The organism is Winogradskyella schleiferi (assembly GCF_013394655.1).
In the GTDB taxonomy this organism is placed as follows: Bacteria; Bacteroidota; Bacteroidia; order Flavobacteriales; family Flavobacteriaceae; genus Winogradskyella; species Winogradskyella schleiferi.
The window spans coordinates 3,623,015-3,680,685 of the sequence record NZ_CP053351.1 but is presented as its reverse complement, the minus strand read 5'-3'; the positions used below and the strand labels follow the sequence as shown (position 1 = coordinate 3,680,685).

48 protein-coding genes (1 of these 48 cut by a window edge) are annotated in these 57,671 nt (G+C 34.1%); 37 read left to right on the top strand and 11 right to left on the bottom strand.

Annotated features, from left to right (window positions below):
* Together HM990_RS16015 and HM990_RS16010 are read left to right on the top strand one after the other, a co-directional pair.
* Positions 1–466, top strand: the 3' portion of a protein-coding gene (locus HM990_RS16015) for a GNAT family N-acetyltransferase (RefSeq protein WP_178990318.1). 38 nt of this gene lie to the left of the window's left edge; 466 of the gene's 504 nt are visible here — the last part of the coding sequence; its start codon lies off the left edge, out of view; the stop codon is at positions 464–466.
* A gap of 462 nt (positions 467–928) precedes the next feature.
* Positions 929–1,777, top strand: a complete 849-nt coding sequence (locus HM990_RS16010) for a zinc-dependent peptidase (RefSeq protein WP_178990315.1) — start codon at positions 929–931, stop codon at positions 1,775–1,777.
* A gap of 150 nt (positions 1,778–1,927) precedes the next feature.
* Here the strand turns inward: HM990_RS16010 and HM990_RS16005 are convergent, their stop codons facing one another.
* The 7 genes from HM990_RS16005 to HM990_RS15975 all read right to left on the bottom strand — a co-directional run bounded on the left by HM990_RS16005 (position 1,928) and on the right by HM990_RS15975 (position 17,794).
* A complete protein-coding gene (locus HM990_RS16005; protein ID WP_178990312.1) occupies positions 1,928–2,506 on the bottom strand; it encodes an outer membrane beta-barrel protein in 579 nt (192 codons plus the stop codon).
* Between the two features lie 290 nt (positions 2,507–2,796).
* A complete protein-coding gene (locus HM990_RS16000) occupies positions 2,797–3,822 on the bottom strand; it encodes a nucleotidyltransferase family protein (RefSeq protein WP_178990310.1) in 1,026 nt (341 codons plus the stop codon).
* Positions 3,823–3,853: 31 nt separating this feature from the next.
* On the bottom strand, positions 3,854–4,993 hold the full coding sequence (locus HM990_RS15995; RefSeq protein ID WP_178990308.1) for a hypothetical protein: 1,140 nt from the start codon (positions 4,991–4,993) through the stop codon (positions 3,854–3,856).
* Positions 4,994–5,008: 15 nt separating this feature from the next.
* Positions 5,009–5,170, bottom strand: coding sequence for a hypothetical protein (locus tag HM990_RS15990; protein WP_178990307.1), 162 nt, complete (start codon positions 5,168–5,170; stop codon positions 5,009–5,011).
* Positions 5,171–5,440: 270 nt separating this feature from the next.
* Positions 5,441–7,708: a T9SS type A sorting domain-containing protein gene (locus tag HM990_RS15985; protein ID WP_178990305.1), complete on the bottom strand. Its 2,268-nt coding sequence runs from the start codon at positions 7,706–7,708 to the stop codon at positions 5,441–5,443.
* Between the two features lie 162 nt (positions 7,709–7,870).
* Positions 7,871–13,897 carry a T9SS type A sorting domain-containing protein gene (locus HM990_RS15980; protein WP_178990303.1) on the bottom strand — a complete coding sequence of 2,009 codons (6,027 nt, stop codon included), beginning with the start codon at positions 13,895–13,897 and terminating at the stop codon, positions 7,871–7,873.
* Positions 13,898–14,251: 354 nt separating this feature from the next.
* On the bottom strand, positions 14,252–17,794 hold the full coding sequence (locus HM990_RS15975; protein WP_178990301.1) for a T9SS type A sorting domain-containing protein: 3,543 nt from the start codon (positions 17,792–17,794) through the stop codon (positions 14,252–14,254).
* Positions 17,795–18,383: 589 nt separating this feature from the next.
* Between HM990_RS15975 and HM990_RS15970 the strand changes: the two genes are divergently transcribed.
* The 35 genes from HM990_RS15970 (at position 18,384) to HM990_RS15800 (ending at position 53,751) form a co-directional block, all read left to right on the top strand.
* Positions 18,384–18,824 (top strand): DUF2061 domain-containing protein, encoded by a 441-nt coding sequence (locus HM990_RS15970; RefSeq protein ID WP_178990299.1) that lies wholly within the window; start codon positions 18,384–18,386, stop codon positions 18,822–18,824.
* Positions 18,821–19,411 carry an adenylyl-sulfate kinase gene (gene cysC, locus HM990_RS15965; RefSeq protein ID WP_178990297.1) on the top strand — a complete coding sequence of 197 codons (591 nt, stop codon included), beginning with the start codon at positions 18,821–18,823 and terminating at the stop codon, positions 19,409–19,411. Before HM990_RS15970 ends, cysC begins: the two co-directional genes overlap by 4 nt.
* A 5-nt stretch (positions 19,412–19,416) precedes the next feature.
* On the top strand, positions 19,417–20,322 hold the full coding sequence (cysD, locus tag HM990_RS15960) for a sulfate adenylyltransferase subunit CysD (protein ID WP_178990295.1): 906 nt from the start codon (positions 19,417–19,419) through the stop codon (positions 20,320–20,322).
* Between the two features lie 15 nt (positions 20,323–20,337).
* Positions 20,338–21,594, top strand: a complete 1,257-nt coding sequence (locus HM990_RS15955; RefSeq protein ID WP_178990293.1) for a sulfate adenylyltransferase subunit 1 — start codon at positions 20,338–20,340, stop codon at positions 21,592–21,594.
* A gap of 172 nt (positions 21,595–21,766) precedes the next feature.
* The gene (cysQ, locus tag HM990_RS15950; protein WP_178990283.1) at positions 21,767–22,555 is read left to right on the top strand and encodes a 3'(2'),5'-bisphosphate nucleotidase CysQ; all 789 of its coding nucleotides are present in this window, start codon (positions 21,767–21,769) and stop codon (positions 22,553–22,555) included.
* 97 nt (positions 22,556–22,652) lie between these two features.
* Positions 22,653–23,768: a GDP-mannose 4,6-dehydratase gene (gene gmd, locus HM990_RS15945; RefSeq protein ID WP_178990281.1), complete on the top strand. Its 1,116-nt coding sequence runs from the start codon at positions 22,653–22,655 to the stop codon at positions 23,766–23,768.
* A 43-nt stretch (positions 23,769–23,811) separates the two neighbouring features.
* Positions 23,812–24,717 (top strand): GDP-L-fucose synthase family protein, encoded by a 906-nt coding sequence (locus tag HM990_RS15940; RefSeq protein ID WP_229719442.1) that lies wholly within the window; start codon positions 23,812–23,814, stop codon positions 24,715–24,717.
* A gap of 44 nt (positions 24,718–24,761) precedes the next feature.
* Positions 24,762–25,865, top strand: a complete 1,104-nt coding sequence (wecB, locus tag HM990_RS15935) for a non-hydrolyzing UDP-N-acetylglucosamine 2-epimerase (protein WP_178990277.1) — start codon at positions 24,762–24,764, stop codon at positions 25,863–25,865.
* A 165-nt stretch (positions 25,866–26,030) separates the two neighbouring features.
* On the top strand, positions 26,031–27,083 hold the full coding sequence (gene rfbB, locus HM990_RS15930) for a dTDP-glucose 4,6-dehydratase (RefSeq protein WP_178990276.1): 1,053 nt from the start codon (positions 26,031–26,033) through the stop codon (positions 27,081–27,083).
* Positions 27,084–27,196: 113 nt separating this feature from the next.
* Positions 27,197–28,075, top strand: a complete 879-nt coding sequence (gene rfbA / locus HM990_RS15925; protein ID WP_178990274.1) for a glucose-1-phosphate thymidylyltransferase RfbA — start codon at positions 27,197–27,199, stop codon at positions 28,073–28,075.
* Positions 28,076–28,078: 3 nt separating this feature from the next.
* Positions 28,079–28,642: a dTDP-4-dehydrorhamnose 3,5-epimerase gene (gene rfbC, locus HM990_RS15920; RefSeq protein WP_178990272.1), complete on the top strand. Its 564-nt coding sequence runs from the start codon at positions 28,079–28,081 to the stop codon at positions 28,640–28,642.
* Between the two features lie 460 nt (positions 28,643–29,102).
* On the top strand, positions 29,103–29,963 hold the full coding sequence (locus HM990_RS15915; protein WP_178990270.1) for an ABC transporter permease: 861 nt from the start codon (positions 29,103–29,105) through the stop codon (positions 29,961–29,963).
* 93 nt (positions 29,964–30,056) lie between these two features.
* Complete coding sequence (locus tag HM990_RS15910) at positions 30,057–30,827, top strand: sulfotransferase family protein (RefSeq protein ID WP_178990268.1); 771 nt, start codon at positions 30,057–30,059, stop codon at positions 30,825–30,827.
* 119 nt (positions 30,828–30,946) lie between these two features.
* Positions 30,947–32,224, top strand: coding sequence for an ABC transporter ATP-binding protein (locus HM990_RS15905; RefSeq protein WP_178990266.1), 1,278 nt, complete (start codon positions 30,947–30,949; stop codon positions 32,222–32,224).
* Complete coding sequence (locus tag HM990_RS15900) at positions 32,221–33,033, top strand: hypothetical protein (protein ID WP_178990264.1); 813 nt, start codon at positions 32,221–32,223, stop codon at positions 33,031–33,033. The genes HM990_RS15905 and HM990_RS15900 overlap by 4 nt, the downstream gene beginning before the upstream one ends.
* Positions 33,034–33,077: 44 nt before the next feature.
* Positions 33,078–34,085, top strand: a complete 1,008-nt coding sequence (locus HM990_RS15895) for a glycosyltransferase family 2 protein (RefSeq protein WP_178990261.1) — start codon at positions 33,078–33,080, stop codon at positions 34,083–34,085.
* A complete protein-coding gene (locus tag HM990_RS15890) occupies positions 34,082–35,188 on the top strand; it encodes a glycosyltransferase (protein ID WP_178990259.1) in 1,107 nt (368 codons plus the stop codon). The genes HM990_RS15895 and HM990_RS15890 overlap by 4 nt, the downstream gene beginning before the upstream one ends.
* A gap of 1 nt (position 35,189) precedes the next feature.
* Positions 35,190–36,134, top strand: a complete 945-nt coding sequence (locus HM990_RS15885) for a glycosyltransferase family 2 protein (RefSeq protein WP_178990257.1) — start codon at positions 35,190–35,192, stop codon at positions 36,132–36,134.
* 7 nt (positions 36,135–36,141) lie between these two features.
* The gene (locus HM990_RS15880) at positions 36,142–36,804 is read left to right on the top strand and encodes an acyltransferase (RefSeq protein ID WP_178990255.1); all 663 of its coding nucleotides are present in this window, start codon (positions 36,142–36,144) and stop codon (positions 36,802–36,804) included.
* Positions 36,795–37,685 carry a glycosyltransferase family 2 protein gene (locus HM990_RS15875; RefSeq protein WP_178990253.1) on the top strand — a complete coding sequence of 297 codons (891 nt, stop codon included), beginning with the start codon at positions 36,795–36,797 and terminating at the stop codon, positions 37,683–37,685. The genes HM990_RS15880 and HM990_RS15875 overlap by 10 nt, the downstream gene beginning before the upstream one ends.
* Complete coding sequence (locus tag HM990_RS15870) at positions 37,682–38,428, top strand: acyltransferase (protein ID WP_178990252.1); 747 nt, start codon at positions 37,682–37,684, stop codon at positions 38,426–38,428. The genes HM990_RS15875 and HM990_RS15870 overlap by 4 nt, the downstream gene beginning before the upstream one ends.
* Positions 38,425–39,405 (top strand): glycosyltransferase, encoded by a 981-nt coding sequence (locus HM990_RS15865; RefSeq protein WP_178990249.1) that lies wholly within the window; start codon positions 38,425–38,427, stop codon positions 39,403–39,405. Before HM990_RS15870 ends, HM990_RS15865 begins: the two co-directional genes overlap by 4 nt.
* Positions 39,406–39,475: 70 nt before the next feature.
* Positions 39,476–40,669 (top strand): glycosyltransferase family protein, encoded by a 1,194-nt coding sequence (locus HM990_RS15860; protein ID WP_178990247.1) that lies wholly within the window; start codon positions 39,476–39,478, stop codon positions 40,667–40,669.
* Positions 40,666–41,910 carry a glycosyltransferase family protein gene (locus HM990_RS15855; RefSeq protein ID WP_178990245.1) on the top strand — a complete coding sequence of 415 codons (1,245 nt, stop codon included), beginning with the start codon at positions 40,666–40,668 and terminating at the stop codon, positions 41,908–41,910. The genes HM990_RS15860 and HM990_RS15855 overlap by 4 nt, the downstream gene beginning before the upstream one ends.
* Before the next feature lie 16 nt (positions 41,911–41,926).
* Positions 41,927–43,087, top strand: coding sequence for a glycosyltransferase family 4 protein (locus HM990_RS15850; RefSeq protein ID WP_178990243.1), 1,161 nt, complete (start codon positions 41,927–41,929; stop codon positions 43,085–43,087).
* Positions 43,088–43,123: 36 nt separating this feature from the next.
* Positions 43,124–44,389: a hypothetical protein gene (locus HM990_RS15845; RefSeq protein WP_178990241.1), complete on the top strand. Its 1,266-nt coding sequence runs from the start codon at positions 43,124–43,126 to the stop codon at positions 44,387–44,389.
* Positions 44,386–45,381, top strand: a complete 996-nt coding sequence (locus HM990_RS15840) for a glycosyltransferase family 4 protein (protein WP_178990239.1) — start codon at positions 44,386–44,388, stop codon at positions 45,379–45,381. The genes HM990_RS15845 and HM990_RS15840 overlap by 4 nt, the downstream gene beginning before the upstream one ends.
* Before the next feature lie 54 nt (positions 45,382–45,435).
* Positions 45,436–46,578, top strand: a complete 1,143-nt coding sequence (locus HM990_RS15835; protein ID WP_178990237.1) for a glycosyltransferase family 4 protein — start codon at positions 45,436–45,438, stop codon at positions 46,576–46,578.
* Between the two features lie 10 nt (positions 46,579–46,588).
* Positions 46,589–47,539 (top strand): UDP-glucuronic acid decarboxylase family protein, encoded by a 951-nt coding sequence (locus HM990_RS15830; RefSeq protein WP_178990235.1) that lies wholly within the window; start codon positions 46,589–46,591, stop codon positions 47,537–47,539.
* Positions 47,540–47,625: 86 nt separating this feature from the next.
* Positions 47,626–48,114, top strand: a complete 489-nt coding sequence (locus HM990_RS15825) for a WcaF family extracellular polysaccharide biosynthesis acetyltransferase (protein ID WP_229719286.1) — start codon at positions 47,626–47,628, stop codon at positions 48,112–48,114.
* Between the two features lies 1 nt (position 48,115).
* The gene (locus HM990_RS15820) at positions 48,116–48,865 is read left to right on the top strand and encodes a glycosyltransferase family 2 protein (RefSeq protein ID WP_178990231.1); all 750 of its coding nucleotides are present in this window, start codon (positions 48,116–48,118) and stop codon (positions 48,863–48,865) included.
* A 94-nt stretch (positions 48,866–48,959) separates the two neighbouring features.
* Positions 48,960–50,051: a glycosyltransferase family 4 protein gene (locus HM990_RS15815; protein WP_178990229.1), complete on the top strand. Its 1,092-nt coding sequence runs from the start codon at positions 48,960–48,962 to the stop codon at positions 50,049–50,051.
* A 99-nt stretch (positions 50,052–50,150) separates the two neighbouring features.
* Positions 50,151–50,909: a polysaccharide biosynthesis/export family protein gene (locus tag HM990_RS15810; protein WP_178990227.1), complete on the top strand. Its 759-nt coding sequence runs from the start codon at positions 50,151–50,153 to the stop codon at positions 50,907–50,909.
* A gap of 1 nt (position 50,910) precedes the next feature.
* Positions 50,911–53,247: a GumC family protein gene (locus HM990_RS15805; protein ID WP_178990225.1), complete on the top strand. Its 2,337-nt coding sequence runs from the start codon at positions 50,911–50,913 to the stop codon at positions 53,245–53,247.
* Between the two features lie 84 nt (positions 53,248–53,331).
* Positions 53,332–53,751, top strand: a complete 420-nt coding sequence (locus HM990_RS15800; protein WP_178990222.1) for a CBS domain-containing protein — start codon at positions 53,332–53,334, stop codon at positions 53,749–53,751.
* Positions 53,752–53,771: 20 nt separating this feature from the next.
* On the opposite strand, the gene rpe is transcribed toward HM990_RS15800, so the two are convergent.
* From rpe to HM990_RS15780, 4 genes are all read right to left on the bottom strand, one after another.
* Positions 53,772–54,434 (bottom strand): ribulose-phosphate 3-epimerase, encoded by a 663-nt coding sequence (gene rpe / locus HM990_RS15795; RefSeq protein ID WP_178990211.1) that lies wholly within the window; start codon positions 54,432–54,434, stop codon positions 53,772–53,774.
* Between the two features lie 512 nt (positions 54,435–54,946).
* Complete coding sequence (locus tag HM990_RS15790; protein ID WP_178990209.1) at positions 54,947–55,810, bottom strand: sigma-70 family RNA polymerase sigma factor; 864 nt, start codon at positions 55,808–55,810, stop codon at positions 54,947–54,949.
* A 91-nt stretch (positions 55,811–55,901) separates the two neighbouring features.
* Positions 55,902–56,276, bottom strand: coding sequence for a hypothetical protein (locus tag HM990_RS15785; RefSeq protein WP_178990207.1), 375 nt, complete (start codon positions 56,274–56,276; stop codon positions 55,902–55,904).
* Positions 56,277–56,448: 172 nt separating this feature from the next.
* Positions 56,449–57,648 (bottom strand): glutamate-5-semialdehyde dehydrogenase, encoded by a 1,200-nt coding sequence (locus HM990_RS15780; RefSeq protein WP_178990205.1) that lies wholly within the window; start codon positions 57,646–57,648, stop codon positions 56,449–56,451.
* Positions 57,649–57,671 lie beyond the last annotated feature (23 nt).

Below are 57,671 nucleotides of genomic sequence, written 5' to 3'. Positions count from 1 at the left end.
AGCGATCCATACAATAGAACGTTTAAGCTTTGACGGTGGCGGTTATCCACTATTTGTCTTACGACAGTTATTTGATGTTTCTCAAGACTATTTTTTAGTAGCTGAGGATAAAAATGAAATTTTAGGATATTCTTTAGGCAATCTCTCTGCAAAATTAAATCAAGGTTGGTTGTTGTCTTTGGTCGTACTTCCAGAGGCAAGAGGTAGGAACATAGGAAAACAATTGACCGAAAAATTAATTACGCTTTTAGAGTATAATCTTTGTCGTGAAATTTGCCTAACGGTTCATCCCTATAACATAGCTGCAATCAATATCTATAAACGTCTTAATTTTGAAATCATTTCTGCATATGATAATTATTATTTTGACAAGGAAGAACGATTGCTCATGATAAAAAAACCGGCTTCAATTTTCTTGAATGGGCATAAGAGGGAAAAATCAATGCCAAAATCCAAACTTTTCTAAACGTATCAAAGAGTATTAGTTCTATTTGTAATTTGAGTATTGAGTAGATATTGTAATTTTAATCAGAGATTATCCTTTCAATATTAAACAACGTAAACCAGATTTACAGCAAGATTTTACGGATTTTTAATTTCTGACGCGTATTATAAAATTGGATAGTCATATTTATATTTAAAAATCTATTATAAATACGTCTGAAGTGTTGGAGAATATAACTCCCACGACATCTGATAATTTTCGAGCAATCGCTTGCGGAGTTTTTTAAACCAATAATTACAGTCTATATATGTCGCTCGGATTTACGGGAGATTTTAATTCAACTATTTTGATAGCGTATAAGGATTAGAAATTTGAATTTTTCAATACATTTGTGCAACGACTAAACGATTCAGCAAGCCGTATAGGTTTGTATTAAAAGCTCAAAGTATATAAGGCTTTTATAAAAAAGTATACGACTTATATATGATGTTGCAAACGGAGCAGGAAAAATTTGAATGGGAATTAATTTATAGTTACGTTATACCAATAGGCGTTAGTGTAATAGTGATTTTTATCTTGTATAGACTGATTAAGACTTTTCAATTTTTATATGTATCATTCTTCAAAAAACCAGTATTCGTTCATCACTATATCAAACTCAAAAAGCTCAATACTGAACAATATTCTATCTTAAAAAATGAATATGAGTTTTTTAGAAACTTAAGCTATAAGCAGCAGCGTCATTTTGAGCATCGTGTAGCTACTTTTATTAAAAAGACTGAATTTGTGGGTATGCAAGAGCTTGTCGTAACAGAGCAGATGAAAGTCCTAATGGCAGCCACATCGATAATGTTAACTTTCGGATTTAGAAAGTACTTATTGGATATCCTTAAAACTGTAATTATCTATCCCAAAGCCTATTATTCCACAATTAATGAAACACATCATAAAGGCGAAACCAATCCGCAATTAAAAGCGATTGTGTTTTCTTGGGAAGATTTTAAACAAGGTTATCACATAGGTGATGACAACCTTAACCTTGGTATCCATGAGTTTGGCCATGCCATTCATCTCAATGCTTCCTTAAATAATGACGTTAGCAGCGTGATATTTAACCAAGGGTTTCATAACTTAATTACTTATTTACAGAATCATCAAACCGTTAGGGAAAACTTAATTGCTTCTAAATATTTCAGAGCTTATGCTTTCACTAACCATTTCGAGTTTTTCGCTGTATTATTGGAAAATTTTATTGAGACACCATCGGAATTCAAATCTCAATTTCCAGAACTTTACAAGTACATTCGACAGATGCTAAATTTTAAGTTTTAAACGGTACGTTTAAAGATACTTATTTGAGAAGCCTATGGAATTGGATGGGAAATTAAACTGTTTTTTTCCGGAAGAGCTCAGTTTATTTAAATATAAGACCAAAAAAAAGACTCATATTTGAGTCTTTTTTTATATAAAATAGTATTTTATTTACAATTTAAAGATAACCTGTAAATGGTATTGATAATGATTATTATCGATATAACTTTCAGAATGATCAAAAGCAAACTTACTTATTATTTGACCCCTTAAACCAAAAGATCTACTTTGGTTAAGCCATACTAAAACGCCACCACCAAGATTACCAGTGAGATTGGTTTCATCTATATGAAAGAAACCGATACCTGCATTGGCATAAAAATCAATCCAATCTGCATTTCGGAAAATATGATTTCCAAAATAATATTTTACGTGCGTGTCAAAGGATAAATAGTTATAGTCTTTTTCTAATTCTTCAAAATCATGAACAACATCAACTTGACTTTCATCTGTAAAGCCATTAAACGTAATAGACTGTTCTATAGCAAAATTCTTAGCCCAATTAAATTCAATCGCAGCAGAAATAGGGGTTTGGTAACTCCAGTCTCCAGGGTTATAAAAAGGATTTTGAGATCCTAAAGTGTTAATGGCGTTAACTCCAACACTTAAATACCAATCCTTAGTATCTCGTTGTGCAAAAGAAGATAAACTAAATGACACTAACAATCCTAATAAAATTAATTTTTTCATTTCTAAAATAATTTTGCCCAAAGTTAAACTTTATGGACTATAAAACAAATATTGAAGTAAAGTTATTACAATAATTGCGCAAAATAAATTAAAAATTGCTGATAATAGGTTGTAAATTTATAATTATTTAATTTTTATGCTTATATATTTTGTGTTTCCTAGGTAAAACAAGAGCTTTCTTTGTAAGAAAATTAGAAATTTAGCGAAATTAAACTGCATTTAAACTGCAAAAATTACCTGAAATAAAGGATTTCTTTTTAACAATGCTATTCTGAAAACAGGAAGGACTTTTAATTGAAAACTTTTTTAAAAATATGTCTTGTATAACTCCTATTTGTGAGCAGAAGATGCAGACGCTTTAATATAAAATGGTTTATCGATTTTGCTTTTTTTACAAATATCCTAAGCGGTTTACAATTCATAAGTGATTTATATGATAAACCAATATAAATCATATAAATGTCTGAATGAATATGTGAAAATTCTTTAAAGTAAAATTTACCAATTTCAAAAAACGATTTCCCGTATTTCAAATTAATTAAATTGGAAATTAGTGCCTCATCTTTATTTGAATTTACTTTAATAACATCATAAAGTATTTTGAAGTTGGGAAACGTGTAATAGTGACCTTTATCATTCAGTTGCCAACTACATATTTGATGCATACTTAAATAATATGTCTTGGGTATAGCTATATCGTTTATAACATTTTTAGTGTTAAGAAGCGATTGTAAATGGATTAAAGATCGATACTTTTTATTTAAAAGGTGCGAGTGAATTTCAATTGCTGCGATCTCGTTTTCCGAAATTAATTTATCTAAATGCCTAAAGTCTATAGTCTCATATGCATAACCAAATGATTTGTTATAACCATTAGACTTAAGTAAATTAAAAGCGTCATACACTTGCCGTTCATTGACTAAAATATCGATATCACCTACCATGCGTTCGGCGTTATCATTATAACAGCCTGAAGCCAAAAGCGCAGCTCCTTTTAAAAACACATGCTCTATATTGTTGTTGTTTAGTAGCTTAGATACTGCGTTGACTTGTTTTAAAATAGCCTTATTTCTGTTTCTATTAATCGAGGTTATTTCTTCTAAATAGTGATTTAAGTCATCGGGTAATAAGTATAATAAGTTTCTAGCTTTTAATCTACAGTATAAAGCAGGTAGCACTAAATGTTTGCTGCCTTCAACGACTAATGGATCCCAATTATAGTATGGAGGTTCAAATCTTTCTTCAAGTTGAGAATTTGGAATTTCAAAACTTAGGATATCTGCAATATGTTGAAATGTACTGTTTAAATTGCCCATAGGTCTCTCAATGTACTACTAATATAAGCAATTACCGTTTTTTATTTAATTGTTGAAACAAATTTGAAACTTCAGCAGTTACACTTTTGGTATCACTATACGTTAATTGGTAAAGCTCTAATTGACCAAGCCAATCTAAAAATTGCATGGCATGCATGGGATTAGGTGACAACCAAGAATCTGGGATTATAGTTTCTAAAATGGTTTTAATAGAAACTTTTTCTAATTTAGTCTTAGACTTGGGGTTATAATTCACTAAAGTTATAGCAGCACATGGATAATGGTCTTTTTTAGGTTTGTTACAAGGCATATACTTTAAATCACCTTTAGTTTTGTTGAATTTTACAATAGGTAAATCTTCAAAGTTATTTACTAAAGGTTCAAGCAAATTGAACGCACCTTTCTTTATTGAAATTGCAGACGGATTATAATATATATGTTCATCTTTTGAAAGTAGGGGAGAGACATCATCTGCCAATAAGTGAAAACCATTGGCGACTAATAATGCACATAGGGTACTTTTGCCTTTTCCAGAATCACCAATAAATAGGATAGATGAATTTCCATCTGTAATTGTTGATCCATGAAATGTGCCAATCCAATCACTTTCTAAGTTGTTGTACAAAGTACAAAGTAAATGCATAATAAACTTACCCTGAATAATGTGATAACTATGTTTAGAGACACTGGAAATTAATTGTTCATCTTTAAATAACAACAAATCTTCATTTTTCAAATATAGGTCGAACGTTGCTAGAATAGTATCGTTAGAAGCGCCCTTACAATAATTTGCTAAAGCTGGATGAACAATTTTTTTAACTAATTCAGAATCGTAGTTAATTTTAATTGATTTGTCATCAAAAGTATAGGTCTCAGAGATGTTTCTTTGAGGTGTATTTAAGATAGTTGAAGGAACATTGGTTGGATTATAGGGCTCGTTACAGGACTGTAGGTAACTAAAAAGCGTCTCTGAAATACTGTTGCTTTCTGAAACGCTAATATGATTTGAAATGGTATCTAAGAAATCCGCTTTAGAGTTAGATTCTAAATACGATTCTAACAATAATATAAATTTAGGTTCAACAATACTATAACTATTAGATATTTCGTACCACAATACCCAATATTCACCAAACAATTTTTTATACGCAGGTGCTAAGTTATTATTCAAAATAAAAATCGAAAATTAATCGAACGGGTCTCCTCCTGGATCTGGAGGTGATGACGATTGTGCTTTAAGTGGATTTAAAATCACAAATGTTCCTACCGCAGTCAATGCAGCGTACTTACCCATTTTTTGAATGGCTTCTTTACGAGTGATTTTATCTGAGTTGTTATCTTTCTTCATGGCTTTTGCCCTAAATTTGTGTTCAAAAATAATAAAATATTTTATTTAATAAAGTAAAATGCGAAAAGGTTTACATAAAAAATTATTTTCGTTTACTTTACAAAAGTGCTAACAGCGAAATGTACACCTATTATTTTAGACTTCAAAATTATTGAAACATACATTTAACATATTTACGTAATTTATATAATATTGGTTTTATTTTATCAAAAACCCTGATAATAGTGCTGTTATGTTAGCACTACTACCAGAGTATTAGAATAATATTTTTTAATAAATAATTACTTTCTGCGTTTTATTTTGTAATCCGTTTACTAATTGTACCACATACATTCCAGCAATTAAATTACTTACATCAATTGTGTGCAATCTAGTTGTGTTTTCTAAAGAAGTAGTATTCACTAGTCTTCCTTGAATATCATGTAACTTTACTGTTGTAGCTTCTGTTAACTGGCCAGCTATTACTATTGTCTTATCGTTTTTATTGCTATAAATGTTTAGATTATCTAAACTAGGATTTAGAGTTGAAAGCGTACTTTCAGTAAAACGCAGATAGAAGCGACCAGTGCCATTTAGGTTTGTATTTGGTGTAATTATATATTCGCCAGTATTCAATAATGTGGATGTATTAGCAACAGTATCGTCTAAATAAACTGCAACTGAATTAGGCAAGGTGGTTTCGCCAATTTCAAAGATGAGTTGTTCACCTTGATTTGCGTTTACTCCCAAAGGGATACTAACATCAGAAAGATCACTAATGGCTAAGGCTTGTAGTGCCATTGGTTGACCTGTGTTATCTTCTAACAAATGAGAGAAAATAGGTATATCACTTCCAAATGCTTTAGCGTCATATCCAGTGTCTAATCCTCTAGAAGCATTGTCATTAAAGAAGAAACTCGCCGTAGCATTTGTATTTAATGCTAATTTAAGGACATAAGTTAAGTCATTGTTACGACCTGCAATATAATCATCAGAACCGCTAGTTGTTCTCATATCATCTGCAGCTGTTGGACCTGTAGTAAAGTTAATCGTTCCAGAAAAGTTAGCGGGAGTTACATTTGCTGGTACAAAAAAGCCCTGACCAGGTGCAATGTTAAAGTTCTCTCCAAGAAATGCAGCGATTGTTGCAGTATTGATTATGGTATAATTACCTGTTGTTGCAGCACTACCAGTATAAGTGGCGCTATTATAAGCGTAAATGGCCTCAGCACTATCTTCCATAGGACCGCTATTCGCCGCAAGAAATTTCGCTGCATCTAAATAACTCGGATACGGATTTCCAATAAGGTTCCATTGGCTTGCTAATACATTAGGCGTTGTAATGTCTATAGACACGTCTGTAGACAACGCCTCTCCTGTAAAGGTGATAGTCGCACCAGATATTGATGCAGCTCTATATCCTTTACCTGATACTAATAATTCTGCCGATGGATCTGGTGGAGCCGTTGGTAGGTAAGTTGGAAGATTAACAAATTGCTGGTTGGTATTATCATATGGAGCAAAGGCATGTACCGTATTAGCTCCATTTGCCGCTAGTACAGTTCTATTTTCAGGATTTCCAAAAGATAAGAATGACTGAAAATCTAGCAAAAATTGAGTTAATGGAATAGATATCAGATCGTTTCCAGAAGACACTCCTGAACCAATTTGATTTACAAAACGTTCATAGTTTAAAGTGCCCACAATTGTTCCATCATTAATTAAACTTGAATATAACGCAGAAGTGGAGTTCAATGTTACGCCATTGGTTGCTGTTAATGTAACACCAGAATTCACTTTTAAGTTACCACCAGCTTCTACGGTAATAGATTTTAAGGTACTGTTTCCATCAATTTCTAACGAAGCTCCGGACTTTACGGTAACATCACTATTGGCTAGGTCTCCTTGAAGTATTACGATGCCTTCATCAATAGAAGTTGTTCCAGAATAAGAATGTGTACCTGAAATAATAAGCGTGTTGGTTCCAACTTTTTGGACATTTCCAGAGCCTTGCATTGTTCCGCTAACAGTAATATCACCAGTGCCTAAGTTTCCAAACTCTAGATTATTGTTGTTAATAAAAATATCTTGCGTAAAAATGAAACCTCCTGAAGAATTAGTGTGAACTTGTACGGATGTACCATCTACACCTATTGGTGTATTAAATGTATGAATAGCTGATGAAGCATTATATATACCGCCTGAAACGGATAAACCTCCACCGGAGTTGTTGATAGTTCTTGGAGCGGTTGCACTAGCTTGAAAATCTAATGTTGCCATTATGTAAAAACGACCATTAGTAGTCATTGTAGTGTTATTATTATGTCCTATTTTAACAAAGTTTCTTGTTGTGTTCCCGTTATCAGGATCACCTTGATTATTGTTTGAAGTCGCGTAGTACCATGGAAGCTGACCATCACCAAAATTACCTGTTGTAACATTATCTCGGCTAAACACATCTTGTTGCCCATAAATCTGCCCACTCAATAAAAGACTTATTGTTAACGTTAGTATTATAAAAAAGGAATCTTTAGAGTTCTTCAAGTAATCTCTTTTCATATCTTTAACTATTAATAGGTTAACTTTGTTAAAAATAGTTCAATAAGAGGAATTACAATATGCCTTTACTTAACGAAAACGTTTTCGTGTTAATAACTTTATTTAAAACAAAAAGCACCACAATTCAATTAAGAATGTGGTGCTTTTAAATATAGTTTAGTCTTATTTTATAATTACTTTTTGCGTTTTTGTTTGTGTGCCATTAATTAATTGTACCACATATACGCCAGCATTTAAGCTACTTACATCAATGGTTTGAATACTATTTGTGTTTTCCAATAGTGTTGAGAACACTTTTCGTCCCTGTATATCATATAATGTTGCAGTTGTGGCTTCTGATAACTGACCTGCAATAACAATAGTCTCATGGTCATTATAGCAATAGATACTTAATTGATCTAAATCAGGAGTGGAAGTAGAAAGCGTGCTTTCAGAAAAACGGAGATAGAAGCGACCAGTGCCACTAAGGTTTGTATTTGCTGTAAGTGTATAATTACCAGCAGTTAACAATGTGGAAGTATTAGCAACGGTATCGTCCAAATATACCTTTACTGAACTAGGCAAGGTTGTTTGGCCAATTCCAAAAGTGAGCTGTTCACCTTGGTTGGCATTTACGCCTATAGGAACCGTAACATCCGATAAGTCACTGCTAGCCAACGATTGAATTGCCATGGCTCTTCCTGTATTATTTTCAACTAAATGAGAAAACATATAAAATTCAGGTAAATAGCCGTTGAAAAGTGCCGCATCGTAACCAGGATCCAGCATTCGTGAAGAATTATCATTAAAATAAAAATCAGTATGATAATTAGAATCTGTACTCTCCAATGTCAATCTTAAAAAGGCATTAGCATCAGTTGATCTTCCTGAAATAAAGTCATCACCACCTGCTATTCTTTGCATCACTGGTGTGAATTCAACCAAAGACGTTCCTTCAGCGGCTAACAAAAAGCCTTGGCCAGGTGTTAGGTTCTCAGCTTCATTCATGTTATTAAAGTTAATAATGTCCCATCCATTTTCTGCAGACCCATCGTACCCATAAATACCTATGGCATCTTCATCTAAAACTGCAGCGTTTGCAGTTAAGAAAGCACCACTATTCATGTAAGTAGTATATGGGTTGCCCACTAAATTCCAAATACTTCCAGTGCCAATATTTATGCCTACTGAAACCGTTGCTGTTTGTACATCTCCAATAAACGTAAATGTTGACGTATCGGTAGATGCAGAACGATAACCAATGCCTGGCGTTAACACTGTTTCATAATCAGCGCTTGTATAGTTAACGTATGCGTTAGTTTCATTGTTAAAAGGGCCAAACAAAAATGATGGAACACCGCCAATTAAGCCAGTAGGAATATTAGGATTAGCGTCTTTAAACGCTTCAAAAGTTTGATTTGCATTGGTGACGGGTGGAGAAATTAAGTCATTTTCACCAGTATCATTACCAGAATCGCTGAACGTATTAACATGTCTTCTGTATATGACGTCTCCAATAGAGGAACCACTAACTAATAAGCTAGAATACGTTGTAGAGTTAGAATTTAAATCAAGACTACCATTGGTAATTAAGAGATTGTTACCTATGGATAAGGTTTCATTAGGATCAACAGTAAGATTTCCGTTAGTCAATAGCGTAAGGTTAGTGCCCACTGTAAAATTCTCAAATGTACTTTGCGAACCATTTGTAAGATCTAATGATGCATTTTCAATTATTATATTATCAGGTACTCCAAGACCAACAGTAGTGCCATCTGTCCATTCATTAAAACGATCATATTCTGCATCAATATTCCTGTATTCTAAGATTGAACCGGAATTGTAAGATGGTGTAATGGTCGTAAAACCGCCTTCAGAAATTAATAATTTACCATCAACATTTAAAGTACCAGAGCCAAAAAGCCCATCGTTAGTATCTAGATTGTTACTATAAACTGATAGAGTTTGTCCTGTGTTAACCGTTAATGAATTACTTGCTGTAACATTAATACTATTGGCTTCATAATTCGTATCCAATATAACGGCGTGATTAATGATCACTTCATCATTTAATAATGGTGGATTACCATTGGTCCAAGACGCATCCGATGTCCATGACCCATTATCATCAGAATTGGCGATACCACCTTGCTTTCCGCTATTTACTTGATAGTATGTAAGCATTTCAATTGGGTTGCTCCCAGGATTGCCCGCTGCAGTATTACGGCCAATAGATTCATTCGATCTAAAACCGCTATCTGCATTTAAGTAGGTAACTAAAAAGTTAAAACTTTCTGTATTTGCGGAAGCATTTATGCTTGCAAAATCGATATTAAAAGTATAAGATGCTGCACTATTCTGATTTTCTGGTGATAAACCTGCATTTTGTATAGACGTATGAGAACCGTTTTCAACAATGCCAAAAAGATTAGCGAAGTCATTCCTAACAACCAAAGCGTACTCAGGTCTAAAACCTGGAGGGAAGATTACTGAAGCACGCTGAGATCCATTAAATCCAGAAACAGCCCTTCTACCGCTATCAGCTGAATCTGTTAAATTATCTGTATTAGCAATACCGCCAGGTTGGCTATCAATGTATATCACCATAGCATTGTTAAAGAAGTCACTCGTACCTCTTGTAAACTCAAAATCTATAGTAGTTCCAGAGTCCGTGCAAACCTCTAAACTTCCATTTCCTATTGGTCCACCAAAGCCAGTTTTTCCGTTTCCACCAAAGGTATTACAATCTGCTACATCTGAACAGATGGCTGAATGAGAACCTAAATTCGTGGAGGTATTCTGTGCAAAGCTAGTCCATTCAGAACCAAGTGTCGGGAAAGTCCCATTACAGCCTGTGGCATCTGTTGCCGCTCCTCCACAAACATTATTATTTCTAACTAAGGTTTGATCTAAAGTGCTATTACCATTACCTGAATCAGTCCATCCACCACTTGCTGGATCACAACCAATATTACCAATTAAATCAATTCTCGTTCCAGACTTCACTAAAGAAACAGCGTCATTACCATTAAAGAAAGACGATGACGGTGTTAAATCTGCCAAGGCTAAAAATGTAGGTGAAGAATCATTATCACAAATTACATAAACATCACCATCCAATAGTGTACCAGATAAGTTTATAGTGCTTGAAGGATTAAAACTACTACTGCCATTAAAATACATACGAATTGAATAATCAGAAAGGTCAACATTAGCTCCTGTACCATTATAAATCTCCAAACACCTAGTTTGACCCGAACCTTCTATATATTCTGAAAAGAATAAATCTGTAATGAGAGATGGAACAGCAGCCGTAACATTAAACGGATTGCTCGTATCCGAATTTAAACCATTTGAGTTTGCGGTAACAGTATATCCTGAACCAATAGCATTTAATTTAAGATTATCGAATGTAGCTATGCCCAAAACAGGTGCCACTACCGTCGATGCTGAAAGACTAAATATGCCAGATGTAGAAGGTGTAAGACTCACCGTTTCTGTAAAATCTTCATCAGTATTCGCATTTATATCAACGGCCAAAACTGTAGGTGATGGATCCATCACTACGTTACGTGTTACATTTGAAGTGTTGGTATCAAAAATTAAATCTGTAGCTGTCACCTCAATTCGGTTATCATCCTCGTCTATAGACGTAAAAGCGCCTCCAGCATTTGCATCCGCAAATGTGGAATTATTAACGTCTGCGACCGCATTCGTAATGATCAGTTGTATTTGTTCATTATCAGTAACAGTACTTTTAAATGTGGCATAAACGGCAAATGATTGCGATAAATTGTCATCGGCTTGGATAGTGAGTCCCGAAAATGTTGTTGAAGCTGTGACCGTTGTTATTTCAGAAATAGTAACTTCAGGTAAAACAGATTCATCGATAAGTGCCAAGGCAGCAATATTATCAGCACCAATAACTGTAAATGTAAGTTCATTTAAAATCGTTGGAAGATTATCAGAGTCGGCAGGAGAGTCGCCAGAATCTTGAATCGTAAATTCTGCGATTTTTATAGCATTGCTTACATCGAGTCCACTTGTGGCATTATAACTTAAATAATTTATATTATCTGGTTCGTCATAACTTGCTTCAACTATGTTGGCGTCATTGCTTATGGAAACTGTTGTAAAATTCCCTGTTAATTCAGTTAACTCATAGCAAGTATCAGTAGTGTTGTATTCATATACGGCTACATGATAGGAAGTTCCAGAATTCAAACCTGTTACACTAACAGAACTTGTTGCTGAACCAGATTGTACCACGTAATTCCCGGTTCCTATTTCGTCACCAGAAGCGAAAACAGTATTTCCGGTATAAGAAGTACCATTAGTTGGGTCTGTATCTACGGGAGTACCTTCTTTAATGACTACTAGCACTTCATCACCATCTCCAGATGTCCAATTTAAAGTTGCAGAGGTTGTGCCTAATGCAGTTGTATTGTAAGCAGAGGCTTGGGCCGTAGGAGCTGTGCAACCCGCAGTAACAATAAATTGGGATACATCATAACCTTGATCACTACCATTTTCAGAAAACTCAAAACCAACTTCCAAGGTTGATGCGCCTGAAACGTCTAAATCAACAATAGAATAATTTACAGGATCTCCGTCTCCTGAAGATACAATTGTTTCAACTCTAGAACCACCATCTAAAATGTAGAAATAAGTAAATTCATCTTGATTGGCGTCAACGTCTAAACCAGTTGCTGATATATCCACAGAAGATACTCCAGAAACGTTAATGCTTTGACTGGTGAAAATACCCTGTCCGCCCCAATCTCTAGTTTGTAATTCACCACCGGAAACTTCAAAGGTATTATCAGTTCCATCGGTTCCAGGTGTAGTATCATAGGATAGTGTCCAATGATTAAAAGAAGACCCAAACGGACCAGCAAAAGCTGGACCAGCAGCAGGTGGTGAAGCATCACTGTGGGCTGGGAATCCATCACCATCATTGGAAAAGTCCGCATCGTATAAAGTTCCTGTAGTTGGAGCGTCACTAGCTAAAATTGTCAAATCAAAAGAATTGTTAGTTCCAGCGGCTGCACTATTTCCGCCAGCCACATTCTGTAGTTCGAAAGTAAAGACTTCATCTCCTTCTGTAATAGCATCATCGGTAACAGTAATCGTAACTGTAATGTCTGTTGTTGAACTTCCAGGAAAGGATTCAGATTGGGTTGAGTAACTAGCAATATCAGCAGCATCTCCAAAAGTTAATACCACATCAAACGTTGTTGCAGCAGCATCTTCATTTGCAATTTCTATAACTAAATCATAGGTTCCTACATCTTCTGCAACAGCATCAGATGTACTAGCGAACTGTACTGTTGTAACAGCAGCTGTTGTAAAGCTTTCGCTTAACTCATCTAATTGATAACAAGTTCCAGTAGTATTGTATTCATATATGGCTAAATGATAGGTTGTGTCTGGGGTTAGACCTGTAACCGAAACATTGAGATTCTGTCCACCAATTCCTGGGTTTGAAGTCCCATCGTTACCATTAAAAACTACAAAATTACCTGTGCCTATTTCACTTGCTCCAGCGCCATTAAATTCACTATTTGCAGTATAACTTGTTCCATTAGTTGGATCTGCATCAACCGCAGAACCTTCTCTCATTAAAACTAAGACATCGTTACCTCCACCTCTTGTGAAGCTAAATTCAGCATTAGTTGAATTAGAAGTAATACTTTGAAAAGCAGAGGCTTGAAATGGTGCTGTGCAGCTACCACCTGAAGTATAAGTAACCTCAAAACTATCTACATATATTCTATTGGAGCTTGAGCCATCTCTTTGATAAAATTCAACCTCAGAAGTTGCTGAGATACCGCTAATAGTATAAGTGGAGCTTGCGCTTAAATTCGTTGCAGTGCCCCCATCTACTGTGTAGCCGGCAGGACCGGTTGTGCCAGAAGCATTAACTGTGATATCAGTTATAGTTACACCGTTGTTCGCGTAAATAATAATTGAACCTCCTTTGGTGGCGTTTTGGTATAGACGTAATTGGCTACTAAAAATACCAGGATTTGAAGTTCCTGAGTTTCTAAAACTACCAAAACCTATATTTGCATCAAGAGCAATTCCAGGTGATGCCTCGTTCAGGCCATTTACAGCTCCTCCGCTAGAGAAATCATAGGATACCGTTGTCTGCCCGAAACATAAGGCTGCAAGCATTAGAGCAAATAATAATGTGTAAAATTTTTTCATAAAAAGAATTAATTAAATTAAATCGCAACTTTTGAAAAAATAGGATAAGATGTATAAAAAGGAAATATCTTACAAATTTAAACTTATGGTCGCTAGAGTATAATTGTTTATCGTGATTTACTAAAAAATGCGATTAAGTCTGTAAGAATAGGGGATTGCAAATATAATAAAACTTAGTTTTTATACTTTATTTAGATATTAACAGTGTGTTAATTAAAAATAGCGGCAACCAATTTATAGTATAATCAATATCGTTTACATAATTGATCCCAAGATATTTAGAATAAAAATAGTCTAAAACAAAAAACGCATCCATTAGGATGCGTTTTTAAGATTAATTTATTAAATAGAAACCTATCTGATAATAACCTTTTGAGATTTAATGTGACCAGAATTACTTTGTAATTCAACCACATAAATACCAGCGGCAAGATTAGAAACATCAATGCTATGCTCTGAGTTTTTAGATTCCGTTAGTTGAGCACTTACAACTCTCCCTTGAATATCATATAGCTTAACAGTTGTTTTGTTTTCTAACTGACCTTTCACTACAACCGTTTTAGCATTTGCATTAGTGTATATTTCGATACTTTCTAAACTAACGTCATTGAGTCCTAAAGTTCCGCTATAGAAATGGACATAGAATCTACCCGTTGCATTTAATGTTGTGGCAGGCGTAAATGTGTAATCGCTTTCCAATAAATTAGTAAAGGTATTAGTTACGTTGTCTTCTAGTATCACTGAAGTTCCTTCTGGAATGTCGCTTTCAGAAATACTGACTACAGCTTGTTCGCCTTGTGCTATATTTATTCCTAATGGAAATGTCACATTGTTAAGGTCTGAATAGCTTACCGCCTGTGCGGCAAAATCTTTTCCTAGGTTGTCTTCAATTAAATGAGAATACAATGCAAAACTTGGCGTCGTTTCATCAAACAATGCAGAGTCATAACCAGGGTCCATACCTAATGAGGCATTATCGTTAAAATATAAGTTGGTATTATAAGAAGAATTTCCTTTAGATAATTGAAGCTCAACATGAGCTAGGTTTTGGCTAGATCTTCCGGCAATAAAATCATCAGTTGTACCTATCGTTCTCATGGCAGGTGTAAAAGATATAGTTCCTCCGCCTACTTTAGAAGCGATAAGAAACCCTTGGCCTGGTGTTATAGCTGCATTAGGATTGGCATCTGAATATGCCTGATTCCAAATAGTATAACCATCTGTAGCTGATCCGTCATAACCATATACTCCCGAATTGATAGGATTAAATTCACTGTTATTAGCTGCTAAGAATGCCGAGAGTTCAATATATGACGGGTATGGATTTCCTACGAGATTAAAAATGTTACCTGCACCCACTGATATAGGAGTTGTTATTGGCCCTGATTCCACATTTCCAACAAATCTAAATAATGATCCAGTAGGCTCTGTAGAGGCTGTTCTATAACCTATGCCAGAAGAAATAATCGTATTGTCATCTGCGGCAGTAAAATTAATGAAGGTGTCTGTATCGTTATCAAATGGTCCAAATAAAAATGAAGGCACACCGTCTATAGTTCCGAATGGAATATCTGGATTGGCAGTTCTAAGGGCTAAAAATGTTTGTGTACTACTAGTTACAGGCGCCGAAACTAAATCATTAGCACCAGTTGATGAGCCACTACCAATAAATTGATTGACATGTCTATTATAAACTACATCGCCTATAACATTATCACTAATTAAACTCGAATATGAAGTTGAGACTGAGTTTAACTCTAAAATACCCTCATTAACTAAACCGGTTGTTGTTACAATTGATTGTCCAGCAGAGACCGTTGTGGTTGCTGCGCTATTAATAAATAAATTATTGATTTCAATGTTAGTTCCTACATTGTAGGTACCATCAAGTACGTAAGCATTATCACTTCCTGTTGAAATTGAGGGTGCATTCGGTGACCAACCGTTATCAGTATACAGTAAACCATCAAATACACTAGTTAATTTGAAATTGTCAAATCCAGAATAGCCATTATTGCCGTTATTCCTTACACTAACTTGCAATGCAACGGTATTTACTGAATTAGGGATATTAACGGTCACAGTACCTTCATCTGTATCTATAGTGCCATTACCATCTAATAAAAATACGAGGGGTTGGTTAACACCGTCATAAATTAATCTATATCGCGCATCATCAGAATTATTTACATAACCATGCACATCCCAATCAAAAGACAATGTAACATCATTGTAACTTGTAATATCAATGGAATCAAAAGTAATAGTAGCAAAGCCAGTAGTGCCGTTATCGCCTTCGTCATTTAAATCATTCTCACCAAAAATGTTATTTGAGAATGAAGGATTATCTAATGGTGTAGCAATTGCGCTATCAATAACGCCATAGTAGCCATCTAATCCCCATCCATTATCAAAAGTAGCTACATCAGTTGTGTATGTCCATTCAGGAGTGGTATTGTCAAAATCTTGTTCGGCTAAAGTAATTAATGGACCCGCTATATTAAAAGAAGAGCTAGCGGCAAAATAAGGACCACCAAAAGCAACAAGAGTGGTTACAGTTTCTTTTTCTATAAATACTATGGTATCAAAGGTTGCCAGTCCATTAGTCATAGTATAAATAATGGGCGACGGATCCATAGAGCCAGAAGATATGACACTAAAACTTTGATTGTAGTCTAAATCTTGATTGCCATTAGCATCAACAGCAATAATAGTTGGGAAAGGCGTCATAATTTCAAATTGAAATGAATCCGTAGGTTGCTGATCAAAAACAACATTACTTACTGTGACCTCAATTCTATTATCATCACCTGCAATTGATGTTTGTGCGCCTCCGGCGTCAAAGGCCGCAAAAGTAGATCCCAAAATAGGATCTGCAGATACAGAGGTTATGGAAAGTTGAATTTGTTCATTATCCATAACTGTAGAACTGAAGGTTGCATAGACATCAAAGGTTTTAACACTATTGTCTGCTGCAGTTAAACCCGTGAGTCCAGAAAAAGTTGCTGTATCGGAAGAAACGGTAACCTCAGAAATATTGGTTGTTCCATCAAAAATTGCTAAAGCAGAAAGGTAAGAACTATTGGAGATATTAAATTCTAAATCAGTTAAAATTGTACCTACATTATCAGCATCTACTAAATCATCGCCGCCATCTAAAATAGCAAATTCGCCTATTTTTATAGCATTTGTGGTATTTAATCCTGATGTAACATTATATGATGTGTAGTTTATATTATCTGTAGGGTCAAAAGTAGTTGCGTCAATAATTGATTCAGTATCAAAGACAGCTGTAGTGGTAACTGTTCCAGTTAGTCTAATTCCGGGAGTTGCTATTCCAAAACCAGACCATGCATTTCTTCCTGCAATTCTAAACCAACCACCATCATTAACTGCGTTCCATGCATATAATCTAAAAGTTACAGTTTCAGCAATTCCTGAAATTATACTTAACCCGTTAAAATTGTAGTTAGTCGCTGTATCAGCTGAAGTTTGAATAGGGGTAATAGGAATTCCAGCGGTAGCAAAATTATCTATACTATAGAAAATTTGCCAATTTGCTGGGCCATTAACATTTTTTCTGTTTCTGATATCTATTTCGGTGATTTCGATGCTGTTACTTGCACTTGCAGTTACTGACCATTGTATAAATTCATTGTTTGATTCAGCCTGCGCTTGTGAAGTTGCATTCCAAGAATTCGATGTGAAATTTGCAGCAGCAGCAGTAGCCAAATTCACTCCTGAGCCCCTCGTTAATCCCAGAGAAGATATTGAGGGATCATTACCACTTGCAGTAGGGCCAACAATGTTGGCGCGGTCTATAGTTACAATAGGCGCCTGACTATATCCTAACGAGAAAAGGGCTACCAAAAAGTAAAAAATGTAAGTTTTTTTCATAATTTTTTAATTATATCTTAAAAAAAATGTCTTAGTGAATTGAAATTCCACTAATTTTTATATGGATTAATAGGCGATAAAGGTAATAAAATTTGCGGATAATTAAATAGTTTTACAATTGTCTTGAACAAAATGTTAATTTTTGAAATTTTTTCTTAAGGTATTTAAGACTTGTAATCAAAATTATAGTATCTACGTAAGATTCAGGTTAATGGTTTTTTATTTAAAGTTTAATATGTAATGGCCTCGAATATTAGTTGTGTCCTTTGTGCCCTCAAATTGATAATTGAACTGTTGGTTAATTCGCTCTTGCTTCTCCTATTGTTTCATTATAAGACAGTGGATTTGAGTTTAAAGAAAGAACAGAAAATTGACTTTCTATTATAGGGAAAATATAATAACGTTGTGCGTTTTTAAGACTATCTAAATTTAGAGGCATTATTTTGTTGAAATCTCAATGGCTAAGTGTTAGTAATTAGGTATTTTTGCCCTGTTTAATTAGTAAGTAATGTTTTTTCTAGATAAATCGGTATTTATTTGATTAAGCAATTAGAAATGCTATGGCAGAATTTTTAAGAATATATAAGGTTTGAGGTTCAGTAAACGACATCTAGCCAAAACTATTACCTGGCGTATCATAGGAACATTAGATACATTTCTATTATCGTGGTTTATATCCGATAATATTCAGTTCGGTTCTCAAATAGCGCTTTTGGAGTTGGTCACCAAGATGATTCTTTATTATTTGCACGAGCGTGCTTGGTTTAAATCTAAGATAAAATCGTCGAACAAGCGTCACGTATTAAAGACATTTTCATGGCGAGCCGTAGGAACGTTGGATACCTTTATATTAGGCTGGATAATTACAGGAAACCCCTTGACTGGTCTTAAAATTGGTGGTGCCGAAGTCCTTACAAAAATGCTATTGTATTTTGGGCACGAAAAATTATGGTACCGTATAGATTTTGGTTTGGACCGAAGAAATGAAAGAAAACGCTTGAACGAATTAAAAAAATCTCGTGAATTATGAGCATAAACACAGTTAGACATGAGTATAAAATCACAAAATCAGATCGTGAAAAGCTAAATGCGCATCGCTCTTTTTTGGTATGGTTTACTGGTTTGTCTGGTTCTGGGAAATCGACCTTAGCTAATCTGGTCGAAGTGGAATTGCATAAAAGAAACATTTCAACTTTTAGCTTAGATGGCGATAATATTAGACAAGGTATCAATAAAGATCTTAGTTTTGCTCCAGAGGATCGTACCGAAAACATCAGAAGGATTGCCGAAATCAGTCATTTGTTGGTTGAAGCTGGTGTGGTTACCTTGGCGGCCTTTGTGTCGCCGTACATCAAAGACCGGGAAAATATAAAAAACATAGTAGGGAACGAAAATTTCGTCGAAATTTATATCAATACCTCATTAGAGGAATGTGAACGTAGAGACGTAAAAGGTTTGTATAAGAAGGCAAGAGCCGGTGAAATTAAAAACATGACAGGTGTTTCAGCACCTTATGAGGCGCCTGTGAATCCGGATCTAGAAATCGTAACAGACCATCAATCGATAGAAACATCGGTTCAAACTATTTTAGACTTTATTATTCAAAAATTAAAATAAAACACATGAGTAATTACGTAATTAATCATTTAAAAGAATTAGAATCGGAAGCTATTTTTGTGATTCGAGAGATTGCTGCGCAATTTGAAAATCCTGTTCTGCTTTTTTCAGGTGGAAAAGATTCAATTTTACTGACGCACTTAGCTAAAAAAGCCTTCTTTCCTGCAAAAATACCGTTTCCATTAATTCATATTGATACGGGTCATAATTTTCCTGAAACCATTGCTTTTAGAGATGAATTAGTGGAGAAATTAGGCGTTAAACTTATTGTTGGTTCTGTTCAAGAAGCGATTGATAAAGGGAGGGCGAAGGAAGAAACTGGAGCTGATGCGTCTCGTAATTCACTCCAGATAGTTTCGTTGTTAGATACACTTGAAGACTATAAAGTTGATGCTGCGATGGGTGGAGCAAGACGAGATGAAGAAAAAGCGCGTGCAAAAGAACGTTTCTTTTCCCACCGTGATGAATTTGGACAATGGGATCCAAAAAATCAGAGACCGGAATTATGGAATCTTTTTAATGGTCGTAAGAATTACGGAGAACACTTTAGGGTGTTTCCTATTTCTAATTGGACAGAAATGGATGTTTGGGAATATATTAAACTAGAGAATATCGATTTACCGTCCCTATATTTCTCACATCAACGCGATTGTGTCGTTAGAGATGGCGTGATTTTAGCAAATTCAGAATTCATCAAGTTAAAGGAAAAAGAAGAAGTTGTTAATATGACCATTCGTTACCGTACTTGTGGTGATATGCCAATTACAGGTGCTGTTGAATCTGAAGCCGATAATCTTGAGAAAATCATTGAAGAAATCGCAACAACACGTACCACAGAGCGAGGTGGGCGAGCAGATGATAAGCGTGCTGAAACGGCCATGGAAGATCGTAAAAAACAAGGTTACTTTTAAAATTTAAAGAATACAATGGATTATCAAGATATAGAATTATTACGTTTTACAACCGCAGGAAGTGTTGATGATGGCAAAAGCACATTAATAGGGCGTTTGTTGTATGACAGTAAATCAATTTTTCAAGACCAACTAGACGCAGTTGAAGAATCTAGTAAAAATAAAGGTTTTGACTATGTTGATTTATCGTTGCTAACCGATGGCTTAAAATCCGAGCGCGAGCAAGGTATTACTATAGATGTGGCTTATCGTTACTTCGCCACTCCAAAACGTAAATTTATAATTGCGGATACGCCAGGACATATACAATATACACGTAATATGGTTACTGGTGCATCTACGGCTAATTTGGCCATTATACTGATCGATGCACGAAAAGGCATGTTGGAGCAAACCCATCGTCATGCATTTATCGCCTCATTATTGCGCATTCCACATGCTATTGTTTGTGTTAACAAAATGGATTTGGTTGATTATAGTGAAGAGGTCTATAATGAAATCGTTTCAGACTTTAATGTCTTTTCTTCCAAGTTAGGCATTAACGATATACAATTTATTCCTATTTCGGCATTAAATGGCGATAATGTTGTTAACCGTTCTAAAAATATGGATTGGTATCAAGGAAGTACGTTGATGTATCATTTAGAAACTGTGCATATTTCAAGTGATCATAACCTTGTGGATTGTCGTTTCCCTATTCAATCTGTGATTCGTCCACATACATTGGATAATCAGGATTATAGAGGTTTTGCAGGTCGAATAGATGGTGGTGTTTTTAAACCAGGAGATAAAGTAAAATCATTGCCTTCAGGGTTTGTTTCTACCATTAAAACTATTGAGCTTAATGGAGAGCAGATTGCAGAGGCATTTGCTCCTATGTCTGTAACCATGACACTGGAAGATGAAATTGATAACAGTCGTGGCGATATGATTGTACGTGAAAATAACGTTCCTAATGTCAGTCAAGATTTGGAAGTTTTAGTAACTTGGATGAGTACTAACCCAATTCATGCCCGAACAAAAGTGGTGATTAAACATACTACGAATGAGACGGTTGGAATGGTAAAAGAATTAAAATATAAAATAGACATCAATACGTTGCATCGCATTGAAGGTATTGATAAGGTTGAAATGAATGATATTGCTCGTTTGTCGATTAGAACGGCAAAACCGATATTTTACGATGCCTATAAAAGGAATCGCCAAACAGGAAGCGTTATCATTATTGACGAACAAACCAATGAAACCATTGGTGCAGGTATGATAATTTGAGTTAGAAGCTCGAAGTTTGAAGCATGAAGCATGCAGCATGCAGCATGAAGTTTGAAGAGAAAAAAATAAAATACCAAATTCCAAAAACAAAATATAAATCGAATTGACTTAGTGGGTGAGGTAATCGATAGGATTTCAAATTGATCAGTCAACCGAATATGGATTTAACAAAATGAATAAAAATTTAAAAACCGCAATTATTGCCGCTTTAGAAGCAGGGAAAGAAATTCTAAAAATATATCATTCCGATGATTTTGAAGTGGAATTAAAAGGCGATAATTCACCTTTGACCAAAGCAGATTTGGCTTCTCATCAAGTGATTATGTCACACTTGAAAACGACAAACATTCCTGTACTTTCTGAAGAAGGTAAATCTATAGCTTATAACGATAGAAAAGATTGGAACCAATTGTGGATCGTTGATCCAATTGACGGTACAAAAGAATTTATTAAGCGCAATGGAGAGTTTACGGTTAACATTGCTCTGGTAGAAAGTCAGAAAACCGTTATAGGTGTTATTTTCGTGCCAGTATCGGGAGACCTTTATTTTTCAACGAAGGAAATGGGCGCTTATAAAGTCACTGTAAATCTAGAGGATTATAATTATGATTCTTTAGTAAATAATGCTCGTAAATTACCATTAGAAAGAAGTGATAAGTCCTTTACAGTTGTCGCGAGCCGTTCACATATGTCACCAGAAACAGAGACTTATGTTAGCGAGATGCGTGAAAAGCATGGTGATGTAAATTTAATATCAAAAGGGAGTTCCTTAAAACTATGTATGGTTGCAGAAGGCCAAGCTGATTGTTATCCAAGATTTGCACCAACCATGGAATGGGATACTGCTGCTGGTCAAGCCATTTGTGAACATGCGGGTTTTGAGGTTATAGATTGGAGTACAAAAGAGCGCATGCTTTACAATAGAGAAGAGTTGCTGAACTCTTGGTTTTTGGTAAAGTAATCCTAGGTTTTAGAATCAATGAGATTCATAATTCGACTAATTTAGATACTTTTGCAATCAATTAGTGTTATTTAAATCCTTAAATTAAAAATTATTAATGAGTAAAGTTGCATTTATTACAGGGGTTACAGGACAGGATGGTGCCTATTTAAGTGAATTTTTATTAAAAAAAGGTTATGAAGTTCATGGTTTGAAACGCCGTTCATCCCTATTTAATACAGATCGCATTGATCACTTATATCAAGATCCACATGTAGATCATCAGAATTTTTATTTACATTATGGTGATATGACGGATAGTACTAATCTCATTCGGCTGATTAAAGAAATACAACCCGATGAGATTTATAACTTGGCTGCGATGAGTCATGTTGCCGTGTCTTTTGAAATTCCAGAATATACTGGCAATGCAGACGGTTTAGGAACTTTAAGAATTTTGGATGCAGTACGACTTTTGGGTTTAGAGAAGAAAACACGCATATATCAGGCTTCAACTTCAGAGCTATATGGCAAGGTACAAGAAGTGCCGCAATCTGAAACAACGCCGTTTTATCCAAGATCACCTTATGCTGTAGCCAAAATGTATGCTTATTGGATTACTGTAAATTATCGTGAGGCTTATAATATGTATGCTTGTAATGGTATTTTGTTTAATCATGAATCACCAATTAGAGGGGAAACTTTTGTAACACGAAAAATTACTAGAGCAGTTTCCCGGATAGCACTAGGTATGCAAGATAAATTTTATCTCGGAAATTTAGATGCACAGCGCGATTGGGGACATGCCAAGGATTATGTGAGAATGATGTGGATGATTCTTCAAGCGGACGAGGCAGAAGATTGGGTCATTGCTACTGGGAAAACCACAAGAATCCGTGACTTTGTTAAAATGAGTTTTGCTGAAGTTGGGATTGAGTTAGAGTTTAAAGGAAAAGGCGAAGATGAAAAAGCATATATCATCAAGTGCAAAAATCCTAATTACCAATTAGAAATAGGAAAAGAGATACTCGCTGTTGATGCACGTTATTTTAGGCCTACAGAAGTAGAGTTACTTATTGGCGATGCCTCAAAAGCTAAGGACAAATTAGGATGGGAATGCAAATATGATCTTAATGACCTTGTTAAGGATATGATGCAAAGTGATATAAAATTGATGAAAGAACAACAGTACCTTGAAGATGGAGGTTATAAAACGATGAATTATTTTGAGTAAATTAACTAAAGATTCAAAACTATATATTGCAGGTCATCGCGGAATGGTAGGTTCTGCGGTTTGGAGAGCTTTAGAGACAAAAGGTTACACTAATCTCATTGGTAAAACCAGCTCAGAGCTCGATTTGCGAAACCAACAAGCTGTAATTGATTTTATAAATACAGAAAAGCCGGATATTATTATCGATGCGGCTGCTCGAGTAGGAGGGATTTTAGCCAACAACGAGAATCCATATCCATTTTTAATGGAAAATTTGCAAATTCAGAATAATCTCATTGATGCTGCACATAAAGCTGAGATTTCAAAATTTATTTTTTTAGGAAGTTCTTGTATTTACCCAAAACTTGCACCTCAACCATTAAAAGAAGAATACTTACTTACCGATAGCTTGGAGCCAACTAATGAATGGTATGCCATTGCTAAAATAGCTGGTGTAAAAGCGTGCGAAGCCATTAGAAAGCAATACGGTAAAGATTTTGTGAGCTTAATGCCGACCAATTTATATGGTCCTAATGATAATTTTGACTTAAAAAGTTCGCATGTATTGCCTGCTATGATACGAAAGTTTCACGAGGCTAAAATTACTAAAGCTACAGTAGAGTTATGGGGAAGTGGAACACCAATGCGTGAATTTTTACATGTTGATGACTTAGCGCAGGCCGTTTTATTTGCCATTGAGCATAAATTACCAGAACATTTATATAATGTTGGTACTGGTACAGATGTTACTATAAAAGAACTGGCCGAAACGATTCAAAATGTTGTAGGTCATAATGGGAAAATTGAATGGGACAGTTCAAAACCAGATGGAACACCTAGAAAGTTGATGGATAGTTCAAAGCTAAGAGCTTTGGGTTGGGCTTCAGAATATACTTTAGAAAAAGGAATAATTGATACTTACAATTGGTTTACCTCGCACCAAAAAGACTATAAAAAAGTAAAAATTTAAGTTAGTGCTTTTCAACTTAAATTTAGTATAATAATAAAGTTTTTATGATTCGATTATTGATTATTGTGGGTACAAGACCGAATTATATTAAGGTTACACAATTTAAAAAAGTAGCTGAACAAAAATTTAAAAATAAATTCGACATAAAAATCGTCCACACAGGCCAACACTTTGACAAAGCCATGGCTGATGATTTTTTTAAACAATTAGACATCTATCCAGACTTTGCTTTGAACATTCCCCAAAGCACTGCAAATAATCAAATCGGTGAAATTATAATAAGGTTGGAAGGCATTGTAAATCAGTTTCTTCCAGATATGATCATTGTGCCAGGCGATGTCAACTCTACTTTAGCTGCTGCTATTACCGCAAATAAAATGAATATTCCACTGGCGCATTTAGAAAGTGGTTTACGGAGTTTTGACCGAAGTATGCCAGAAGAAATCAATCGACTTTTGGTCGATGAAATAACAGATCACTTCATTGTAACGGAACAAAGTGGCATAGATAATCTACTCAAAGAAGGAAAACCAAAAGAGCGGATCCATTTTGTAGGGAACACCATGATTGATACACTCGTCGCTTTTGAAGAAGATATAGAATCCCAGTCCATTTTAGAAACGTTTCAACTGAACAAGGATGATTTTATTTTAATGACTATTCATCGTCCGGCTACAGTAGATCACAAAAATGGTCTAGAAAAGTTATTGAATTTGATGGATAAACTGTCTAAAAATCATCAAGTGGTCTTTCCAATGCACCCGCGAACGTTGAACAATCTATCGAAGTATGGTTTAAAATCGGACTTCGAAAAATTAAAAGGTGTTATAATTACAGGCCCATTAGATTATTTTAGTTTTCAAAACCTTATTCATAATTGCAAAATGGTATTAACAGACAGTGGAGGCATTCAAGAAGAAACAACCTACAAATTAAAACCCTGTTTAACGCTGAGGCCAAATACCGAAAGGCCTAGTACTATAACCCAAGGAACAAATGTTTTGTTGGATTTTGATGTTGATAAAATTTTAAGCCATATCGAAACTGTTGAAGCTGGAATGGAAAATCATAGTAATGTGCCAAAATTTTGGGATGGTAAAGCCACAGAACGTATTTTAGCAATTATTGAAACATTGCCTTTAAAATAAAAGGTATGTGAAGTACATTTGCATTTTTATATAATTGATTTATTATCAGATGAAAAGTCATGGACATGAATTTGTAAAGGTGTTATTTTTTGATGAAGTTGAATTGAAAATTTTTTATCACGGAAACTATTAGTAGGTAGAAAATAATTAAAAAATATTACTGCAATGAAGAATATATTAATAACTGGAGGAGCAGGCTTTATAGGATGTCATGTGGTTAAGTTGTTTGTAGAAAAGTATCCAAACTATCATATAATAAACTTAGATCTGCTTACATATGCAGGAAATCTTGAGAATTTAAGCGCCATAGAGCACTCAGAGAATTATACGTTTATAAAAGGAGATATTTGCGACCGTGGCCTAATCAAGGAAATTTTTAAAAAGTATGCTATAGAGGCTGTAATTCATTTAGCAGCAGAATCTCATGTAGATCGATCCATTACCAACCCTTTTGAGTTTGCCAACACCAACATAATGGGAACATTAACCTTGTTGAACCAGGCCAAAGAAAGTTGGAAAAATAATTTTGAAGATAAATTGTTCTATCATATTTCTACGGATGAGGTTTTTGGCTCTTTGGGAGACGAAGGTTTCTTTTTAGAGGATACGCCTTACGATCCTAAATCGCCTTATTCGGCCTCAAAAGCCAGCTCAGATCATTTTGTGCGGGCTTATCAAAACACTTATGGATTGCCTGCCATAATAACCAACTGTTCCAACAATTATGGGCCCAATCAATTTCCTGAAAAATTAATTCCATTATTTATAAATAATATAAAAAATAACAAACCACTTCCTGTGTATGGGGAAGGTTTAAATATAAGGGATTGGTTATTTGTAGAAGACCATGCGCGTGCCATTGATGTCGTTTTTCATAAGGGAACTATAGGCGATACTTACAATATTGGCGGCTTTAACGAGTGGAAAAATATTGACCTCATAAAGGTCATCTGTAAAGTCATGGACACAAAATTAGGAAGGGAGGAAGGCACGTCCGAAAAATTGATTACCTATGTTACAGATAGGGCCGGACATGACATGCGATACGCCATTGATTCAACCAAATTAAAAGACAATTTGGGTTGGGAGCCTTCCTTGCAGTTTGAAGAAGGCATAGAAAAAACGATTAGTTGGTATCTTGATAATGAAGCGTGGTTACATAACATCGTTACTGGCGACTATAAAGACTATTATAAAAAGCAGTATGCGGCAGATTAACCTATTTTGTTTTCTTGATAAGCAAATATCGAAATGCAATAGGAGCTTAGCTAAATAAGTTAATAATAAAACTTGGACGAAACGAAGTTTAAGTTTTTAGAAAAAAATAATAAATGAAAGGTATTATACTAGCAGGAGGTTCAGGAACAAGATTGTACCCATTAACAAAAGGGACATCTAAGCAATTATTGCCTATACACGATAAACCAATGATATATTATCCATTGTCCGTGCTGATGTTGGCCGGAATTAAGGACATATTGATTATATCAACTCCAATAGATTTGCCTAGATTTAAATTACTGCTAGGCGATGGTTCTAGTTTAGGAATGACCTTTAGTTATGTAGAACAGCCGTCTCCGGATGGTTTGGCACAGGCTTTTATTTTGGGAGAAGATTTTATTGGAAATGACGATGTCTGTCTAGTATTAGGTGACAACATTTTTTATGGTCATGGATTAAATAAATTATTAGCTAAATCAGTTCGTAATGTATCCGAACGTCAGAAAGCGACTGTTTTTGGTTATTACGTAAAAGACCCAGAACGTTATGGCGTTGTTGATTTTGATGACGAACAAAATGTAATAAGTATTGAAGAGAAACCAGAGGTTCCTAAAAGCCATTACGCGGTTGTAGGTCTTTATTTTTATCCTAATAGCGTTATTAATATCGCAAAAACCATAAAACCTAGTCATAGAGGTGAATTAGAGATTACTACTGTAAATCAAACATATCTTAAAGACGACAACTTAAAAGTTTTACTTATGGGACGTGGTTTTGCTTGGTTAGATACCGGAACGCACGAGAGTCTTCTAGAGGCTTCTAATTATATTCAAACCATAGAAAATAGACAAGGATTAAAAATTGCTTGTATTGAAGAGATAGCTTTCGAAATGGGATATATTACCAAAAATCAATTGCTAGAGCTTGCCGAACCATTAAAGAAAAACGGCTATGGACAATATTTAATTGAACGCGCTAACGAGTTATGAATTATGAAATTTTCAAGAACAGAAATACATGATGTCGTTGTTTGTGAGCCCAATGTTTTTGGTGATGATCGCGGATTTTTTATGGAAACCTTTAGAGAAGATAAATTAACAGCGTTTTTAGGTTTTAAAATTAACTTCTGTCAAGATAACTTATCTAAATCTTCATATGGTGTATTAAGAGGCTTACACTATCAATTAGCACCTTTTGCACAAACTAAGCTAGTAAGTGTTATTAAAGGGAGTGTTTTAGATGTTGCTGTAGATATTAGAATAGGCTCGCCAACTTTTGGAAAACACGTTGCCGTAGAATTATCTGAGACTAATAAAAAACAATTATTAGTCCCTAGAGGTTTTGCGCACGGATTTGTAGTGTTAAGTGAAGAAGCTATTTTTACGTACAAAGTAGATAATTACTACAGTCCAGAGCATGATAGAGGTATTGCCTATAATGATAAGAACCTAAACATTGATTGGCAATTACCAGCAATTCAGCTCAAGTTGTCAGCAAAAGATCAGGATCAAAAGGCATTTGATATGGCGGATTATTTTGATATACGTGCTATTTAGGTTCAATATTTGCTAAAAAGATGAAAATCAAATTTCGTAATCAAGTAGCCCTCGTTTGTTATGCCGAACTTATTTCAGTATCCTACGTAGCATACAGAGTTAGTTACTGAAATATCCTCGATAGCCATCGGGATACGATGACAATTGACGAGATTAGTAGCCGAGGAAAGATAAATCTTGAGTAGTACTATTCGCTCAGCTTAGACCTGGGAAGAAACTAGTGAGGTGATTAGAAATTGGGTTTTTATAGGAATGGGCGGCAAAACTAGATTCAAGTTGTTGCGCTGTTGGTTGCTAATCCATATTTCTAACCTTTGCGTAAGGAAATTCGCTAAGAATTTGACTTTAATTACAAGCTATTATTACAGAAATTTAAGCCCTTTTGTTTTGTGAATTACATATTTAAGTCGCACTTTTGCACTTTGAACAGTGCTATTTAATCTTAAATGCAATTTACACTATGAGCCAAGCTCAAGCTTCAAATTACACATTAGTCATTGAACCCAAAACACGGCTTTTAGATCTGAACCTAAAGGAAGTTTGGCGTTACAGAGACTTACTTTTTTTATTTGTAAGACGCGATTTTGTAGCGGTCTATAAACAAACCATTTTTGGCCCTCTTTGGTTTTTTATACAACCAATTTTAACTACAATTATGTTTATGGTTGTTTTTGGAGGGATTGCCAAAATGAGTACCGATGGTTTGCCTCAGGCTGTCTTTTATTTAGCTGGAATAGTAAGTTGGAATTACTTCGCAGATGCCTTAAAAGCAACCTCAGAAACCTTTGTAGCCAATGCCAGTATTTTTGGTAAAGTCTATTTCCCGCGAGTCATTACCCCTTTATCTATAGTGGTGTCCAAGCTGCTTACTTTTGGGGTGCAATTTACCTTGTTTTTATTGGTGTTTTTTTATTATTTCTTTTTTACAGATACCAATTTAGAACCTAATGTTACTTTATTTTTAATTCCATTCTTAATATTGATTACTGCAGGTTTGGCTTTAGGTATCGGTTTAATTATTACGGCTTTAACGACAAAATACAGGGATTTTCGATTTTTAATTACCTTTGCAATTCAATTGGGGATGTACGCTACACCTATTATTTATCCTTTAAGTGAGATTGAAAATAACAGAATAAGAATGGTTGTACTAGCCAACCCGATGAGCTCAATCATAGAGACCTTTAGATACGCTTTTACAGGTACAGGCAATTTCAGCTGGACTAGTTTAGTTTATAGTTTTGGAGTGATGCTTGTTTTTTTGATTGTTGGAACTATAATTTTTAATAAAGTTCAAAAGACGTTTATGGATACGGTTTAATTTCCAAGCAATGCAGAAGGAATTGGATTAAAAGAATATAAATGATGACCATTTATTGTTCAATAAAAGAAAACGAATTACATCTAGATTGAAATGATAAAAAAAAAAAAACAAAGAAAAATTGATTTTATTCTTGGCGGGGCACAAAAAAGTGGTACATCAGCTTTAGCGTATTATTTGCGTCAACATCCAGATGTTGGAATGGGTGAAGTGAAGGAATTACATTATTTCAATAATGAGGCTGTTTTTTCTAAAAAATACATTGATTATTCAAAATATGAAAATAGGTTTGATTTTAATCAAGACAAATTAATTTATGGTGAAGCAACACCGATATATTTATATTGGGTGCCAGCGGCAGAAAGAATTTGGAACTACAACAGCGATATAAAATTAATTTTCATTCTCCGCAATCCTATACATCGAGCTTTTTCACATTGGAATATGGAATTTGATAGACCAAAAGAAAGCAATGAGACAAAAGACTTTTCCTATGCAATAAGAAATGAGAGGTTAAGAGTAAGAGAAAAATTACCTTTACAGCACATGTATTATTCCTACTTAGATAGGGGTTATTATTCAGAACAAATCAGAAGATATAAGAGATTCTTTAAAGATGAGCAATTGATGTTCATAAAATATGAGAACTTCAAAAACAACCAAAATAGTGTTCTTAATCAAATTTTTTCATTTCTAAACGTAAACGAAGAGAATTTTAATTTTAAGGAACGAGTTATAAATGAACATAAGAAGCATTCAAACTTAAATTTACAAGATAAAGAATATCTTTTAAACTTATATGAATTTGAGATAAAGCAAGTTGAAAAAATACTTGATTGGGATTGTTCAGACTGGCTTGAATAGTTAAAATATTATAATCTTAGTTTTGAACAAATTGTGCAAATATCATATGTTATAATTTATCTATATTCTAAGAAATAAGAATATATTGATTAACAAAAAAAAACGGAGTTTAAATTCCTATGAAACCAATTATAAAAGTAGAAAATATAGGTAAACAATATCGTTTAGGTAACGTTGGTACGGGTACTTTATCACATGATATCAACCGTTGGTGGCATAAGGTGCGTGGAAAAGAAGATCCATATTTGAAAATTGGGGAAACCAACGACCGTACAAAAACTGGAGGTTCGGAATATGTATGGGCATTAAGTAATATCAATTTTGAAGTCAATCCTGGAGAAATATTAGGTATTATTGGGAAAAATGGTGCTGGGAAATCGACCCTACTAAAGCTTTTGAGTCGCGTGACTGGACCAACAAAGGGTAAAATAACAAGTCACGGAAGCATAGCCTCTTTACTTGAGGTAGGTACAGGTTTTCATCCGGAGCTAACAGGGAAAGAAAATGTGTTTTTAAATGGGGCGTTGTTAGGCATGACAAAGAAAGAAATAGCTGCTAAACTAGATGAAATTGTTGATTTTGCGGGTTGCAACAAATATATGGATACTCCTGTAAAACGTTATTCTAGTGGAATGCGAGTGCGTTTAGGCTTCGCAGTTGCTGCATTTTTAGAGCCTGATATTTTGGTGGTGGATGAAGTATTGGCAGTAGGTGATGCTGAATTCCAAAAAAAAGCGATTGGCAAAATGCAAGAAGTAAGTCAGGGTGAAGGTAGAACAGTTTTGTTTGTAAGCCATAATATGGCGAGTATTCAAAATTTATGCAATAAAGTATTAGTAATGGATAGGGGGACAACAGTGTTTCTAGGTGATGTAGACGATGGGATTAATTACTATTTAAACTCTAACAGAGAACTAAACCATATGAATTTTGATAAAAATGAAAAACGACCTGGTAACGGTGGCTTAAAATTCTTGAGTATCGGACTAAAAAATGAGTCAAATAAACAAATTAATGAAGTTTTTTCAGGAAATCTTTTGAACATAGATATAGAAATTGAAATATTTAAAAAGATAGATAGTCCGAGATTCAGAATTCAGTTTATGGATTTAAAGGGAGTTATAAGGTTTTTATGCAATAATAATTTTTCAAATAAAGAATCGTTAGATTTACCCGAGAAAGGCAAAGTTACTTTGAGGTGTGTGATACCTGCGTTCCCGCTTCCAAAAGGAAGTTATCTTGTGCAATTATCTTGTTTTTCAAGGAATGGAACAGAAGATGATATTGAAGCTGCAATTGAAATTACTGTTGTAGGTGGAGATTTTTTCAAAACAGGTAGAGAACAAAACTCAAGTGAAGGTGTTTTGGTTAAAAACAATTTCAAACTATTATCATGACTAATAAAATTTTGATAATTACTGGAATGCATCGTTCAGGAACCTCTTTAACAAGCAATTGGTTACAGAGATGTAGTCTAAATATAGGCACTGAGTTAGAAGGAAAGAAATTTTCAAATCCAGATGGCCATTTTGAAGATATAGATTTTCTATATCTTCATGAAGAAATTCTTAAGAGTGGCAATGTGCCTTATCATGGCACTGAAAATCCAAATGATTTTATTATCAGTAAATCACAGAAGAAAAAAATTAAGGTTCTTCTTGAACAAAAGAATAAAAGTAAAGAATGGGGTTGGAAAGACCCTAGAACTTGCCTTTTTTTAGGTGTTTACAGAGAATTAATCCCTAGTGCCAATTATCTGGTGATACTTAGACCATACACAGAAATTATTGATTCTTTAGTAAGGCGAAAATATTCGCCAATAGAGAGAAAGATAAAAAGCACTAAATTCGGGAAGCTAAAACTGTTAAAATATGAATTGACTTTACAGAAACAAAGTTTAAGTAAAGAAATTGAATATTATGAAAATGCTGTTATAAATTATTATAATAGTATTATTCATCATTTAGAGTTAATAGATAAAGAAAAGAGAATTTGTTTTATGCTTGATGATATACAAAAGCTAGATAATCAAATTGTTTCTAATTTAAATAATAAAATGGGGTTTTCACTGAAGTATTTTCCTATTTCCAACATTTTTGAAAAGAAATATTTAAAATCAGAACCCAAATTTTATAAGAGAACTACTTTAAACACATCTAAACTTGAGGCACTTCAGAATAAATTGGTTGCTTTCTGTGACTACTAAAGTGGTGAGTGTTACATTAGAATTATTGTAATATTTATTTAAATATGGGGAAAGTAACTTTTTTAATGCCAGTTTACAATGGCGAAAAATATTTACGTGAAGCTATAGACTCTATTTTAGCACAAACGTATACGAATTTCGAGTTACTGATTATTAACGATGGGAGTACAGATAATACACAGCAGATTATTGATAGTTATTCAGATCCACGTATAAAATGTGTGCAACAGCAAAATTGCGGTGTTGCTAAATCACTAAATAATGGTCTTGCCCTTATTACTACAAAATATATTCGTAGGCACGATGCAGATGATATTTCTGAGCCCAATATGTTAGAGGTGCAGATGCAATTTTTACAAAAACATAAAGAGATAAAATTTGTAAGTACGAGCTGTGCGTTTATGACCAATCACAGTAAAGTGGCTTATAATTATACGCAACCCAAATCGGCACTTTTTTCAGAGGAAGATTATGTTATGGTGAGCAGACAAATGTTTAATCCTTATAGTCCAATTGTTCATGGTACAGTTTTAGGGCCGACTGCTATTTTTAAGGAGATGAATGGCTATCGCGAAGCATTTCTGACTTCAGAAGATAATGATTTGTGGTTAAGAATAATAGAGCACTATAAGTTTGCGGTTTTAAAACACAGCTATTATTATTTAAGACTAAATGCAACATCTGCAACGCAAGTACATAAAGCATCAACCAGTTTTTATCGCGATTTAACGATGCAATTTGCAAGAGAAAGAGAAATCCATGGTACGGATTTATTACAGCGTGGCGAAACGATGCCTAAACCGAAAACGTTAGAAGTGGCTCCCCTAAATAATACAAACGCCGTAAATGGAAAAATCTTTAGAGGCGATATATTACATTTTGGTTATAAAATAAATCTGGACGCCAAAGATTACAAAAATATCCTAACAGATATTAAATTAGCATTAAGAGATGGTTGGAAATTAAAAAAAACATGGAAGGCTATTATTTTTCCTATTTTGGGAGATAATTATGTAAAAGCTGGTGTTAAAGTCAAACAAAAACTGAGATGATTGTTTATTATTTTGGAGCCGATAGCCCTTGGTATAACCAAAGTGAAATAGATATTAATAGACGTAATATGGCGGTTTTGTTAGCTATAGCAGAACAACCTAATATAAAATTAGTTTACAACGTTATACGCTGTACACGTGCATTATTGTTTAATAAAAAAGACCAAATAGTATCATTACACCCTAAAATTAAGAACGTTTACATTGCTATAATTCTGCCAGAACGTGGTGTCCTAAAAAAAATAACACAACCATTAAATAGAGTTTTATTAAAAACGTTTCTCCCTAAAGAGAAAAAAGGTCAGAATAACTTATCATGGTGTTATTGGCCTAGAGGTTATGAAGATTACAAATTTTTAGGATTACTAGACCGTATGGTTTTTGATACCGATCATAATATTATTGAAGACCCTAATTTAGCCCAAAACCATAAAAAGAATAGAACTCAATTATTAATAGAAGCTGGTAACCGAGCAGAGATTATATTAAGTAGTTCGCGGTCTATGATAGCTTGGTATACCTCTAAAGGTTTTAACAATACCAAAATGTTAATGAATGGTGTTTTTAAGTCTCGAGTGCATTTTGTTGACACCGTTAACAAAGCTGGTGATGATTTCCAGGTCACTTACTGCGGTACATTATCTAAATGGATAAAATTGGAGTGGTTATTAAAAATGGCAAAAGACCAACCCAATTGGACCATAAATATTATAGGAAAAAACTTCAAAACCGAGTTAGCAGATGAATTCGAAATTTATAAGAATATAAAAATGCACGGTTTTTTAAAACCATCAGAAGTAGATGCTATTCTTCAAAAGACCAATGTATGTATTGGTTTATATCGGGAAGAACCGGCTTTAGATGTCAATAGCATGAAAATATATGATTATCTTGCAAAAGGATTACCTGTAGTGGTTAATAAATACCACGCTCATTTAGGAGAAGATTTTGAGCATTTAATTATGGTAGAAGACAACTATACTGATTTTGTTTCCGCTATAAAATATGCAAAGCCTATTGAAAAAGACAAATTGAAACCGTTTTTGAATAATGTAACTTGGCAAAATAGAGTAAAAGCTCTAACTCAATCTATAGATGCTTAGTATGACTCCAAATATCTCAATTGTAGTACCCGTTAAAAATGGTATAGCAACATTGCCTGCGTTTATAGAAGGTGTAAAAAAACAAACACATTTCAATAATGTAGAGGTCGTTATTATTGATTCTGCAAGTACGGATGGTTCTGTAGCGTATCTTTCTCAATTTAGTTTTGTTAAAGTTATTTCTATCGACCCTAAAACGTTTAACCATGGTGCAACACGTAACCTTGGAGTAACATATACGCAAGGAGAATTTATTGTAATGACGGTACAAGATGCTACACCTACAGATGCGTTTTGGTTAGAAAAAATGTTGGCACATTTTAAAGACAAAGAGGTTATGGGTGTTTGTGGTCAACAAGTAGTACCACATGATAAGGATAAGAATCCGCACGAGTGGTTTAGACCACAATCTAAAGGCGGTGCAAAAAAAGTAAAGTTTAAAAGCAAACAAGAATTTTTAGACTTATCACCAAAAGAACAACGCCAATGTTGTGGTTGGGATGATGTTAATGCCATGTACAGAAAACAAGCGCTTTTAAATTTACCTTTTGAGCCTTTAGTGTTTGGAGAAGATATGCTTTGGGCAAAAATGGCATTAGAGAAAGGGTATACCTTGGTTTATGATACCACAGCAAGAGTGTATCATTATCATTTTCAATTCCCAACTTATACGTATAAACGCGTTTTAATCTCAAAATTATTTATTTATAAATGTTTTAATTATTTCGATGATAGAACCTATTCTTATAAGGATTATGCACTTGTGGTATATAGAAATTTTAAGTGGAAATGTGCACCGAAATGGATAACGCATAATTTTAATTTAATAGCCAACCACAGAAAAGCAACACATACATTAGCTACCGCCATTAAAATGAATAAGATTGAAGCGCTAGAGAAAGAACTAGCTGTAAATATTCCACAAGGAACAACGAATAAAACTTAATCACTATATGAACTTTGACAAATATTCTTATGTGATTAAGCATATAAATCTAAAAACACTTTATTTTAATTTTAAATATTTGCCATTTAAAACGGCACTAAGACTCCCTTTTTTCATTTCAAGAAATGTATATTTAAAAAAGGTCGACGGTGAAGTTGTAATCAATACTAGAATAAGGACAGGAATGATTAAGATTGGTTATGGTGATGTTAGTATTTTTGATAAAAAAAAAGATAGGACAATTTGGAAACTTTCAGGAAAGGTAATATTTAATGGGAATACTGATATTGGTCATGGTTCTTGTTTGTCTATCAGTGGTCTGCTAGAATTAGGTGATAATTTTAATATTACCGCAAAGTCATCAATAATCTGTTCAACAAATATTAAGTTTGGAAATAATGTGTTGATCTCTTGGGAATGTTTGTTCATGGATAGTGATTTACATAGAATTAAAGATGAGAATGGAGTTGTTATTAATAGCCCAAAGCCAATTATAATAGGCAGAAATGTATGGATAGGATGTAGATGTACACTTTTAAAAGGAACCAAAATAGCAGATAGTTCAATTATTGGAGCTGGTTCTATAACCACAAATGACATTTCTGAAAAATCAGGTCTTTTTGTAGGTAGCCCTCCAAGATTAATTAAAAAAAATCTAACATGGGATTAAATGTAAATAAACATAATGTGCTAGTTTCCGTATTAATGACGGTTTATAACCGTGAAAAATATATAGCAGAAGCTATAGAAAGTGTTCTAAATAGCACGTATCAAAACTGGGAGCTTATTATTGTAGATGATCAATCTAAAGATAATTCAGTAACCATTGCAAAATCATACCAAGCTAAGGATTCTAGAATTAAGGTGTATGTTAATGAAAAAAATTTAGGAGATTATCCCAACCGTAACCAAGCCGCAGCATACGCAAAAGGGAAGTATCTTAAATATGTGGATGCTGATGATAAAATTTATCCACACGGATTAGAGTTGTTGGTGTATTATATGGAGCAGTTTCCAGAAGCGGGTTATGGCTTATGTTCATTGCCCCAAGATAAACTACAACAATTCCCATTTCAATTAAGTACCGAGCAGGCGTACCAACGTCATTATTTTCAACAGCCATTATTTCATAAAGCGCCGTTAAGTGCAATCATTAAAACAGCAGCTTTTAATAGCATTGGTGGTTTCACAGGTAAGCAACATTTAGGTGATTTTGAAATGTGGCACCTGTTATCACAAGAATTCCCTGTAGTCTTGATGCCACACGGGATTGCTTGGTACAGAGAACACGATGATCAACAAATGAATGCTAATAGAACGGACCCATTTGTGCCATTTAAGTATTTGTTAATAGCAGATGTTCTATTGATTGCAGAAAACTGCCCATTAAATAAAGTAGATAGACAAAAGGCATTAGAAAAAAATAATAGAAAGAAAAGCAATGCAATTATATCGGCTATAAAACACCATTCTATTAAAAAAGCATTACAAATGCAGAAAAAAAGTGGTCTGTCATTTTATTCTGTTTTAAAAAATAAATTCATAAAATGAAAGTGATTTTTATACTAATAAAATATACTATTCAAAAGTGGTTAAGAATAGGGTATTGGCTATTTAGGCTTTCTAAGGCGAGTTTTGGGTGCAAACCTAATCTTTCATTTCCAATAAAAATGGAAGGAAATGGTAAAGTGTTTATTGGTGATTTTGCTGTTCTTAAAGAAAAATTAAATATAGGAGTAGGGAATAAAGCCAACTTAACAATTGGAAATAATTGTTTGCTTGAAGAAAGGGCTACTATTTTAGTTCAGAAAAGTATAAAATTTGTTATTGGAGATAATTTTAAACTTGGAGCCGGAGCAAAGTTATACGTAAATAATAACTGGCATTTTTCAGATGATGTAAAAATTGAAACCAACTGTTGTGTATTTGCAAGAGAACCAGATAATTGCGGTTTGTTGATAATTAATAAAGGCTCTCGGATTGGTGACTATACTATAATTGATGTCGTAGATGATATTTCAATCGGGGAAAATGTAGCTATAGGACCAAATTGTATTATATATACCCATGATCATGTGTACACAAATAGAAATGTGCCTGCATGGAAAGGAGGTTTAGTAAAAAAACCTATAATAATTGAAGATGGTGCTTGGATAGGTTCAGGTGTCACTATTCTTCCTGGTGTAATAATCGGTAAAAGGGCAGTTGTAGCGGCAGGCTCAGTAGTGACAAAAAATATAGAGGCAGAATCTATTTATGGAGGTATTCCTGCTAAGTTTATAAAAAAAATATGAATCAAAAAAAAGTGTCCATAATTATTCCATGTTTTAACGGATTTCCGTTTATAAAGGAGACGTTAGATAATGTTTTTGGACAGACGTATAAAAATATAGAGGTTATTATTGTAGATGACGGTTCAACAGATGGTACGCTAGATTTTTTACAAAGACTAAAACAGCCCAATTTAATTGTAAAGTCTAACCCTAAAAAGGGAGCTTGTGCAGCAAGAAATTATGGACTGAGTTTGGCAACAGGAGACTATATTCAGTTTTTAGATGCTGATGATCTTTTGGATCTACACAAAATAGAGACACAACTTGAGCTATTGTTCAATACTGAAAATAAGGTGGCGGTATGTAGCACACGTCATTTTTACGAAAACCCTCAAAATGGTGTAGTTACAGATACGCCGTTTTTATTTTCTTCCAATAAACCACAGGATTTTTTATTGAAGCTTTATGGGGCAGATGGACAAAATCATAATATGGTAGCGCAGCATGCTTGGTTATCGCCTAAATCAGTTATAGATAGTGCAGGGCTTTGGGATGAAAACCTTATTAAAGACCAAGATGGCGAGTTTTTTTGTAGAGTGATTATGGCATCTCAAGGTATTTGCTATGCTCAGAATGTGCTTTGTTATTATAGAAAACACAGGCAGAAATCTAACATCTCAGGCGGTAAATCTAAAAATCATCTTTTAAGTCAGTTCAATGCGCTAAACTCAAAAGCAGACCAATTGCAGCTTGCACGGGATACAGAGGCCTACAAAAATGCCATGGCTTTGCAATATAAGCTCATAGCAATAGATGCTTTTCCAGAATACAAGGATGTTTATGCTAAAAGTATAAAGCTTTCTAACGACTATGGAGGGTCCAATTACGTTCCAGTCTTGGGAGGCAAATTAGTTGAATTTTCAAAAACAACATTAGGATGGAAATTTGCTAAATTATTTCGGTTATTTTTGCATAAAATTAAAGGAGCTGTTAGTTGATTTATAAATTGAAATGTGTTGTTTTTTAAGAATGCATATTAAAAATAATCTTATTCCGTAAACTGTCATTTTGAAACAACCACATTTACTATTTATTACCACCTCTAGTCTAGCGGCCAATCCACGTTTGGTAAAAGAATTTGAGGCCCTTAAAAAAGAATTTAAGTGCTATGTAATAAATTTTAAACATCAAGACTGGACTTTAGAGCTTACGGAAACTATAAAAAGTAGAAATCCGGAAGTCCATTTTATAGAAATAGATAGAAAACTAGATGTTATTCAAACGATTTATTGTAAAGTGTTGCAAAAAATAGCGATACTCTTAAATAATCTCTTTCCTAAAAGTTTTAAAATTTGTGCATGGGCCAGTAATGATAAAGCAGCGCAGTTATGGTTTGTTGTAAACAATCTCAGAAAGACAGTTAGACCTTCTCGTGTTATTGCCCATAATTTAGGAGCTTTTTATCCTGCGGTTAAGCTATCGGAAAAGCAAGGCGTGTCATTACAGCTTGATATTGAAGATTATTATCCAGGGGAAGCCTTATATTTTAATAAAAAACATGAGCAACAAAACCGTATGTACATCATGGCTCATAGTTTTTTAGAAGCAAATAGCATTACCTATGCTTCTGAAGGCATTAAACTAGAATGTCAAAAGCATTTTAAGGTAGAAAAACAAACAGAAGAAGTTACCATTATTAATGCCTTTAAGGCCACTGATTTTGTCGCGCCTAAAAGTGTAGCGTCTAATAAAATAAAATGTGTTTGGTTTTCACAACATATAGGTCCAAATCGTGGTCTCGAACAGGTTGTTGAAGCAGCGAAAAAATTGGATAATGTTGAATTTCATCTTATCGGTAATAATAATCAGGGTTTTCTAGATACTGCAGAAATTGGTGAGAATATCATATTGCATGATATTATGGAACAATCAAAATTACATGGATTTTTAGCTGCTATGGACATAGGATTGGCTTTAGAACCTGGTAAAGATTTAAATAATATAATAGCATTATCTAATAAAATTATCGCCTATACGCAATCTGGCCTTTATGTATTAGCTACAGATACTTTTGGTCAATCACAATTTTTAAATGCCTTAAAATATAATGCAGGGAAGATAATGACCTCTACTTTAGCGGAAACGCTTCAACAAGTTGATACTACTATATTATCGCAAAATAAGAAGATTGAGCGTTGGCAAAATGCCAAATCATTTTCATGGGAAAATGAACAGCTCAAATTAAAGCAATTACTAAAATGAAAACGGTTTTAATCATATATCCACATTGGGTGCCCGCTAATTTAGCAGGAGTTCAACGTCCACGTTTAATAGGTAATTACCTTAAGCAATTTGGATGGAAACCCTTATTACTTACGGTAGATGCTGAGTATTATGAGGAAACTCCTGATCCACATATCGCCAAAACAGCTTCTGAAGATATCGAGGTAATCTATACAAAAGCTTATAAGGTTGGGAAGCCGAGAATAATTGGTGATATTGGTTTGCGTGCATTTCCTTTTCTCAAGAAAGAAGCCTTGCGCATATGTATGGAACGTAAAATAGATTGTATATGGATTCCTATTCCTTCATTTTATACAGCAGTTTTAGGCAGAATTATACACAGCAAAACAGGAGTTCCTTATGGAATAGACTATATCGATCCTTGGGTTAGAGACATTACTAATCAAAATGATACAAGGGCAAAATTGAGTCAGTCTGTGGCAAGAACCTTAGAGCCTTATGCGGTGAAAAAAGCAGCATTTATTACAGGCGTTTCTACACCATATTATTGGCCAGTGATAGAACGTAATTTTAAGAGACCACCTGTACATGCAGGAATGCCTTATGGTTTCGATCCTAACGATCACAAATTAAAATTAGAAGGTTTAAAAATGCCATGGGATGCTATTGCAAATTGTAAACCTTGGATATACGCAGGTGCATTTCTACCTAATTCACATCTTTTTATGGATTGCTTTTTTAATGCCATTAATACATTAAAAGATCAAGGAAATTGGGACGCAGATATCAGGTTGTTTTTTATAGGTACAGGTCCTTATCCTGCAAAACGTATTACGGCATATGCCGCAGATTACGGATTAGAAGATATAGTTGTAGAACAAAGAGAGCGACAACCTTTTTTAAATATTTTAAACTATTTATCTCATGCAGATCGTGTGATGTTGTTTGGGAGTACAGAGCAGCATTATACAGCATCCAAAACATTCCAATGCTTGCTAAGTGAACGTCCAGTATTTACTATTTTACATGCAGAAAGTTCTGCAGTCAAGGTTATTCAAGATGTAAAAGCTGATGCCTATCTGGTACCTTACCATGAAGGCGATACAAAACCTAAAATTGTTAGCACTATAACAGATGTTTTAATTGAATTTCAAAAAGATAATAATTGGTCTCCAGAGTTACAATCTTTAGATCAATACTCATCTAAACAATCAGCTAAAGTATTAGCTGAAGTGATGGATGACGTTTTAATCCAATAAATAAATAGAAATCACTTTGAAAAAATTAGCAATAGTTACCACGCATCCCATACAGTATTATGCACCTTGGTTTAAATTAATGGCACAACGTGGTAATGTTGAGATTAAAGTTTTTTATACGTGGTCACAAGCGTCAGAAATTGTAAAAGATAAAACATTTGGTAAAGATATAAAGTGGGATATTCCATTATTAGAAGGTTATCATTATGAGTTTGTAGAAAATATTTCTAAAGATCCAGGAACACATCATAAAAATGGAATAGATTGCCCAGAACTGAATTATAGAATTAAGGACTGGCAACCAGATACCATTTTAATTTTTGGTTGGTATCTAAAAAGTCATTTAAAGGCTATGAAATTCTTTAAAGGAAAAATTCCGGTTTGGTTTAGAGGTGATTCTACATTATTAGACGACGTACCAGGAGTGAAGCAAGTTTTAAGGAAGTACTATTTAACTTATATTTATAGGTACATTGACAAAGCATTTTATGTTGGGACCCAAAATAAAGCGTATTTTAAATCTGTAGGATTAAAAGAGGACCAATTAGTATTAGCACATCATGCTATTGATAACGAACGATATTACGATTCTGAAGAAAAGAATTATGAAAACTCAGCTTTAGTTTGGCGTAAGGAACTAGGGTTTAATAAAGATGATTTAGTAGTTTTATTTGCTGGTAAATTTGAATCTAAAAAACAACCCGATTTTTTATTAAAAGCCATACAACGAGTAAATAAAAAATTACAGCAACCCTTAAAATTAGTATTGGTTGGTCACGGTCCATTAGAAGATGAATTAGAATTATGGTCAAAAAACGATTCTAATATTAAGATGATACCTTTTCAAAATCAGAGTAAAATGCCAATTTTATATCGACTAGGTAATGTGTTTTGTTTACCATCTAAAGGCCCAGGCGAAACTTGGGGATTAGCAGTTAATGAAGCAATGGCTTCATCTAGACCAGTGATTGTATCAGATAAGGTGGGAGGAACAACAGATATGCTTGTAAGTGGCTATAATGGGTTCTCCTTTAATCATACTAATCAGAACGAACTAATGGGTATTTTAGAAAACTTATCGTTGCGCAAATTGGAAGCCATGGGAAAAAATGCAAAGGCGCACGTTAATAACTTTACAATGCTTAAAATTGTTGAAGCTCTAGAAAATGAAATTTAGGAGATTCGATCATTCAAAGTTTTTAGAAGAATGGATATGTGGTCTTACATAGGTGTTGGAATGGTTGCTTTTGTCGCTTATTGTTTTGTTAAGCGATTGGGCAAAGGCTTGCCTGTGATAGAGCTTATGCTACTTATTGCGGGTTTACAATGGGTTATTGGGCCCATAATTGAATATGTCTCACCTTCAACGCATTGGAAATACTATATGTATGTAGAAGAATCTGAGTATATGGCATTCGTGGCACCTGCTTATGCAGTGTTTTCCATCATTATTCTTTTAATAATTAGAAAAACAAAACGATTTCATTTCGACGTAGAGGTTTTGAGGGAATATTCAGGGTATGGTTTAATTATATTCTTCATAGGTGTTGCTTTTGATGTTTTTAGTAATGTCTTGCCCAGATCATTAGGTTTTTTGATTTTTATTTTGTCAAATTTTAAATATGTTGGAGCTATTATTTTATTTTATTCTGAAAATAAGAAATTAAAAAGAATATTTTATATCGCTATCCTTTACTTATTGCTTAATTCTATATTAAAAGCGCTTTTTCACGATTTTATCTTGTGGACTGTTTTCTTCTATATGTTTTGGACATTAAAATATAAACCTACCATCCCAAGGATTTTATTGACGTTTGTGTTGGGCGCATTGTTTGCATCAACCTTACAAACGATGAAATCTGCTTATAGAATGCAGGTGTGGAATAATTTTTCAGGAAATAAACTGGAGCTATTTGTAAACCTTATGATGGATTCGTTTTTGGTAGATGAAACGTCTTCGGATGAACTAGATGACGGTATAGACTCAAACGTTAGGCTTAATCAAGGTTGGATTATCAGCGCCGTATTAGATAATATTCCTAATAATCAAGACTATCTAAATGGTATGACCGTTAAGGATGCGGTATTTGCGTCTGTTCTACCACGATTTTTAAATCCGAATAAGACCAAAGCTGGTGGGCAGGAAAATTTCGCACTTTTTACTGGACTTTCAATAACTAACGATGTGTCAATGGGTATTAGTATCGTTGGCGAAGCCTATGGTAATTTCGCCCATTTTGGTGGCATACTTTTTATGGGGTTTTGGGGATTGTTTTTAGGAAGGGTATGGCTATTTTTATTTGCTAAAATTAGGCAGAACATTATTTTTATTGCATTTGTTCCACTGATTTTTCTGCAAGTAATTAAAGCAGAAACAGAATTAGTAGTAGTCTTAAACCATTTGGTAAAATCTATGATAGTGGTTTTCATATTTATATGGTTTGCTAAAAAATACTTAATGTGGAATTTTAATAAATGAAAGAGACCATCACTTATATATTTAGAAAACCAGATCCAAAATTCAAAAGTATTGAAGGTGTTTTTAACCACATTAAAGCAATGATTGGTCTACAGACAAAAACATCCACAATGCATCTTAAATCATTAGGAGGAGGACTTAGTACCTTATGGTCTAACGTATCGACGTTTAAAAGAGATAAGGACACCATATATCATATTACAGGAGACGTCCATTATATGGCTTTAGTTACAGGCAAAAAGACGGTGTTAACTATCCATGATGTTAACTCGATTTTAAAAAGGGATGTTATAAAAAAACTGTATTTAAAGTTGTTTTGGTTTTGGTTACCCGCAATATGTGTAAAACGTATTACCGTAATTTCAAATTTCACTAAACTGGAACTTGAAAAAATTATACCATTTGCCAAACATAAAATAAGCGTAGTTAATAATCCTGTGAACGAATTATTCGCTTTTAGTGATTATAATTTCAACCAATCACAGCCTAGAATTTTATTGATAGGCACCAAACCTAATAAAAACTTGGAGATGGTTTTAAAAGCGCTATCTACCATTCCTTCCGAAATAGTACTAATTGGTAAACCGACAGATGTACAAAAAAAATTAGTAGCTACCTTAGATTTAAATTTTGAATCACGCTTCAATTTGTCAATTAATGAAGTCGTAGAAGAATTTAAAAAATCTGATCTATTGTGTTTTGCTTCTACCTACGAAGGGTTTGGTATGCCTATAATTGAAGCTCAGGCAGTTGGGAGACCAGTAATAACATCTAACTTAGGCGCTATGAAGGAAGTTGCGGCAGACACTGCGTATTTAGTAAACCCACATGATTTAAACTCTATAAGACTGGGAGTTAAGGAAATAATTGAGAATAGACCATTAAGACAGGATTTAATAAAAAAAGGCTTACAAAATGTGGAACGTTTTAAGTCTGAAAACGTCGCAAAGGAGTATATGCATATTTACCGAGATGTCAGTTCCGGTAATTGAAATTTGTTTAGGCCACAATAACACGTAAAATAATAGTATAGCGTTAAAATCAATATGAAATTAAAACTTTGGATATTTATTGATTGGTATTTACCAGCATATAAAGCTGGTGGACCCATACAATCCATTGCCAATTTGGTCAGTCGATTAAAAGATGAATTCGATATCAGTATAATTACATCGAATTCAGACTTAGGTGAATTATTAGACTTAGATCCAAAATCCCTGAATACATGGGTGAAAAAAGACGGATATCAAGTGATGTATTTGGATGCTGAACATCAAACTAAGAAGTATTTAAAAAAACTTTTTAAAGCCCATACCTTTGATGCTGTTTATTTTAACTCCTTGTTTTCCGTTAAGTTTACAATACTTCCGTTTTGGCTTTTAAGAAATGAACCTGTTAGAAGAGTTTTAGCGACTCGAGGTATGTTAGGTGCAGGAGCACTAGCCATAAAACCTTTAAAAAAGAAGCTTTTTTTAGGGTTTATTAAACGCCTGAATCTACATAAAAAAGTAATATGGCATGCCACGGCCCAAAGTGAAATTGATGAGATTAAAATGCATTTTGGAACAGGTAGAAAAATTATATTAGCCCCAAATCTTTCCGCAATAACCCACAATAACTTTTCGGAAAAAAATAAAATAGAAAATCACATTAACATTTTTTTTCTCTCACGTATATCCTATAAAAAAAATTTAATTGGAGCACTGGATGTGCTCTCAAAAATTCAATCAAAATATAAGGTTCAGTTTCATATCATTGGCCCAATAGATGATAATGATTATTGGCAAAAATGTGAAGTGAAGATAAAAGAATTGCCAAAAAATATTAGTACAAATTATCTTGGTGCTATTCCAAATGGTGAATTATCAAATTATTTATCTAAAGAGCATCTATTACTGTTGCCAACGTTTCATGAGAATTTTGGGCATGTAATTATGGAGTCTTGGCAAAATGGTTGCCCTGTAATTATATCGGACCAAACACCTTGGCGAAATTTAAAAGATGATAAGTTAGGGTATGATCTTTCTAATACTAGTGAAACTGATTTTATCAAAGCCATAGAGCATTTATGCGGTATGTCTCAAGATGAGTATAACAAGTGGTCAAAATCGGCGTTTCATTTTGCTAAGACATTTATTGAGAACCCGAAGGTATTAGAACAAAATAAAAGCTTATTTTTGAACGCTTAAAATACTTAAAATGAAACGAATTTTAGTTACTGGTGGTGCTGGTTTTGTTGGCTCACATCTCTGTGAACGCTTACTGAAGGAAGGGAACGAAGTCATATGTTTAGATAACTATTTTACCGGATCCAAACAGAACATTGAACATCTAATGGATCATCATTATTTTGAATTGGTGCGTCATGATATTATCAATCCCTATATGATTGAGGTCGATGAAATTTATAACCTAGCATGTCCTGCTTCACCAGTCCATTATCAGTATAACCCGATTAAAACCATTAAAACATCTGTAATGGGCGCTATTAATATGCTAGGTTTGGCCAAGCGTGTAGGCGCAAAAATATTACAAGCGTCTACTAGCGAAGTTTACGGAGATCCTACTGTACATCCACAACCGGAGAGTTATTGGGGCAATGTTAACCCTATAGGCTTACGTTCTTGCTATGATGAAGGTAAGCGGTGTGCGGAAACGTTGTTTATGGATTACCATACGCAAAATGAGGTCGCTATTAAAATTATTAGAATATTCAATACCTATGGGCCACGCATGCACCCTCAAGACGGACGCGTAGTTTCTAATTTTATAATGCAAGCTTTAAAAGGGGATGATATTACCATATTTGGAGCGGGAAATCAAACACGGAGTTTCCAATATGTGGATGATCTTGTAGAAGGTACAATACGTATGATGGAAAGTAGAGATGGCTTTGTTGGGCCTGTGAATATTGGAAATCCAATAGAATTCACCATGTTGGAACTGGCCGAAATAGTAATAGAATTAACGAATTCAAAATCAAAAATTATTCATTTGCCATTGCCTCAAGATGATCCTATGCAACGTCAACCCGTTATTGATTTAGCGAAAAAAGAATTGAATGGATGGGAACCAAAAGTGCATCTAAGAGAAGGTTTAGGCAAAACAATTACCTATTTTGATGGACTTATAAAATCGAACAAGGCGTAGACATAGAAAATCAATCTTCAGTTTTGAAAACAGATTTATCTACATATAATAATAGTTGGTATACTCCAGGCTCTAAATTCAAGCGGATGCTCTGGTATGTGATAAGTTTGCTCTTTTTTGAAGGCGGTTGGAATATCTCTTCAGGATTAAAAATAGTCCTTTTAAGAACCTTTGGAGCCAAAATAGGTCAAGGTGTGGTGATCAAACCTAGAATATCAATTAAATACCCTTGGAAACTTCAAATAGGAAATTATTGTTGGATTGGAGAGAATGTTTGGATAGACAATCTTGATCAAGTAACTATTGAAGATCATGTTTGTATTTCGCAGGGAGCGCTTTTGATATGCGGTAATCATGACTATAAAAAATCAAGTTTTGATTTATTTGTAGCACCTATTTCTTTGAAAGAGGGGAGTTGGGTCGGAGCTAAATCTATTGTATCTCCTGGAGTGACCTTAAATAGCCATGCGGTTCTTAGCTTAGGATCCGTTGCTACCATGGATTTAGAGGCCTATGGTATTTATAGTGGAAATCCTGCAACTAGAGTGAAAACACGTAAAATTGAACAACCATAAAATGAAAGTTTCTTTAATAACGGCGACATACAACAGCGAGTCAACCATAAACACTTGTATGGAATCTGTCCTTAATCAAACCTATAAGAATATTGAATATATAGTAATAGATGGTGTTTCTAGTGATGGCACTTTAAGTTATATAGAGGAAAAGTCTAAAGCATATCCACAAATCATATACAGTTCAGCTAAAGATATGGGTATTTATGATGCATTGAATAAAGGCATTGAAAAAGCCACTGGAGATATCATTGGTTTGGTACATTCTGATGATTTTTTAGCAGATAATAATGTCATTGAAACTATTGTTAATACGTTTAAAAATGAAAACGCTGATGGTGTTTATGGTAACCTTCATTATATTGCTTTTGAAAATACGGATAAAGTAATTAGAAACTGGGTGGGTAAACAATTTAGACCTAAGCTTTTAACACAAGGTTGGATGCCAGCACACCCAACGCTTTATTTGAAAAAGGATGTTTACGAAAAATATGGAACTTTTAATCTTTCTTATAAAATAGCGGCTGATTACGATTTTATTTTACGTATATTTAAACAACCACAACTTAAATTTTATTACCTACCCAAAACGATTGTAAAAATGAGAGTAGGCGGCGCCAGTAACAGAAGTTTAAAGAATATTATTCAAAAAACTAATGAGGACTACCGAGCTATTAATGCAAATGAAATTGGAAGTTGGAAGACTATACTTATTAAAAATGTTTCAAAATTGAAGCAGTTTATATCCTAAACTTTAATTGGATTTCATAAATCCAATAGAAGGTATTTATGTTTATTTTATGCATCTTTGCAGAGCAAAACCTTAAAAAGTAGCGTCAGAATTCATGATAAAAGAATTACTTGAAAATTTTAATCCATTAGATTACATTGGATGGCTAGTTCTTATTGCATCTACCATATCCTTTGTGGTGTCATTTTCTAGTTATCCGGCCATTATTTTAGTGGCATTAAAGAAAAATTTAATGGATAAGTCAAGTGATAGAAGTAGTCACAAGGGTACAGTTCCTAATTTAGGTGGTATTGGAATATATTTGAGTATCGTGGTTTCAATTACAATTACAGGCGCAACCTTAGATACTAAAATCTTACTGTTAATCTTAGGTGGCATAACCATTTTATTCTTTCTAGGTTTAAAAGATGATATTTTAATTTTATCCCCACGCAAAAAGTTCATAGGTCAATTGTTAGCGGCTTTTTTATTAATTGTGTTTACAGATACACGTATCCATGGCTTATCTGGGATTTTTGAAATTACGATAATGCCTTATTGGCTTTCCGTTTTATTTACACTCTTCGTCTATCTTTTAATTATTAATGCTTTTAACCTTATTGATGGCGTAGATGGGTTAGCAGGTATGTTAGCGTTAATGGCATCTTCTTTTTTTGGCATTGTATTCTATTTATATAATGATATAAGTATGTTAGTTTTGGCCGCTTCGGCTATTGGTGCACTAGTTCCATTTTTGGTTTTTAATTTTTCAAAACGAAGAAAAATGTTTATGGGAGATTCGGGCTCAATGATTTTAGGCTTTATCATTGCTGTATTTGCCGTAAGGTTTATTGATGCTTCAGAAGGTTCTGGTTCAAGTCTATTCCATACATCTTCACCGATTATTAGTGTGGCTATATTGTTTTTTCCATTATTGGACACCTTAAGAATTTTCTTTATAAGAATAGTGGTTCATAAAAAAAGTCCTTTTTCGGCAGATAACAATCATTTGCATCATCGCTTTTTAAGCTGTGGTTTTTCACATATTCAAACAACTGCAACCATTGTAAGTATAAATATTGTTTTAATTTTTATTTCTTACTTTGGCAGAAACTTGGATATCAACTGGCAATTGTTACTATTACTTGCTTCTGGAGCTATATTGTACTCCTTGTATTTTCTTTATGATTGGTTAAAGGGAAGATAGTTTTATAGAAAGAATAACATAATTTATAAGCTCCATTAACTAATGCTTTGTGAAAACTAATATTGCACTTATATTTGTTGCTTTACTAAACACTTACGAATGTCAAAGTACTTTTATTGTCTATTATGCTGCGCTCTAATATTTTCGTGCACAAGCAAAAAAGAAATTCTTTATTTACAAGATGCGGATCAATATAACAAGAACGAGATTGTTTATTCAAGTTCTATTATTCAACCGAACGATGTATTGCGTATTAACGTCAGCGCATTGATACCAGAATCGGCGATTCCTTATAATAAATCCTCCAACAACACTTCTGGTAATAGTTTAGAATTAATGCAGTTGGAGGGTTATTTAGTTTCTGAAAAATCAACAATCAATTTCCCAATTTTAGGCGTCTTGTCTGTGGCAGGAATGACAGTTCAGGATTTTTCTAAGTTTCTTATACAGAAATTAGAGGATGAAGGTCACTTAAAAAACCCTACAGTAGAGGTAAGACTAGTAAATGCTAAAGTGACAATTTTAGGCGAAGTTAATGGGCCTGGAACCTATACTTTTGCAGAGCAGAATATTACATTATTACAGGCTCTAGGTTATGCAGGTGATTTAACTATTAATGGTAAGCGTGAGGACATAAAAATTATGCGATATGAAAATGGAGTCCAGCATATAGCGCATATCGATTTAACATCAGCTGATTGGTTAAACGGGCCGTATAATTTTATTAAACCCAATGATACCATAATCGTTGATCCTAATAATCCAAAAGTAAAAAGTGCTGGTTTTATAGGTAATGTGGGAACCCTACTTTCCGTAGTTTCAATTCTATTTACTACCGTCGTTTTAATCACAAAATAAGATGAATCAAGCTCAAGAAAACAACTACCAAAAAAGCAAGGATCAAGGGGAGTTTATAAAAGGCGAGTTCCGTAAATATTTGAGCTATTGGTATTGGTTTGTTTTAGGCGCCATATTAGCATTTATTGGTGCCTACATATATTTAAGATATACACCCAAGGTCTATACTGCCGCTGCCAAGATAAAAATATTAAATAAAACAAAAGGTTTAGAAATGCCATCGTCTGCATTTATATTTAACCGTTCTAATATTAATCTTGAAAATGAAATTGAAATTCTTAAGTCCTATCGGATTATAGAAAATGTAGTAGATCGATTGGATTTAACCATGCGATTTTATGAAGAGGGGAATGTTCTGACGACGGAAATCAATCATTTACCGTTTAATATTATCAAGACCATTAGTAACGATAGTATTTATAATGGATTTGCGTATAGAATTGATGTAAAACCTGAGTCATTTGAAGTAACGTCGTCAGGGACTGGAAAAACCTTCGTATTTCCAGAATTTAATACCACTAAATTTAATCACAATCTTCCTTTTGAGTTAAGTTTAGATAACCGAAATAATATAGGAGAAATTAGTGGCAAGACTTTTATTGTAAGGTTTTCATCGGTTCAAAGTGTAACAAATGCTTTAAAAGGACGAGTAAATATAAGTATGCTGGGTAAAAACAGTGATTTACTTCAATTGAATTATACAAGTCAGAGCAAGGCTTTAAACGAACGTATTCTTAACACGTTAATTGAGGTATTTAATGATGACGGCATCAGTGATCGTCAGGACGTTTCCAGACGCACAATAGAATTTATAGATAAGCGTTTTGCTCTTTTAGCTAGGGAATTAGATTCTATAGAGGTTGGCATCAAGGATTATAAGCAAAAAAACAACTTAATTACATTAGAGTCAGATGCAGAATTGGGTATCACTCAACGTACCTTATCTGAAGAAGAATTATTTGAAATAGATAGGCAATTGATGGTATCTGATCTTCTTAAAGAAACCATTGAGACACCTAATCCTGATTCAGGGTTATTACCAGCAAATATAGGAATCGATAATACGAGTATAAATGGCTTAGTTGATAATTACAATGCACTCGTTTTTGAACGTGATAATTTAATTACCAGTGCAGGTGAAAATAATCCTAACGTCATCGTTTTAAATTCTAAATTGAAAGACGTCAAATCTAATATTATAGCTTCCATTGATTCTTATTCTAAACAATTGAGCGCTTCTAGAACACAATTGATGCGTAAAAATAAGCGATTTTCTTCTCAAGTTTATAGTTTACCTGCTAAGGAGAAAGCAATGGCAGACATCAATAGACAACGTGAGATTAAGCAAAGTTTATACCTTTTTCTTCTTCAAAAAAGAGAAGAATCGGCAATCAATCTAGCAATTACGGAACCATCCATAAAAGTGGTTGAATATGCTATTTCTAACGGAACTCCAATCTCACCTAATTCTAGAAACACCTATTTATTGGCAATTGTAATGGGTTTAGCGGTTCCATTCGGAATTATTTATGTCTTTTTACTGTTAGATACTAAAATAAAAGGAAGAGAAGATATTAATCATTTAAATTCTAAGGTGCCTATTGTTGGAGAGATTCCGAAAATAAAAACAGGCCAACTTATTTTCAAGGATCCAGAAGATAATTCTGCGTTAGCTGAGGCATTTCGGATTTTAAGTTCTAATGTGGACTATTTACTTCCACCCAGAAATGATGGAAAAGGAAAAGTTATTTATTGTACATCTACCATCAAAGGAGAGGGTAAAACCTACATTAGCCTGAATTTATCCTTAGCCTTATCAAGTATAAATAAGAAAGTTTTACTAATTGGTGCAGATCTAAGAAATCCACAGATTCATGTACATATTCAAGAGGAAAAACATAAACCAGGGTTGTCTAATTATCTTCATGATATCAATTATAATTGGAAAGACGCCCTGATCAATGGTTTTGAAAAACATCCTAACCATCATATTATTTTGTCAGGAAGTATTCCACCTAATCCAGCGCATTTGTTGACTAACGGACGCTTTACAAAACTAATTGAAGAAGCAAAGGATGAGTATGATTATATAATCGTTGATACTGCACCAACAATATTGGTAACTGATACCATGTTAATTTCTCAATTGGCTGATGCCACTATATATTTAGCTCGCGCTAATTATACGGAGAAAAATCTTTTAAAATATTCGAGAGATTTATTTGAATCTGGAAAATTGAAAAACATGGCCTACGTGATTAATAGTGTAGATACCAATAAATCTTACGGTTATGGTTATAACTATGGCTATAACTACGGCTACGGAAGTAAAGAATAATTAATTTATTATTCGGTGATATTTGTCATACTTTCTAAGGGTTTTATGAATTACTTTTATTAGTGAATTATAAAACTACAAGTCATGAAAACTCTAGAACCGATTTCTACAATAATGTCAACCGATATCATTGCGCTCAATAGAGACGATGATTTGGAAAAGGCAGAATTATTATTCAAAAGACATAAAATCAGACATATTCCTGTAGTTAAAGAGGAGGTTGTCATTGGTATGTTAAGCTATACTGACCTGTTAAGGATAAGTTTTGCTGATGCTGTTGATGAAACCGAAACGGAAGTCGATACTTTAGTCTATAATATGTTTACCATAGATCAAGTGATGGTTAAAAATGTAGTAACGGTGACTTCTGATACTACAATTAAGGATGTAGCTAAAATACTGGCAACACAAGAATTTCATGCATTACCTGTTGTAGATAACGGTTTGTTGGTTGGTATCGTCACGACTACGGATTTAATTAATTATTTGTTGAAGCAGTTATAAATCCACGGTAAGTGTCTCTTTTAAGAATTCGCTATACCCTTTAGGGTTTTGATGGTCGACGTCGGATTGTCACTTTTAAAGACATGACTGCCGGCTACAAAAGTGTCTGCACCAGCATCAACCAGTTTTTTGATGTTTTTATCTGTGACGCCGCCATCAACTTCAATACGAGTATCTAAACCTTGGTCGTTTATCATTTTTCGAAGGTTTTTTACACGTTTATAGGTCACATCTTCAAACTTTTGCCCACCGAATCCAGGGTTAATTGACATTAACAAAATCATATAACATTCGGGAAGAATATCTTCTAAAACATTAAGTGGCGTCGTAATATTAAGTACAATGCCAGCTTTGCAGCCTGCATCTTTTATCTGCCTCAAAGTGCGGTGCAAATGAACGGTAGATTCATAATGAACTGTTATGATATCTGCGCCAACTTTAGCGAATTCTTCAATATAACGTTCCGGTTTTTCAATCATTAAATGAACATCCAATGGTTTCTTTGCATGCTTTTTAATAGCTGCAATAATAGGCATGCCATAAGATATATTAGGCACAAAATGCCCGTCCATAACGTCGATATGAAACCAATCGGCAACGCTATTATTCACCATTTCTGTATCACGTTGAAGATTGCCAAAATCGGCGGCAAGCATTGATGGAGCAATTAATTTTGAAGCCATTAAATTTAGTTCTTTTTAGATTTCAGCAAAGGTAAATAAATTATGAAGTTAATGGTCAAAAGTGATTAAAGGTTTTTTTACTTTTTAAGCACGAAGCACGAAGCACGAAGCACGAAGCACGAAGCACGAAGCACGAAGCACGAAGCACGAAGCACGAAGCACGAAGCACGAAGCACGAAGCACGAAGCACGAAGCACGAAGCACGAAGCACGAAGCACGAAGCACGAAGCACGAAGCACGAAGCACGAAGCACGAAGCACGAAGCACGGAGCACGGAGCACGGAGCTTGTATAAAGTTGTAGTGAAAGACGGGAACAGTTTCTTCCCTTCGGGAAAACGGAAGATGGGAGAAGGTTAGGATGGGAAAAAGTGAACCCACGGTAATCAGCCGTGGGTTCTTTCATCAATCAAAAAACGAACAGTTATGTTTGTAACTGTTGTTATCATTATTAGGTTAGTCGCTTATGATGCTCAATTCTTACAATGTTGTCGGTAACTGAGCGCAGTCGAAACTAACCTAAATATGTCTTTAATATTTTACTTCTAGACGTATGCTTTAAGCGTCTGATTGCTTTTTCTTTAATCTGTCTTACACGCTCACGCGTTAAATCGAAAGTTTCGCCAATTTCTTCTAAAGTCATTGGGTGTTGATTGCCTAAACCAAAATATAAGCGAATTACATCAGCTTCACGTGGTGTTAAAGTTTCTAGAGCACGTTCAATTTCAGTTCGTAATGATTCGTGTAATAAATCTTTATCTGGATTTGGTGATTCACCACTACGCAAAACATCGTAAAGGTTTGAATCTTCACCTTCAACTAAGGGTGCATCCATACTGACGTGACGACCAGAATTTTTTAAAGATTCCTTTACATCATTAATCGTCATGTCCAATTCTTTCGCGATTTCTTCCGCAGAAGGTGGTCGCTCATGACTTTGCTCTAAAAATGCAAAAGTCTTGTTGATTTTATTAATAGAGCCAATCTTGTTTAGCGGTAAACGCACAATACGGGATTGTTCTGCCAAGGCTTGTAAAATGGATTGTCTAATCCACCAAACGGCATAAGAAATAAACTTAAAACCACGGGTTTCGTCAAAACGTTGTGCGGCTTTAATTAAACCTAAATTACCTTCATTAATTAAATCTGGTAGTGTTAACCCTTGATTTTGGTATTGCTTGGCAACAGAAACCACAAATCGTAGGTTCGCTTTTGTTAATTTCTCCAAAGCCAACTGGTCACCAGCTTTGATGCGTTGCGCTAATTCTACCTCTTCGTCTGCGGTAATAAGATCTACCTTACCAATTTCTTGAAGATACTTGTCTAAGGAGGCGGTTTCCCTATTGGTAACCTGCTTGGTAATTTTAAGTTGTCTCATTTTATTTTAAGATTTGTGCAATTTACAACAACATGTTGCTTTTATTATACGTAAGAAAGCAACTAAATGTTACACAATAATAATAAAATTTTTAGATTTTCATCTGTTTTACAGAATCAAGGTTGATGGCATCTACAGTTTCATTTGTAAATTTATAATGGCCACGTTTAGTGATTAACCTGAAACGATAAGATTTAATCTGACTTAAGGTGTTTAGAAACAACCACTTAGATTTCAGTAATCTTGGTTTCTTCGATTTTAAACTTAAATCGAAAATATGTTTTCTACCTTCTTTTTCGGCTACAATATCTGGCGTAACATCAATATCACTACCTTTCTTATGATAGGATTTTGGTGTTTCATAGCCTTCAATATCAGCTTTAATATTCGAGTATCCTAAATTTTCGAGATAGGAAATGGATTGATTTAACTCTTCTGCGTACTTCTCTTTGTCTTGTGTTATCATAACCTATATTATAAGGATTTTTATTGAGATATCCAAATTTTTGAGCCTAAATTTTGAAAAACTCAATACTGAAGTCCTAGTGTTATTTAATATACTTCAAAAAAATCAAACGATTTCTAAATCACTTAATGAAATATGGTTCTTAATTTGATTTAATCTGCTAACAATGAAACTATACACGCACCTGTCCATCGCCATAAACATAATATTTATTGGTCACCAATTGGTTTAAACCTAATGGGCCACGATGGTGTAATTTGTCTGTGCTAATTGCCAATTCTGCACCAACACCCATTTGTCCTCCATCTGTAAATCGAGTAGAAGCATTATGGTAAACGGCAGCACTATCCACGTTATGCATAAATTGCATCGCTTCATTATTATCTTCCGTTATAATGGCAGCCGAATGTTTCCCCGAATATTTATTGATAGCATCAATGGCTTCTTCTAAAGATTCCACTTCGCCAATCAATAGTTTTAAGGCTAAAAATTCTTCGTACCATATATCAACATCTGAAATGGTCTCTTTTTGGGATAAAATATCAGATACTTTGTCATCGACAATAATTTCAACCTGATGCTTTTCCAGTTTTTGCTGAAGCATTTTTAATTTCGTTTCATATTCAGGCAGATTTTTATTGATCAATACCTTGTCTAAAGCATTACAACCGGAAATCTTATCTGTTTTAGCATTAATGATCACATTGACAGCTTTGCTCCAGTCTGCATGTTCTGAAACATATAAAAAGTTATTTCCGCGTCCACTCACCAAAACAGCACATGTGGCATGGGTTTTTACAAAGTTGATCAACCGCTCTCCTCCACGAGGGACGATTAAATCTAGTGGTTCCGTCGGGTTTTTTAGAAATTCTTGGGTTTCTTCACGCTTTAGATGCAACAGCTTAATCCAATCCTTGGATAATCCGTTTTCCTCTAAAGCTTCGTGCCAGCATTTTTCAAGAATAAGATTACTATTTAAGGCTTCCTTTCCACCTTTCAATAAAATTTTATTATTGGCTTTAAACGCTAAAACCGCAGCTTCAATGGTAACATCTGGTCGCGATTCATAAATAATAAGAATAGTACCAAATGGTGCTGTTGTATTTACGATATTTAAGCCGTTTTTTAAAGTACGGTTAGATATTTCCTGCCCAACAGGATCATCTTGATCATTTACGGCTTCGACCGCAGCAATCATTTCATCTACTTTTTTATCATTCACAATCAAGCGGTCATAAAGGGCTTGGTCTTCTTTTGTAAAAGCCTCTAAATCTTTTTTATTCGCTTCGATAATGGCTTGTCTTTCACGACCTAAAATCTTTATCATTGATTTTAGGACCTTGTTTTTTATGTCTGTTTGTAATAATTTCATATGTATAAATTTTTAATTGAAGT

Bases quoted from the DNA above. Each gene is read 5' to 3' on its own strand.
- HM990_RS16010 (WP_178990315.1), top strand. From the start codon at position 929: ATGATGTTGCAAACGGAGCAGGAAAAATTTGAATGGGAATTAATTTAT.
- HM990_RS16005 (WP_178990312.1), bottom strand. From the start codon at position 2,506: ATGAAAAAATTAATTTTATTAGGATTGTTAGTGTCATTTAGTTTATCT.
- HM990_RS16000 (WP_178990310.1), bottom strand. From the start codon at position 3,822: ATGGGCAATTTAAACAGTACATTTCAACATATTGCAGATATCCTAAGT.
- HM990_RS15990 (WP_178990307.1), bottom strand. From the start codon at position 5,170: ATGAAGAAAGATAACAACTCAGATAAAATCACTCGTAAAGAAGCCATT.
- HM990_RS15985 (WP_178990305.1), bottom strand. From the start codon at position 7,708: ATGAAAAGAGATTACTTGAAGAACTCTAAAGATTCCTTTTTTATAATA.
- HM990_RS15980 (WP_178990303.1), bottom strand. From the start codon at position 13,897: ATGAAAAAATTTTACACATTATTATTTGCTCTAATGCTTGCAGCCTTA.
- HM990_RS15975 (WP_178990301.1), bottom strand. From the start codon at position 17,794: ATGAAAAAAACTTACATTTTTTACTTTTTGGTAGCCCTTTTCTCGTTA.
- cysC (WP_178990297.1), top strand. From the start codon at position 18,821: ATGAGCATAAACACAGTTAGACATGAGTATAAAATCACAAAATCAGAT.
- cysD (WP_178990295.1), top strand. From the start codon at position 19,417: ATGAGTAATTACGTAATTAATCATTTAAAAGAATTAGAATCGGAAGCT.
- HM990_RS15955 (WP_178990293.1), top strand. From the start codon at position 20,338: ATGGATTATCAAGATATAGAATTATTACGTTTTACAACCGCAGGAAGT.
- cysQ (WP_178990283.1), top strand. From the start codon at position 21,767: ATGAATAAAAATTTAAAAACCGCAATTATTGCCGCTTTAGAAGCAGGG.
- gmd (WP_178990281.1), top strand. From the start codon at position 22,653: ATGAGTAAAGTTGCATTTATTACAGGGGTTACAGGACAGGATGGTGCC.
- HM990_RS15940 (WP_229719442.1), top strand. From the start codon at position 23,812: ATGGTAGGTTCTGCGGTTTGGAGAGCTTTAGAGACAAAAGGTTACACT.
- wecB (WP_178990277.1), top strand. From the start codon at position 24,762: ATGATTCGATTATTGATTATTGTGGGTACAAGACCGAATTATATTAAG.
- rfbB (WP_178990276.1), top strand. From the start codon at position 26,031: ATGAAGAATATATTAATAACTGGAGGAGCAGGCTTTATAGGATGTCAT.
- rfbA (WP_178990274.1), top strand. From the start codon at position 27,197: ATGAAAGGTATTATACTAGCAGGAGGTTCAGGAACAAGATTGTACCCA.
- rfbC (WP_178990272.1), top strand. From the start codon at position 28,079: ATGAAATTTTCAAGAACAGAAATACATGATGTCGTTGTTTGTGAGCCC.
- HM990_RS15915 (WP_178990270.1), top strand. From the start codon at position 29,103: ATGAGCCAAGCTCAAGCTTCAAATTACACATTAGTCATTGAACCCAAA.
- HM990_RS15910 (WP_178990268.1), top strand. From the start codon at position 30,057: ATGATAAAAAAAAAAAAACAAAGAAAAATTGATTTTATTCTTGGCGGG.
- HM990_RS15905 (WP_178990266.1), top strand. From the start codon at position 30,947: ATGAAACCAATTATAAAAGTAGAAAATATAGGTAAACAATATCGTTTA.
- HM990_RS15900 (WP_178990264.1), top strand. From the start codon at position 32,221: ATGACTAATAAAATTTTGATAATTACTGGAATGCATCGTTCAGGAACC.
- HM990_RS15895 (WP_178990261.1), top strand. From the start codon at position 33,078: ATGGGGAAAGTAACTTTTTTAATGCCAGTTTACAATGGCGAAAAATAT.
- HM990_RS15890 (WP_178990259.1), top strand. From the start codon at position 34,082: ATGATTGTTTATTATTTTGGAGCCGATAGCCCTTGGTATAACCAAAGT.
- HM990_RS15885 (WP_178990257.1), top strand. From the start codon at position 35,190: ATGACTCCAAATATCTCAATTGTAGTACCCGTTAAAAATGGTATAGCA.
- HM990_RS15880 (WP_178990255.1), top strand. From the start codon at position 36,142: ATGAACTTTGACAAATATTCTTATGTGATTAAGCATATAAATCTAAAA.
- HM990_RS15875 (WP_178990253.1), top strand. From the start codon at position 36,795: ATGGGATTAAATGTAAATAAACATAATGTGCTAGTTTCCGTATTAATG.
- HM990_RS15870 (WP_178990252.1), top strand. From the start codon at position 37,682: ATGAAAGTGATTTTTATACTAATAAAATATACTATTCAAAAGTGGTTA.
- HM990_RS15865 (WP_178990249.1), top strand. From the start codon at position 38,425: ATGAATCAAAAAAAAGTGTCCATAATTATTCCATGTTTTAACGGATTT.
- HM990_RS15855 (WP_178990245.1), top strand. From the start codon at position 40,666: ATGAAAACGGTTTTAATCATATATCCACATTGGGTGCCCGCTAATTTA.
- HM990_RS15845 (WP_178990241.1), top strand. From the start codon at position 43,124: ATGTGGTCTTACATAGGTGTTGGAATGGTTGCTTTTGTCGCTTATTGT.
- HM990_RS15840 (WP_178990239.1), top strand. From the start codon at position 44,386: ATGAAAGAGACCATCACTTATATATTTAGAAAACCAGATCCAAAATTC.
- HM990_RS15835 (WP_178990237.1), top strand. From the start codon at position 45,436: ATGAAATTAAAACTTTGGATATTTATTGATTGGTATTTACCAGCATAT.
- HM990_RS15830 (WP_178990235.1), top strand. From the start codon at position 46,589: ATGAAACGAATTTTAGTTACTGGTGGTGCTGGTTTTGTTGGCTCACAT.
- HM990_RS15825 (WP_229719286.1), top strand. From the start codon at position 47,626: ATGCTCTGGTATGTGATAAGTTTGCTCTTTTTTGAAGGCGGTTGGAAT.
- HM990_RS15820 (WP_178990231.1), top strand. From the start codon at position 48,116: ATGAAAGTTTCTTTAATAACGGCGACATACAACAGCGAGTCAACCATA.
- HM990_RS15815 (WP_178990229.1), top strand. From the start codon at position 48,960: ATGATAAAAGAATTACTTGAAAATTTTAATCCATTAGATTACATTGGA.
- HM990_RS15810 (WP_178990227.1), top strand. From the start codon at position 50,151: ATGTCAAAGTACTTTTATTGTCTATTATGCTGCGCTCTAATATTTTCG.
- HM990_RS15805 (WP_178990225.1), top strand. From the start codon at position 50,911: ATGAATCAAGCTCAAGAAAACAACTACCAAAAAAGCAAGGATCAAGGG.
- HM990_RS15800 (WP_178990222.1), top strand. From the start codon at position 53,332: ATGAAAACTCTAGAACCGATTTCTACAATAATGTCAACCGATATCATT.
- rpe (WP_178990211.1), bottom strand. From the start codon at position 54,434: ATGGCTTCAAAATTAATTGCTCCATCAATGCTTGCCGCCGATTTTGGC.
- HM990_RS15790 (WP_178990209.1), bottom strand. From the start codon at position 55,810: ATGAGACAACTTAAAATTACCAAGCAGGTTACCAATAGGGAAACCGCC.
- HM990_RS15785 (WP_178990207.1), bottom strand. From the start codon at position 56,276: ATGATAACACAAGACAAAGAGAAGTACGCAGAAGAGTTAAATCAATCC.
- HM990_RS15780 (WP_178990205.1), bottom strand. From the start codon at position 57,648: ATGAAATTATTACAAACAGACATAAAAAACAAGGTCCTAAAATCAATG.